This window comes from Butyrivibrio sp. LB2008, assembly GCF_000621565.1.
Lineage (GTDB): Bacteria > Bacillota > Clostridia > Lachnospirales > Lachnospiraceae > Butyrivibrio.
Map to the genome: position 1 here is coordinate 115344 of NZ_JHXZ01000012.1, position 57482 is coordinate 172825.

The 57482-nt window shown below is 40.8% G+C and carries 60 protein-coding genes, 1 tRNA gene and 1 other RNA gene (2 of these 62 cut by a window edge); 51 read left to right on the top strand and 11 right to left on the bottom strand.

Annotation, left to right across the window (positions count from 1 at the left end):
• On the top strand, positions 1-1267 hold the 3' portion of the coding sequence (locus T356_RS0102130; RefSeq protein WP_026513073.1) for a nucleoside kinase. 386 nt of this gene lie to the left of the window's left edge; the window shows 1267 of its 1653 coding nt (coding positions 387-1653); its start codon lies beyond the left edge, outside the window; the stop codon is at positions 1265-1267.
• Between the two features lie 5 nt (positions 1268-1272).
• Positions 1273-2322 (top strand): NAD-dependent epimerase/dehydratase family protein, encoded by a 1050-nt coding sequence (locus tag T356_RS0102135; RefSeq protein ID WP_035780202.1) that lies wholly within the window; start codon positions 1273-1275, stop codon positions 2320-2322.
• Between the two features lie 11 nt (positions 2323-2333).
• Here T356_RS0102135 and T356_RS0102140 read toward each other — a convergent pair whose 3' ends face one another.
• Positions 2334-3044, bottom strand: a complete 711-nt coding sequence (locus tag T356_RS0102140; protein WP_026513075.1) for a S1 family peptidase — start codon at positions 3042-3044, stop codon at positions 2334-2336.
• A gap of 73 nt (positions 3045-3117) precedes the next feature.
• On the opposite strand from T356_RS0102140, the gene T356_RS0102145 reads away from it, so the two are divergent.
• From T356_RS0102145 to T356_RS0102170, 5 genes are all read left to right on the top strand, one after another.
• Entirely contained in the window at positions 3118-4731 is a 1614-nt protein-coding gene (locus tag T356_RS0102145) for a vWA domain-containing protein (protein WP_026513076.1), read from the top strand.
• A 99-nt stretch (positions 4732-4830) separates the two neighbouring features.
• Positions 4831-5313, top strand: coding sequence for an RNA polymerase sigma factor (locus tag T356_RS0102150; protein WP_026513077.1), 483 nt, complete (start codon positions 4831-4833; stop codon positions 5311-5313).
• The gene (locus T356_RS0102155) at positions 5306-6085 is read left to right on the top strand and encodes a hypothetical protein (RefSeq protein WP_155838948.1); all 780 of its coding nucleotides are present in this window, start codon (positions 5306-5308) and stop codon (positions 6083-6085) included. The genes T356_RS0102150 and T356_RS0102155 overlap by 8 nt, the downstream gene beginning before the upstream one ends.
• A 37-nt stretch (positions 6086-6122) precedes the next feature.
• Positions 6123-6536, top strand: coding sequence for a hypothetical protein (locus tag T356_RS0102160; RefSeq protein WP_026513079.1), 414 nt, complete (start codon positions 6123-6125; stop codon positions 6534-6536).
• Between the two features lie 475 nt (positions 6537-7011).
• A complete protein-coding gene (locus tag T356_RS0102170; protein WP_026513081.1) occupies positions 7012-7551 on the top strand; it encodes a hypothetical protein in 540 nt (179 codons plus the stop codon).
• Positions 7552-7630: 79 nt separating this feature from the next.
• Here T356_RS0102170 and rnpB read toward each other — a convergent pair.
• Positions 7631-8104, bottom strand: an RNA gene (gene rnpB / locus T356_RS20085) — RNase P RNA component class A.
• Positions 8105-8323: 219 nt separating this feature from the next.
• Here rnpB and kduI point away from each other — a divergent pair.
• The 10 genes from kduI (at position 8324) to rlmD (ending at position 18046) form a co-directional block, all read left to right on the top strand.
• On the top strand, positions 8324-9187 hold the full coding sequence (gene kduI / locus T356_RS0102175; RefSeq protein WP_026513082.1) for a 5-dehydro-4-deoxy-D-glucuronate isomerase: 864 nt from the start codon (positions 8324-8326) through the stop codon (positions 9185-9187).
• Between the two features lie 14 nt (positions 9188-9201).
• Entirely contained in the window at positions 9202-10041 is an 840-nt protein-coding gene (locus T356_RS18075) for a gluconate 5-dehydrogenase (protein WP_197020866.1), read from the top strand.
• Positions 10042-10090: 49 nt separating this feature from the next.
• On the top strand, positions 10091-11053 hold the full coding sequence (locus T356_RS0102185; RefSeq protein ID WP_026513083.1) for a bifunctional 4-hydroxy-2-oxoglutarate aldolase/2-dehydro-3-deoxy-phosphogluconate aldolase: 963 nt from the start codon (positions 10091-10093) through the stop codon (positions 11051-11053).
• A gap of 80 nt (positions 11054-11133) precedes the next feature.
• The gene (locus T356_RS0102190) at positions 11134-12159 is read left to right on the top strand and encodes a sugar kinase (RefSeq protein WP_026513084.1); all 1026 of its coding nucleotides are present in this window, start codon (positions 11134-11136) and stop codon (positions 12157-12159) included.
• Between the two features lie 118 nt (positions 12160-12277).
• The gene (locus T356_RS20070; RefSeq protein ID WP_051563091.1) at positions 12278-13537 is read left to right on the top strand and encodes an HD-GYP domain-containing protein; all 1260 of its coding nucleotides are present in this window, start codon (positions 12278-12280) and stop codon (positions 13535-13537) included.
• Positions 13538-14061: 524 nt separating this feature from the next.
• Positions 14062-14397, top strand: a complete 336-nt coding sequence (locus tag T356_RS0102205) for a PadR family transcriptional regulator (RefSeq protein WP_026513085.1) — start codon at positions 14062-14064, stop codon at positions 14395-14397.
• The gene (locus T356_RS0102210; RefSeq protein WP_026513086.1) at positions 14397-15362 is read left to right on the top strand and encodes a permease prefix domain 1-containing protein; all 966 of its coding nucleotides are present in this window, start codon (positions 14397-14399) and stop codon (positions 15360-15362) included. The genes T356_RS0102205 and T356_RS0102210 overlap by 1 nt, the downstream gene beginning before the upstream one ends.
• 12 nt (positions 15363-15374) lie before the next feature.
• Positions 15375-16130, top strand: coding sequence for a DUF4097 family beta strand repeat-containing protein (locus T356_RS0102215; protein ID WP_026513087.1), 756 nt, complete (start codon positions 15375-15377; stop codon positions 16128-16130).
• A gap of 128 nt (positions 16131-16258) precedes the next feature.
• Positions 16259-16642, top strand: a complete 384-nt coding sequence (locus T356_RS0102220) for a hypothetical protein (RefSeq protein ID WP_026513088.1) — start codon at positions 16259-16261, stop codon at positions 16640-16642.
• Between the two features lie 99 nt (positions 16643-16741).
• Positions 16742-18046, top strand: a complete 1305-nt coding sequence (gene rlmD, locus T356_RS0102225) for a 23S rRNA (uracil(1939)-C(5))-methyltransferase RlmD (RefSeq protein WP_026513089.1) — start codon at positions 16742-16744, stop codon at positions 18044-18046.
• Between the two features lie 20 nt (positions 18047-18066).
• On the opposite strand, the gene T356_RS0102230 is transcribed toward rlmD, so the two are convergent.
• Positions 18067-19377, bottom strand: a complete 1311-nt coding sequence (locus T356_RS0102230; RefSeq protein WP_026513090.1) for an alpha-amylase family glycosyl hydrolase — start codon at positions 19375-19377, stop codon at positions 18067-18069.
• A 159-nt stretch (positions 19378-19536) separates the two neighbouring features.
• Between T356_RS0102230 and T356_RS0102235 the strand changes: the two genes are divergently transcribed.
• The 18 genes from T356_RS0102235 to T356_RS18090 all read left to right on the top strand — a co-directional run bounded on the left by T356_RS0102235 (position 19537) and on the right by T356_RS18090 (position 33949).
• Positions 19537-19610, top strand: a tRNA-Met gene (locus tag T356_RS0102235).
• Between the two features lie 266 nt (positions 19611-19876).
• Positions 19877-21718 (top strand): EAL domain-containing protein, encoded by a 1842-nt coding sequence (locus T356_RS0102240; RefSeq protein ID WP_197020867.1) that lies wholly within the window; start codon positions 19877-19879, stop codon positions 21716-21718.
• Positions 21708-22265, top strand: coding sequence for a GNAT family N-acetyltransferase (locus T356_RS0102245; RefSeq protein ID WP_026513092.1), 558 nt, complete (start codon positions 21708-21710; stop codon positions 22263-22265). Before T356_RS0102240 ends, T356_RS0102245 begins: the two co-directional genes overlap by 11 nt.
• 244 nt (positions 22266-22509) lie before the next feature.
• Positions 22510-23028, top strand: a complete 519-nt coding sequence (locus T356_RS0102250) for a CarD family transcriptional regulator (RefSeq protein WP_026513093.1) — start codon at positions 22510-22512, stop codon at positions 23026-23028.
• Between the two features lie 35 nt (positions 23029-23063).
• The gene (locus T356_RS0102255) at positions 23064-24269 is read left to right on the top strand and encodes an alanyl-tRNA editing protein (protein WP_035780264.1); all 1206 of its coding nucleotides are present in this window, start codon (positions 23064-23066) and stop codon (positions 24267-24269) included.
• Positions 24270-24293: 24 nt separating this feature from the next.
• Positions 24294-25010: an AzlC family ABC transporter permease gene (locus T356_RS0102260; protein ID WP_026513095.1), complete on the top strand. Its 717-nt coding sequence runs from the start codon at positions 24294-24296 to the stop codon at positions 25008-25010.
• Positions 25003-25305: an AzlD domain-containing protein gene (locus T356_RS0102265; RefSeq protein WP_026513096.1), complete on the top strand. Its 303-nt coding sequence runs from the start codon at positions 25003-25005 to the stop codon at positions 25303-25305. Before T356_RS0102260 ends, T356_RS0102265 begins: the two co-directional genes overlap by 8 nt.
• Before the next feature lie 14 nt (positions 25306-25319).
• Positions 25320-25868: a 2-C-methyl-D-erythritol 2,4-cyclodiphosphate synthase gene (ispF, locus tag T356_RS0102270; RefSeq protein ID WP_026513097.1), complete on the top strand. Its 549-nt coding sequence runs from the start codon at positions 25320-25322 to the stop codon at positions 25866-25868.
• Between the two features lie 55 nt (positions 25869-25923).
• Positions 25924-27345 (top strand): cysteine--tRNA ligase, encoded by a 1422-nt coding sequence (gene cysS / locus T356_RS0102275; RefSeq protein ID WP_026513098.1) that lies wholly within the window; start codon positions 25924-25926, stop codon positions 27343-27345.
• Positions 27330-27770: a Mini-ribonuclease 3 gene (locus T356_RS0102280; RefSeq protein ID WP_026513099.1), complete on the top strand. Its 441-nt coding sequence runs from the start codon at positions 27330-27332 to the stop codon at positions 27768-27770. Before cysS ends, T356_RS0102280 begins: the two co-directional genes overlap by 16 nt.
• A gap of 18 nt (positions 27771-27788) precedes the next feature.
• Positions 27789-28538 carry a 23S rRNA (guanosine(2251)-2'-O)-methyltransferase RlmB gene (gene rlmB / locus T356_RS0102285; protein WP_155838955.1) on the top strand — a complete coding sequence of 250 codons (750 nt, stop codon included), beginning with the start codon at positions 27789-27791 and terminating at the stop codon, positions 28536-28538.
• Positions 28539-28541: 3 nt separating this feature from the next.
• Positions 28542-29168, top strand: coding sequence for an RNA polymerase sporulation sigma factor SigH (sigH, locus tag T356_RS0102290; protein WP_026513101.1), 627 nt, complete (start codon positions 28542-28544; stop codon positions 29166-29168).
• A gap of 102 nt (positions 29169-29270) precedes the next feature.
• Positions 29271-30005 (top strand): zinc ribbon domain-containing protein, encoded by a 735-nt coding sequence (locus tag T356_RS0102295; RefSeq protein WP_026513102.1) that lies wholly within the window; start codon positions 29271-29273, stop codon positions 30003-30005.
• A gap of 110 nt (positions 30006-30115) precedes the next feature.
• The gene (gene rpmE, locus T356_RS0102300; RefSeq protein ID WP_026513103.1) at positions 30116-30322 is read left to right on the top strand and encodes a 50S ribosomal protein L31; all 207 of its coding nucleotides are present in this window, start codon (positions 30116-30118) and stop codon (positions 30320-30322) included.
• Between the two features lie 67 nt (positions 30323-30389).
• Positions 30390-31493, top strand: a complete 1104-nt coding sequence (locus T356_RS18085; protein WP_081777715.1) for a DUF1385 domain-containing protein — start codon at positions 30390-30392, stop codon at positions 31491-31493.
• A 39-nt stretch (positions 31494-31532) separates the two neighbouring features.
• Positions 31533-32375, top strand: coding sequence for a peptide chain release factor N(5)-glutamine methyltransferase (gene prmC / locus T356_RS0102310; protein WP_026513104.1), 843 nt, complete (start codon positions 31533-31535; stop codon positions 32373-32375).
• Positions 32376-32393: 18 nt separating this feature from the next.
• Entirely contained in the window at positions 32394-33464 is a 1071-nt protein-coding gene (gene prfA / locus T356_RS0102315; protein ID WP_026513105.1) for a peptide chain release factor 1, read from the top strand.
• A gap of 119 nt (positions 33465-33583) precedes the next feature.
• A complete protein-coding gene (locus T356_RS18090; RefSeq protein ID WP_155838949.1) occupies positions 33584-33949 on the top strand; it encodes an Hpt domain-containing protein in 366 nt (121 codons plus the stop codon).
• Here T356_RS18090 and T356_RS0102325 read toward each other — a convergent pair whose 3' ends face one another.
• A complete protein-coding gene (locus T356_RS0102325; protein ID WP_026513106.1) occupies positions 33950-34450 on the bottom strand; it encodes a DUF5721 family protein in 501 nt (166 codons plus the stop codon).
• A 210-nt stretch (positions 34451-34660) separates the two neighbouring features.
• Here T356_RS0102325 and T356_RS0102330 point away from each other — a divergent pair, with 210 nt between their 5' ends.
• The gene (locus T356_RS0102330) at positions 34661-35686 is read left to right on the top strand and encodes a substrate-binding domain-containing protein (protein WP_026513107.1); all 1026 of its coding nucleotides are present in this window, start codon (positions 34661-34663) and stop codon (positions 35684-35686) included.
• A gap of 84 nt (positions 35687-35770) precedes the next feature.
• Here the strand turns inward: T356_RS0102330 and T356_RS0102335 are convergent, their stop codons facing one another.
• The 4 genes from T356_RS0102335 to T356_RS0102350 all read right to left on the bottom strand — a co-directional run bounded on the left by T356_RS0102335 (position 35771) and on the right by T356_RS0102350 (position 39057).
• Entirely contained in the window at positions 35771-36607 is an 837-nt protein-coding gene (locus T356_RS0102335) for a DegV family protein (protein WP_026513108.1), read from the bottom strand.
• A gap of 129 nt (positions 36608-36736) precedes the next feature.
• The gene (locus T356_RS0102340; RefSeq protein ID WP_026513109.1) at positions 36737-37468 is read right to left on the bottom strand and encodes a response regulator; all 732 of its coding nucleotides are present in this window, start codon (positions 37466-37468) and stop codon (positions 36737-36739) included.
• Positions 37469-37536: 68 nt separating this feature from the next.
• Positions 37537-37830, bottom strand: coding sequence for a DUF1294 domain-containing protein (locus T356_RS0102345; RefSeq protein WP_026513110.1), 294 nt, complete (start codon positions 37828-37830; stop codon positions 37537-37539).
• Positions 37831-37833: 3 nt separating this feature from the next.
• Positions 37834-39057, bottom strand: a complete 1224-nt coding sequence (locus T356_RS0102350) for an argininosuccinate synthase (RefSeq protein WP_026513111.1) — start codon at positions 39055-39057, stop codon at positions 37834-37836.
• 258 nt (positions 39058-39315) lie between these two features.
• Here T356_RS0102350 and argC point away from each other — a divergent pair, with 258 nt between their 5' ends.
• The 11 genes from argC to T356_RS0102405 all read left to right on the top strand — a co-directional run bounded on the left by argC (position 39316) and on the right by T356_RS0102405 (position 52101).
• A complete protein-coding gene (gene argC, locus T356_RS0102355; protein ID WP_026513112.1) occupies positions 39316-40368 on the top strand; it encodes an N-acetyl-gamma-glutamyl-phosphate reductase in 1053 nt (350 codons plus the stop codon).
• A gap of 30 nt (positions 40369-40398) precedes the next feature.
• Positions 40399-40842, top strand: a complete 444-nt coding sequence (locus tag T356_RS0102360; RefSeq protein WP_026513113.1) for a GNAT family N-acetyltransferase — start codon at positions 40399-40401, stop codon at positions 40840-40842.
• A 15-nt stretch (positions 40843-40857) separates the two neighbouring features.
• Complete coding sequence (argJ, locus tag T356_RS0102365; RefSeq protein ID WP_026513114.1) at positions 40858-42081, top strand: bifunctional glutamate N-acetyltransferase/amino-acid acetyltransferase ArgJ; 1224 nt, start codon at positions 40858-40860, stop codon at positions 42079-42081.
• Between the two features lie 4 nt (positions 42082-42085).
• The gene (gene argB / locus T356_RS0102370; protein WP_026513115.1) at positions 42086-42982 is read left to right on the top strand and encodes an acetylglutamate kinase; all 897 of its coding nucleotides are present in this window, start codon (positions 42086-42088) and stop codon (positions 42980-42982) included.
• Between the two features lie 65 nt (positions 42983-43047).
• Positions 43048-44247 carry an aspartate aminotransferase family protein gene (locus tag T356_RS0102375; RefSeq protein WP_242846540.1) on the top strand — a complete coding sequence of 400 codons (1200 nt, stop codon included), beginning with the start codon at positions 43048-43050 and terminating at the stop codon, positions 44245-44247.
• Positions 44244-45893, top strand: coding sequence for an extracellular solute-binding protein (locus T356_RS0102380; RefSeq protein WP_026513117.1), 1650 nt, complete (start codon positions 44244-44246; stop codon positions 45891-45893). The genes T356_RS0102375 and T356_RS0102380 overlap by 4 nt, the downstream gene beginning before the upstream one ends.
• 84 nt (positions 45894-45977) lie before the next feature.
• Positions 45978-46607 (top strand): helix-hairpin-helix domain-containing protein, encoded by a 630-nt coding sequence (locus T356_RS18095; protein ID WP_051563094.1) that lies wholly within the window; start codon positions 45978-45980, stop codon positions 46605-46607.
• Between the two features lie 25 nt (positions 46608-46632).
• A complete protein-coding gene (locus tag T356_RS0102390; protein ID WP_026513118.1) occupies positions 46633-47319 on the top strand; it encodes a response regulator transcription factor in 687 nt (228 codons plus the stop codon).
• A gap of 142 nt (positions 47320-47461) precedes the next feature.
• The gene (locus T356_RS0102395) at positions 47462-48850 is read left to right on the top strand and encodes a sensor histidine kinase (protein WP_242846541.1); all 1389 of its coding nucleotides are present in this window, start codon (positions 47462-47464) and stop codon (positions 48848-48850) included.
• A 12-nt stretch (positions 48851-48862) separates the two neighbouring features.
• Positions 48863-49828, top strand: a complete 966-nt coding sequence (locus T356_RS0102400) for a GerMN domain-containing protein (RefSeq protein ID WP_026513120.1) — start codon at positions 48863-48865, stop codon at positions 49826-49828.
• 14 nt (positions 49829-49842) lie between these two features.
• Positions 49843-52101 carry a DNA internalization-related competence protein ComEC/Rec2 gene (locus T356_RS0102405; RefSeq protein WP_026513121.1) on the top strand — a complete coding sequence of 753 codons (2259 nt, stop codon included), beginning with the start codon at positions 49843-49845 and terminating at the stop codon, positions 52099-52101.
• A 310-nt stretch (positions 52102-52411) separates the two neighbouring features.
• Here the strand turns inward: T356_RS0102405 and T356_RS0102410 are convergent, their stop codons facing one another.
• Positions 52412-53014, bottom strand: coding sequence for a DUF4234 domain-containing protein (locus tag T356_RS0102410; protein WP_026513122.1), 603 nt, complete (start codon positions 53012-53014; stop codon positions 52412-52414).
• A 13-nt stretch (positions 53015-53027) separates the two neighbouring features.
• Positions 53028-53411: a DUF2752 domain-containing protein gene (locus T356_RS21790; RefSeq protein WP_081777717.1), complete on the bottom strand. Its 384-nt coding sequence runs from the start codon at positions 53409-53411 to the stop codon at positions 53028-53030.
• 124 nt (positions 53412-53535) lie between these two features.
• Between T356_RS21790 and holA the strand changes: the two genes are divergently transcribed.
• From holA to T356_RS0102435, 4 genes are all read left to right on the top strand, one after another.
• Positions 53536-54558 (top strand): DNA polymerase III subunit delta, encoded by a 1023-nt coding sequence (gene holA / locus T356_RS0102420; protein WP_051563095.1) that lies wholly within the window; start codon positions 53536-53538, stop codon positions 54556-54558.
• 135 nt (positions 54559-54693) lie between these two features.
• A complete protein-coding gene (locus T356_RS0102425; protein WP_051563096.1) occupies positions 54694-55320 on the top strand; it encodes a DUF1653 domain-containing protein in 627 nt (208 codons plus the stop codon).
• A gap of 8 nt (positions 55321-55328) precedes the next feature.
• A complete protein-coding gene (locus tag T356_RS0102430; RefSeq protein WP_026513126.1) occupies positions 55329-56354 on the top strand; it encodes a glycosyltransferase family 2 protein in 1026 nt (341 codons plus the stop codon).
• A 62-nt stretch (positions 56355-56416) separates the two neighbouring features.
• Positions 56417-57127: a serine/threonine protein phosphatase gene (locus T356_RS0102435; protein WP_026513127.1), complete on the top strand. Its 711-nt coding sequence runs from the start codon at positions 56417-56419 to the stop codon at positions 57125-57127.
• Between the two features lie 89 nt (positions 57128-57216).
• Here T356_RS0102435 and T356_RS0102440 read toward each other — a convergent pair whose 3' ends face one another.
• On the bottom strand, positions 57217-57482 hold the 3' portion of the coding sequence (locus T356_RS0102440) for a diacylglycerol/lipid kinase family protein (RefSeq protein ID WP_026513128.1). The gene runs 703 nt beyond the window's last position; only the last 266 of its 969 coding nucleotides appear in the window; the start codon falls outside the window, past its right edge — the gene reads right to left on this strand; its stop codon occupies positions 57217-57219.

Genomic DNA, 57482 nt, shown 5'->3' on the forward strand with positions numbered 1-57482 from the left:
CGACAAGAAGATTCCTATCACAAAGAGTGTTTATCCTATAGATGATGCGATAGAACTCTTTAAAAAGATGGGAATGACGGACAAGGTTGCCCTTTTGAAATACAGAAGAAGTTCTGAGATCAATATATACAAGCTTGAGGATTTTTATGACTATTTTTACGGTTATATGCTTCCGAACACTTCATATATTGAGCATTACAAGATCTCAAGACATGGCGACGGCATCATGCTGACACTTCCTTCAAGGATGAATCCGGATAAACTTGTTATGTCTGAGCCAAGAGAAAAGCTCTTTAATACTATGAAGCTTGCGAGCGAGTGGGGAAGAATGATGGGAATCGACAATGTCGGCGACCTCAACAACCGCGTCTGCGAGGGCAGGATCAATGAGATGATACTTATTCAGGAATCTCTTCAGGAGAGAAGAATAGGTGAGATCGCGCAGAAAATCCAGGAGCGCAAGGATGTTAAGTTTGTTATGATAGCAGGCCCCAGTTCATCGGGAAAGACAAGTTTTGCAAACAGATTGTCCATTCAGCTTAGAACTTATGGACTTGTGCCGCATCCCATAAGCCTTGACAATTACTTTGTAGACAGAGAGCTGACACCTCTTAACGAGGATGGAAGCTATAATTTCGAGTGCCTCGGAGCTATGGATATTGAGAAGTTTAATGAAGATATGTCAGCTCTTTTGCGCGGAGAAGAAGTTGAACTTCCCGAGTTTAATTTCATCACGGGAAAAAGAGAGATGAACGGCAATATCATTAAACTCGGAGATAACGATATTCTTGTTATCGAGGGTATTCACGGACTTAACGAGAAGATGTCTTATGCACTTCCCGCAGAGTCCAAGTTTAAGATTTATATAAGCGCACTTACCACGCTCAGCATCGATTCACATAACAGAATTCCTACAACAGACGGAAGACTTCTTAGAAGAATCGTAAGAGATGCAAGGACAAGAGGAGCTTCCGCAAAGAAGACCATAAGCATGTGGGCTTCAGTCAGAGCGGGTGAAGAAGAGAATATCTTCCCGTTCCAGGAAGAGGCTGATGAGATGTTTAACTCGGCTCAGATATATGAACTTGCGGTAATAAAGCCGTTTGCGGAGCCGCTTCTTTTCTCGATAGAAAAGGGGGAGCCCGAGTATTATGAGGCAAAAAGACTTCTTAAGTTCCTTGACTATTTTGTAAGTGTGGACAGTTCAATGCTTCCGAGAAACTCTATTTGCAGAGAATTTGTGGGCGGAAGCTGCTTCAAGGTTTGACGATAATGAAATATTGTAAGGAATATTGGGATGATGTCAGGCTCGTAGCCGGCAGCATTCCCGGAATAGACAAACTTTATAAGAAAAAAGTTCTTATCACAGGTGCGACAGGGATGCTCTGTTCACCTGTGGTTGACATTATATCTCTTTTAAACAGGGAAAAAGATGCGGGCATAGAGCTTGTGTTAGCCGGAAGAAATGAGCAAAGATGCAGTGACAGATTTAGAGGTGCTCTTGAAGATGGTAATTATAAGTTTATTAAATATGACGCGAACAGTGCAGAAAAGCTTGATGTTACTGCTGATTATATAATTCATGGAGCAAGTAATGCGGACAACAGGAGATTCTTAAAAGAGCCTGTTGAGACTCTTTTGTCCAATATAATAGGACTTAAGGCTCTTCTGGACCTTGCGGCTGAGAATAAGGGCAGCAGGCTTTTATTTGTTTCATCGAGTGAAGTCTACGGAAACAGAGAGCGCTTTTCCTATGATGCCGGAGGCGAGATAGCGGAGGATGAATATGGATATGTCGATATCCTTAGTTCAAGATCATGTTATCCTTCGGGAAAGAGGGCGGCTGAGAGCCTGTGTGCAAGCTATATCGATGAATATAGCGTAGATGCCGTTATTGTAAGGCCGGGATATATCTACGGGCCTACGATAAATCCTACAGACAGCAGGGCATCTGCTGCATTTACACTTGATGCGGCTGCGGGAAGAGATATCATCATGAAGAGTAAGGGCGAGCAGCTTAGATCGTATTGTTATATGCTTGACTGTGCATCGGCTCTTTTGAGCGTGTTATTAAACGGAGAATGTGGCGAAGCATATAATATCTCAAACAAAGATTCAATTGTGACAATACATGATGTGGCTGAGTGTCTTGCCAAAGCTGGCGGCGTTAAAGTTGTATTTGAGATTCCTACGGACGAGGAGAAAAAGAGCTTTAATCCCATGAAAAACTCGGTCCTTGATGCGGCGAAGCTTGAGAATCTCGGATGGAAAGCTTATTTTGGCCTCGATGAAGGAATTGTGAGAACGCTTCGGTTCTTATGATTTCGGCCTTTTTATGGGAGGTTAAAATCACTGACAGGCAGACAGATGCAGGCTCCGTCTGATTTTTGGAGTAGTATTCCGTGATATTCTCCGGTTGCATCAAAAAGTCCGCTTCCTGACATACCTTCCTCGACATCGCACATGCAATAGATAACGTCGTGACCGATCATTGGATTAAATACCGAGGGAGTATCGACGATTCCCATTGAGGCTGTATTTGTCAGGGTATCTATTATGAATATCTGCTCCTCGCAATCGGGGAGCTCTTTTGAAGGACGTACGCTTCTGTAAGAGGCTACGTCTTTTTTGTTTGCGCTATTATTTGAAGCGCGGTCGACTTCGATAAGAGCAATGTCTTTTACATCATCTCTGAAAGTTACCGTGCCTTCACAGGTTGCGCCGTCAAAGAAGGTAATAGTGCAATTATCTTCTGCGGCGACGTGAGATGCGGTGACAATCTTTATATTTTTTCCGGTAATCGCCCAGATATTGCCACTACCCATGTAATCACCCGATTCTATCTTGGTTGATGATGGGGAGACAACGTCGATCGCGATATTTATGTCTGCATCTTTTTCGGGAATCTCATCTGTCAGATATCTTTTTAAAGGTTTGCTGTCATCGTGGAAAAGCCTGATGAACAGCGGGATTGCCACGAGTAGAACAAGTACTGATATGAGAATAAAAAAATTTTTTTTATTTTTTTTTATTTTCTGCAACATTTTTCATTCCTCTGTTGTTTATAAAGTAAAGCAGCCAAATTATTATAACAAAAAGCTGCACGGAGGGAAAATTATGAAAAAGACAATCAGAAAAGGTTTAAATGGAATCGTAAGCATGGCGCTTGCAACAAGTTTACTCGTTGGATGCGGCGGAGCAAGTACTGCACCGGCTACTGAGGCGGAGAGTCCGTCTTATTCGGATCAAGCTACTGATGAAGCTTGCAAAAATGCAGCAGAACCTATGGAGGGAGAATACAATAGCTGTGAAGAACCCTATGAGTATTTTGAACCTGAGAATAATGAGACTTATGAAAAGCCTGATGAAAACGGAGCTACACTTGTAAGCGCCAACCCGCTCTCGACATTTGCTATGGATGTGGATACTGCATCTTATGCAAATGTAAGACGAATGATCGAAGATGGATATACCAAGGAGAGTATTCCTGCCGATGCTGTAAGACCTGAGGAGTTTTTGAATTATTTTTCATATGATCTTAATGCACCTAAGAACGGTGATGTGTTTGGGGTTACTACTGAGATCTCGGAGTGCCCTTGGAATAAGGATCACAAGATGATGTTTGTCGGACTTAAGACGGGAGGTATGGATACGGAAGAGATTCCTGTGAGTAATCTTGTATTTCTTATCGACGTTTCCGGTTCAATGAAATCTGATGACAAGCTTCCTCTTCTCAAGAAGAGTCTTAATGAGTTTGTTGACAATTATGCAGGTGAGGGAAGATTATCTATTGTTACTTATTCGGGAGAAGAGAAAGTTCTTTTAGAGGGTGAGAATCTTAATAACAAGAAAGAGATAAAAAGAGCGATCAACGGCCTTACTGCAAACGGATGCACCAACGGACAAAGGGGCATGGAGAGAGCATATGAGATAGCTGCAGAAAACTTTGTTGAAGGTGGAGTAAACAGAGTCATCATGGCCACAGACGGAGATCTCAATGTTGGAATCTCAGATCCCGACGATCTTGAGAATTTTATTAAAGAGAAAAAAGAAACAGGTGTATTTTTATCGGTACTCGGCTTTGGAACAGGAAATATAAAGGATGCAAGCATGCAGAGACTTGCGGATTGCGGAAACGGTAACTATTCTTATATCGATTCCATGATGGAGGCAAAAAAGGTTCTCGTGGAAGAGATGAGCGCAACCATGGTTACTGTTGCAAAAGATGCAAAGATACAGGTTGAGTTTAATCCCAAGAAGGTTAACAGCTACAGACTTATCGGATATGAAAACAGACAGCTTGATGCGGCTGATTTTAACGATGACAAGAAGGATGGCGGAGAAGTCGGCGCAGGACACAGCGTTATAGCTTTGTATGAGATCACAACAGCAGACAGCGAGAAAGCGATCAATCTCAAGTATCAGGATGGCGACAAGAAGGATTACGGCGATGAGTATGCAACTGTAAATGTAAGGTACAAAGAGCCCGAAGGATCTGAGTCAAAGCTTTCAAGCTATGCGGTTTCTGATTCGGATGTCAAAGAGGCAAGTGACAATATGAAATTTGCGCAGATCGTTGCGGAGTTTTCACTTATTCTTTCAGACAGTGATTATAAGGGTGATGCCAGCTTCGATCATGTAATAAATACATATTCCGAGATCGGAAAGAGGGATGAATACAAGGATGAGTTTATCCAGCTTGTAAGGATGGTGGCTAAGAGAGAACTATAAATGTTATAATATCTATGTTATCTGTAATGTGCATGGAAGCACTGATTTAGTGTTTTTATATCATGGGAAATTGTTTTTCTGTGAATAACAGGTGATGACATGGAGAATAATAGAGACAGAGCGGCGGCTCTTTTGGAGAAGTACGGAAATGCCATACTTCGGGCGGCGTATTCTTATCTTCATAATATGGAAGATGCGGAGGATATTTTGCAGGATACGCTTATACAGTATCTGAAATCGGGCTCGGAATACAATGATGAAGAGCACGAGAAAGCATGGCTTTTACGAGTCGCCATCAATCTTAGCAAAAATAAGATAAAGTATAACAAGATAAGGGGAACCGACGAACTCATGGAGGGACTGGTTTCTGAAGAAAAAGAGGAACTCTCTTTTGTATGGGAGGCTGTGAAATCCCTTCCTGAGAAGTATGCATCAGTGGTTCATCTATACTATCAGGAGGGGTGCTCCACCGCCGATATTGCAGGTATTTTGAATAAAAAAGAATCGACCGTCAGATCGGATCTAAAAAGAGCGCGGGATAAGCTAAAGAAAATTTTGAAGGAGGAATATGACTTTGGGTAAATACAATGAGTTAATGGAAAATATTGTCGTTACTGAAGACATGAAAAACAGAATCCTTCATAATATCGAGATCGAGTTGGACGGGGAATATTCAGGTGACGGTAAAGAGAGTAACGATAATGTAATTTCAATAGATAATGCAATCGATAATAAGAAAGTGCGTAAGTTTGACAGGGGGATTCGCGGAAGATGGGCGAGTTACGCAGCTGCGGTACTGGTTCTTTTACTTAGCGGAGTTGTTGTAAGAAGTGTTATAGGTGACAGCAGTCATAGCAACAGTTCTTCTGTTATGGGAGATGCGAGTGCGGATGCGGCTCCGGCGCAGGAAGCCATGGAAGAGGCGGCATCCGAAGAACCTATGGATAATTCGTGGCAGATTGATAGTGCGGAACCTGTTGCAAAAGACAGTGCGAGACCGAAGCCCACTTATGAAGCGGAAGAAGGAGCAGCAATGGCTGAGGCTGATTATGTACTGAGTATCAAGATAAGAAGAGCGGGTGCGTCGGATGAATCTGTGGATATGTATGAGTCTATAGATGTCGGTGAAGTTGTATACAGCGGAATTTCAGAGCTTGTTGTAAAGAAGATCACGGATAACGAAATTGTATTTACATCTGACGGAGGTCTGATAGAACCAAATGAAAATGGCAGCATTAATCTTAACGCGACACCGCCAAAAACTTTTACTGTAAAAGCAGGTGAAGAGAAGGTGCTGGTGACACAGACAACCGATGGGAGTGATAAGATAACGATTTCTTATAACGGTATGTGAAGAGCCGGTTTTGAAATTTTTGTAAAAAGGTTTTTGTATGATTATAGGTTTAATTTATTTGGTGTTCGGACTTTTATATTTTGCAGTATGGCTCACAATATGCATGGCTAAATATAAAAAGTGGAGTGAAAGAAAAAAGAATTGTACGCAGGAATTATCGGTAAGAGTTGTTGACATTCTTGAGAAAAAGACATCCCGTGGAGGGATGATATATAAGCCTGTTTTCATGCCTGCCGATCCTGCAAATCTTTTAGTTATAGATTCGGCATATTATTCCAATTTAGTGTCTTTTGAGATTGGGGATACGGTAGAACTTCTTATCAATCCCGAGAATCCAAGTCAGTTTTTGTATAAGGACGATTCTTTGAATAAGGGGAAAACAGCGGATATAATAGGCTGCTGTTTGCCTGTAATTTTCTTTGTTGTATATTTGATCTTGAGCAGAAGATGATAAAAAACTTCCCCACGGCTGTATTTGCACGCCATTGGAGAAGTTTTTTGATTTTATTTATCCGGATCGTCGGTAGTCCGGTAACCTTCACTATACTCGTAAATGTCTTCGAGATGTTCATAATTTCGCATCTCATCATCGTAAATTTCCCCATAAATAAGGAAAGCCACATAGCCGAAGCTATGTGGTTGTGGAAAAAATATTATAAAAAAGTTCCATAGATAAGATAGCATATAGTAGAATAAATGTCAAATTAAAAATAACAAATTATTCAAGGCCGCTTGGAGACTGAATTCAGCGCAAACTATTGAAAATAAAGGAGAGTTGTAATGAGAAGAGTATGCGTGTGTTTGCATTAATGGCCTAATTTGTGTTAGAATGTTAATAACTCATTAAGAAAAAAACAGCAATAAAGAGATGTGCATATAAGCCTATATTTAGGAGTGCACATCGAGAAGAAATGGGGTGAATTATTATGGGCGAAGTTATAGAAGCAAGTATAGCGAGTGCAGATCGCTTGATGTATATTAAGCTTTTGAATTTTTTACAGGATTTTGCGGATGTTGAACCGGAGAAATATGAGATACATATAAAGGATGACTGGAATAATTTAAATGAATGTAATCTGTATGCTTTGTCTGAAATCGAAGAATGGATTGATACAAAGATCATAAGCATAATCGGAAATGCAGAGGCCGGAACAATAGGACTTTACATTGAAAAGGACGGACAGATCTACACTTACGATTTCTGGCTTAATCAGGGAAATGAGATAGATGATGACAAGTATTCCGAATTCAAAAAAGAAGTGGCAGAACTCCTTGAGGGCATGAAAATGGATCTGGCCTGTGTCGGAAGAGAGATGTTTGTTGATTATTCCAAGGGTTATGACAGCGCGATAGAAGACAGCAGCGGAATTGATTATATTATTGCTTCGGAAAATGTTGAAAAGAATTATCATATCAGTACAACGATCAAACACAAGAAAAGTAAACCTGAATATTTGGTTGTGTGAATAAACTAAGTTATTAGTAAAAAAGCTCGGAATCATGAAAACAGATTCTGAGCTTTTTCTTTTGCTTGTTGTATAAGTTTAAGAGAGTAGGACTGTAAGCCGGGTTATGTCGTGGATGATCATCTATCTAGGACTGTCGTCGCCGACAGCCTCAAGCGACCCACCTGAAAGCGAACCGGGCCGGCTCATGGCTTTCTTTTCGGTCTTGCTTCGGATGAGGTTTACATGGCTACCGGTGTTACCACCGGCACGGTAGTCTCTTACACTGCCTTTCCACCCTTACGGATCAGTGGGGCGGTCACTCGGAAAGCAAGCTTTCCTCGTTACGCGGCATTCGCCGCGTGCCCATGTCTTGATATGTCTGATTGCACGCAAGCGTGCATCATCCAATCAATCCACAGTCACCCTCCTCATTGCTAACGCGGTATATCTCTGTTGCACTGTCTCGGGAGTTGCCTCCGCCAGACGTTATCTGGCATCCTGCCCTGTGAAGCCCGGACTTTCCTCTCCCATGCCCTTTCGTCTGCATGGCAGCGATCATCTATCCTACTCAAGCCTATATAATACCATAAAATCAATTTTTTACAACAACTTTTGCAATACCAAACTTAAGGCTATATGATAAAATTAATTCCAGCATGAAAGTGCTTACATTAGGTCAAGATTTGCAAGTTTTTGCAATAAAAACGTACAGACAAGGAAAATATTTTCAAGTATCATAGCTTTAACAAAGATTTTTTATTACTGCAATGGGCAGTGGATTGGAGATGCTATGGAACTTAGAACTGCATGTTCACCCAGAGATGAGAAGAACTACGACACTTCAAGGCTTAGGGAAGAATTTCTTATTGATGACCTTTTTGAGCCGGATGAGATTAAACTTGTATATAGTCAGATTGATAGAATAATTACCGGATCGGCAGTTCCTGTTAAGGAGGAATTACATCTTACTGCAGGAGACGAGCTCAGGGCGGAGTATTTTTTACAACGCAGAGAGATGGGAGTTATCAATATTGGCGGAGACGGTGTGATCGTCATTGACGGCAAGAAGTATGATGTTGACTACAAGCAGGGAATGTATATAGGAATGGGAGCAAAAGAGATTTCTTTTGCAAGTAAGGAGGCTTCAAAGCCCGCCAAGTTCTATATCAACAGCGCACCTGCACATAAGAATTATCCGACGGTTCTTATTAAGAGAGAGGGCACACCTTCTGAGGATGTTGTCATTATCAAAGATGAGAACAAGAAAGAATTGGGAAGTCTTGAACAGTCCAATCACAGAGTCATCAACAAATATATTCTTCCGGGGCAGGTTGAATCTTGTCAGCTCGTAATGGGAATGACTGAACTTAAACCGGGCAGTGTTTGGAACACGATGCCATGTCATACTCATGACAGAAGAATGGAAGTTTATCTTTACTTTGATATTCCTGAGGATGCTCTCGTTATGCATTTTATGGGAGAGCCTTCAGAGACAAGGCACATTGTTATGAGAAATGAACAGGCAGTTATCAGCCCGAGCTGGTCTATTCATTCGGGATGCGGAACACAGGCATACACATTTATCTGGGGTATGGTCGGAGAAAATCAGGCTTTCGACGATATGGATGATTGTGATATGGCAGATATTAGGTGATCGGAGGTATAGATATGCAGGATTTTTTGAAAAATTTTTCACTTGAAGGTAAGGTTGCCTGGATCACAGGCGCTTCATACGGACTTGGCCTTGCTTATGCCGTAGCTTTTGCGCAGAGCGGAGCTAAGGTGGTATTTAATGATATAAACCGTGAACTTGTTGATAAGGGATTGGCAGAATATGAAAAACTGGGCATCGAGGCATTCGGTGCAGTTTGTGATGTTACGAAAGAAGATCAGGTAAAAGATTTTGTTGCTCAGGTTGAGAAGAATGTGGGAACAATCGACATTCTCGTTAACAACGCCGGCATCATCAAGAGAATACCGATGATCGATATGACTGTTGAACAGTGGAATCAGGTCATAGATGTTGATCTTACGGGACCTTTTATCTGTTCAAAAGCGGTACTTCCCGCTATGATAGAAAAGGGAAGCGGTAAGATCATAAATGCATGTTCAATGATGTCTGAATTCGGACGTGAGACGGTGTCTGCATATGCTGCGGCAAAAGGCGGACTTAAGATGCTCACAAGAAATATCTGTTCCGAGTACGGACAGTACAACATTCAGTGCAATGCCATAGGACCCGGATATATTGCAACTCCTCAGACTGCTCCTTTGAGAGAAAAACAGCCTGACGGATCAATGCATCCTTTCGACAGATTTATCCGTTCCAAAACACCTGCACAGAGATGGGGCAAGACTGAGGACCTTATGGGACTTGCGGTATTTCTTGCTTCGCCCGCTTCTGATTTTATCAACGGCCAGGTTATCTACATTGACGGAGGAATTACGGCTTATATCGGACAGGATCCGAGCAATCTGGATCCGGCTAAGATGCAAGATGTGGATTGATAACATCTTTGTTTAAATCCATTAGTTTATAAAGAGAAAGGCGAAAAAAATGGATAAGATTTGTGAAGAACTTTACAAAATTGGTATTGTGCCCGTTATAGCGATCGACGATGCAAAGGATGCAGCTCCTCTTGCAGAGGCACTCATTAAGGGTGGACTTCCCGCAGCAGAGGTTACATTCCGTACAGCTGCAGCAGAGGATGCTATCAGAATTATTTCTGAGAAATATCCCGAGATGATCGTCGGTGCAGGAACTGTTCTCAACGCAGAGCAGGCAGACCGTGCGAAAGCAGCAGGAGCTAAGTTCATCGTAAGCCCCGGATTCAACAGATCAAATGTTGAGTACATTCAGAGCATCGGTGTGCCGGTAGTTCCCGGAACAGCAACACCGGGAGAGGTAGAGCAGGCTATAGAACTTGGCCTTGATTGTGTAAAATTCTTCCCTGCCGAGCAGAATGGTGGTATTGCCAAGATTAAGGCTATGGCAGCTCCTTATACAAAGATGCACTTCATGCCTACAGGTGGTGTAAACAAGAACAACCTCAATGATTACCTTAGCTTTAATAAGGTATTCTGCTGTGGCGGAAGCTGGATGGTTAAGAAGGATCTTATCTCAGCAGGAAAGTTCGATGAGATAGAAGCTATGACAAGAGATGCTGTTAATGCAATGCTCGGATTCACTATGAAGCATATCGGAATCAACGAGACAGATGCGGCAGCTGCTGAGTCTGTAGCAGATAAGTTTGATTCACTCTTTGGATTCAACAAGAAGGTTGGCAATTCTTCTGTATTTGCCGGCAGCGTAATTGAAGTTATGAAGGCAAAGGGACGCGGAGCAAACGGACACATTGCGATCGGAACAAACAATGTGGACAGAGCTGTTTACCATCTTGGTAAGCAGGGTGTTAAGTTCGATGAGTCATCATTTAGCTATGATGCCGACAACCATCTTAAGGTTGCATATCTTGCCGATGAATTCGGCGGATTCGCTGTACACCTTGTACGTAATTGAGCTGGTTAGAACGTCTTCCGGCGAGCAAAGCGAGAGCGGAAGTTCATTATTATAGTTATTTATAGAGAGAGGAATATACTATGTCAAAGAAAGTTGTTACATTTGGTGAGATCATGCTGCGTCTGCAGCCCGATAATTATTTAAGATTTGTACAGGTTGACCACCTTGAGGCTACATTTGGTGGCGGAGAAGCTAACGTTTCTGTTTCTCTTGCAAATTATGGTCTTGATTCTGTATATGTTACAAAGCTTCCTAAGCACGAAATCGGTCAGGCAGCTGTTAACTCACTCAGAAAGTACGGAGTTGACACAACAAAGATCACAAGAGGCGGAGACAGAGTAGGTATCTACTACAACGAGAAGGGTGCTTCACAGAGAGGCTCAAAGTGCATTTATGACCGTGCACATTCAGCAATCGCTGAGGCAGTTCCCGCTGACTTCAACTGGGATGAGATCTTTGAAGGTGCTGAGTGGTTCCACTTCACAGGAATTACTCCCGCTGTAAGCGATTCTCTTGCAGAGATCACACTTGAGGCTGTTAAGAAGGCTAAAGAGCACGGACTTACAGTTTCTTGCGACCTTAACTACAGAGGAAAGCTCTGGAGCAAGGAGAAGGCAGGAAAGGTTATGGCTGAGATCTGCCAGTATGTTGATGTATGTATCGCTAACGAAGAGGATGCTGATGATGTATTCGGTATCAAGGCTTCTTCAACAGACGTTACAACAGGTAAGCTTAACAGAGAGGGCTATATCGAAGTTGCTCAGAAGCTTACAGAGAGATTTGGATTTAAGAAGGTTGCAATCACACTTCGTGAGTCTATCTCGGCTAATGACAACAACTGGAGCGCAATGCTTTACACAGACGGTCAGGCTTATTTCTCAAAGAAGTATGCACTTCACATCGTTGACCGTGTTGGTGGCGGAGATTCATTCGGCGGCGGACTTATCTACAGCTGCGTAAACGGATTTGATCCTCAGGCAACAATTGAGTTTGCAGTTGCTGCATCTGCACTTAAGCATTCTATCGAGGGCGACTTCAACCTTGTTACAGTTGATGAGGTTAACAAGCTTGCAGGCGGCGATGGATCAGGACGTATTCAGAGATAATTATTTTTTTATAAATTTTTTTTAATAACATTAGCACCGCGCATTGTTAAATGTGCGGTGTTTTTTGTATAATGTATATGCGAAAGTTTGAAACAAAGATATGTGAGGAATCGGAAACATGAAATTTGATAAGACAGTCAATACATTTTTGACTTTATTATCGATATTGATGATATTGATAACAGCATTTTATGTAGAAAGACTAATTACTCAAAATAACGTTTCATCTGTGTATACAAGTAAATTGAGTCTTACAGGTGCTAAGCTTTCGGATCATCTATATGCAAAGGTCTCAAAGAATGTTAATCAGGAATCAAATCGTGGTACTTTGACTCAGTATGAGATCGAGATCGTAAATGCGGGAGATACGGATATCACAAACTGGGAGCTTACTATGCCGTTTCCTCAGGGGCCGAAGCTGGTGGATGTTCGAAACGTTGAAGCATCTCATGACGGTGAAGGTATTCATTTTTTGCCTCTTTATAACAATATAACTATTAAGGCTGGAGAGAGTATTGATTTTAGTATGTCAATCTTTGATCCCGGTATTTATGTGCCTACGAGTATGACTATTACCGGATTCAGGATGTCGACTTCGGGAAGCACTCTCGGAAGCAGACTTATCTTTGCGCTTTTTGTTGTATGGATCGTTTTCTGTGTCAGCTACATGGTTGTGAAATACAATTCAATAAGCTTTTTGAAAAAACAGAAGAATGATATCAGGATTATTCTTCAGTCAATGAATACATTCATTAGTTTCATTGATGCCAAGGATCCCTATACAAGGGGCCATTCAAGAAGAGTTGCGATGTATGCGGCTGAGATTGCAAAGAGAATGCACCTTGCCGAGTCAGAGATACAGAATGTCTATTATGCAGGTCTTTTGCATGATGCAGGTAAGATCAGCGTTCCGGATGCTATTCTTAATAAGCCCGGAAAGCTCACCAATGAGGAGCGACAGCTTATTCAGAATCATACAGTAGCCGGCGGTAATATGCTTAAGCAGTTATCGTCACTAAAGGGTGTCAGAGAGACGGCTCTCTATCATCATGAGAGATATGATGGAAAGGGATATCCCGAGGGACTTAAGGGTAATGAGATTCCTCTTTATGCCAGAATAGTCGGTGTTGCGGATTCTTACGATGCGATGTCCAGTAACCGTGTATACAGAAGACATCTGAGTAAGGATGAGATTATTGAAGAAATGCAGAAGGGATCGGGAAGTCAGTTCGATCCGGATATTGTTACATACATGGTTGACATGATCAATGACGGTTATGTTAACGTTGTTAAGATGGAAACAGCTGAAGATGAAGGTGGAGATGATAAGCTTCATATCAGCGAGGAAGATATACCGGGACTTTACATGGGACTATAATTTGAAAGGGGGTTTGATTGCGTCAGGAGAAGAATGTGCGGGGGAGTGGAAGATTTGCACATCTTGATCTTCTTAGATTGATTGCATGTTTTTTTAAATTCTTGCTATACTTTTGATATTCAGTATCGTAGCGCATTTCTGTTATACAGGAGAATTCTATTTTCCCGGGTTTTGCAGGAATTTTGCTTCGGCATCTGTCGACGGAGCAGGACCGTATTGGTATCTTTACGCATATTTGGGAATTCTTTTGATACTTCCATTTTTAAGAGCGATAACGGTAAGAATGAAAAAACAGGATGTATTATATCTTTTGGGTGTCAGATTGGTTATTGATGCCTTAATTCCTATGTCGTTTTTGATAGTAAACGGTATTAAGTCATTACAAAGGAATTATATTCAAAAAATGCTTAATAAAAAAAGCGAAGGTTATTTTCGTTTTTTTTCTTGACATACTTCGGCAGTCGTAGTATATTTACTACGACAGGCATAGTATGGATTTTTTATATCTCAAGAGGAGGTTGTAGATGGTAGAGATTAGCAGTGATGTCATTAGAGGGTATAATGACACGATGATTCTGTTTATTTTGATGGAAGAACCATCCTATGGCTACGAAATATCTAAAAAGATAAGGGCGCTGTCTGAAGAAAAGTACATAATCAAGGAAACAACTCTTTATTCTGCATTTACCAGAATGGAGAAGAACGGATATGTCGAATCTTACAGCCAGAACGCTGATAATGGTAAGAAAAGAACATATTACAAGATAACAGAGAGTGGTAAGAATTATTACCATGAAAAGTGTCTTGAATGGTATCTTACTAAGGAAGTTGTAGAGAACTTTATCAGAGGAGATAAGTAATGGAAACAATAAAGAACTATTTGGAGTCTATGTTTGCAAATTTACCTAATACTCCTGAAGTATTGCGTGCCAAGAATGAGCTTCTAAGCATGATGGAAGATAAGTTTACCGAGCTTATATCTGAAGGAAAATTGCAAAATGAAGCTGTGGGAATAGTAATATCAGAATTTGGAAATCTTGAGGAACTTGCTGAATCACTTGGTATAGAGGGTGTTGTCGGTGGTAATGATACCGAACAAAGGCGCCTTGTCACCAATGAAGAAGCAATGAACTATATATATGATGCTTCACAGAATAGAATGCTTATTGGATTCGGAGTAATGCTTATTATCTTTTCTCCGATCTGCCCTATCATCTTAAATGATATCGGTGCGGCATTCCTTTTTATTGTCGTGAGTATAGGTGTGGGCCTTATTGTATGGGCCAATATCAGGATGTCTCAGTGGAAGTTTTTGGACAACACACTTTGCTGTATCGATTATTCAACGGCGGATTACATATACAATGCCAAGAAGAACAATATGATGAGCAAAGCGCTGATGCTTACCATCGGGATAATGTTCTGTATTGTGAGTGTAGTACCTGTAATATTTTTTGAAGAAATGTTTTCATCTAAAGGCTTATATTATGTAATGATAGGACCTGCTATGTTATTTGTTATCGTAGGTATCGGAGTTCTTTTGATAATTGCATCGAGCGCCAAGGATGGAGCATATACAAAGCTTCTTTCATTAAACGGTACGGGAACGGTTGCCGGAAGTTATGAGGCTGTTCGCGCCGAAAAAGAGCCTTATGTTGACAAGAAAGCTGCTGCAGGAGTGATGTCGGTGTATTGGAGAACCGTTACCTGCATATATATTATATGGAGCTTTATCTCTTTTGACTGGCATATTACATGGATTATATGGCCTATTGCATCAGTTTTCCATGGGATAATAAAGACGATTTTTAATACTAAGTGGTGATAGGGGAAATAAATGAAAAAGATATATTTGATAGTACTGGCAGCAATTACGGTTGTTGCGGTGGTTTTTGGGACTGCGTATCACATGTACGGATTTTTTGGAAATAAAAACGTTTCAGGTGAAGTTGTAGATGTCAGTTATGACTTTGAAGATATTGAGAAGATAGATGTTGATGCCGGACTTATTGATATGAATATTATTGCGGGAGATAAGTTTTCGGTAAGTTTCTCGGGATACAAAGAGCTTTTGCCTGAGATTAAAGAAGACAATAAGACTCTTGTCGTATATCAGAAAACAGCAGACAATAACGGTGTTAATCTTTTTAAACCACAGAAAAGAAATCTGCATGGCGTTGACAATGTGCTGACAATAGTGGTTCCTGCCGGCATGGTGCTTGATGAGATCGATTTTGATTGTTCTCTCGGAGATGCCGATATTACAAAGGTTTCGGCGAAGAAGATGGATATTGAATGCGCATTGGGTGATATTGATCTTATTGAGCTGACAGTTGATGAACTTGTATTAAATGCAGATATGGGCGATGTGTCTTTGAAAAACATAGATGTAAAAGACATCAATGCCAAGCTTGCAATGGGAAATTTTGATGCAAAACTTGTAAAAGATATTTCAGAATATGGCTTTGACCTTGATGTTTCAATGGGAAAATGTAAGGTTGGCGGACAAACCGTTTCGAATAAGTACAGTAATTCCGGAAGCAGTGGGACAATCAGCGTTTCGTGCGATATGGGCGATGTTGATATCAAATAATCGTTTACCATAGATTTTTTTGGCAAAAGAATAATTGAAAGAATGAGACCTCTAAGGTATAATCAATAGCGTAGGAAATACTGTTTGCTTCGGTATTTGCTTATAAATTGTTTTTTTGTGAGGTTTATATGTCATCTATTATCCAGACAAATCAGGTTTTTAACAACGAGATACCTTTTTGCAGGGTTTATAGCATTGATTCTAAGAAGATGCTTGAAGAGAGGTTCTTGGCACATAGGATTTCATATTTTATAGAATGGCAGGATAAGTCTTTCTTGCAGAGATTGTTTGACAGGAAGGGCAATAAGATTGTTTGCACATTCAAGATAAATAAAAATGAGCTTGTTAGAGCAAAAGAGCTTTCTGAAGGAATTGAAGGAATTAAATTCAAGGATTACGGAGATCTAAAGGATGCTGATCGCATACGCAGAAGAAGCGAGGCTGTTAAATCTCAGCCGGATCCTATGATATTACCTGCTTTAAAGATTGAAGAAATATCTGACGATGAATGATAAATGAGTATGCAGAGTAGGGGAGACGTTGTTTCCTCTACTTTTTATTTTGTTTTGATAGGAAATGCCTATCAAATATAACACTTTTTGGAGTTTTTTATGAACGATAGAAAAAATAATATTAAAAAGAACATTGATAAGACAAAGCCTGTACGTAAGCCGGTAAAAGGGAATTTTGCAAGGGAGAATACGACAGGGACCGGGCGAAAGAAAGCAGATTATAGGCAAGGCGGCAATGACAATAATGTAGCCGTAAAGAAGAGCAGATGCCCTTATTTTAAGAAATGCGGAGCTTGTCAGATGATAGACACGCCTTACAAGAAACAGCTTAATTTAAAGCATGCGCGTCTTGCGGAGCTTCTTGAGCCTTATACTAAGGTTGAATCATTTATCGGAATGGAGAGTCCTGAGCATTACAGATGCAAGGTTCATGCGGTATTTACACATGACAGAAAGGGAAATCCCGTATCCGGAATATACAAAGAGGGAAGCCATGATGTAGTGCCTGTTGACAACTGCCTTCTCGAAGATAAAAAGGCTGATGCGATCATTGCATCAATAAGAGGTATGCTTCGATCATTTAAGATCAAGACCTATGATGAGGACAACGGTTTTGGTCTTCTTCGCCATGTTCTTATCAGAATTGGTAAATATAGCGGGGAGATAATGGTTGTACTTGTGACTGTATCGCCTATTTTCCCTTCCAAGAATAATTTTGTTAAGGCACTTCGAAAGGAACATCCTGAGATAACAACTATTGTTCTTAATGTAAATGATAAGCAGACAAGCATGATTCTGGGAGACAAAGAGAAGCCTCTCTACGGTCCCGGATTCATTTATGATACATGCTGCGGAATGAAGTTCAAGATCAGTCCCAAGTCTTTTTACCAAGTGAATCCTGTGCAGACGGAGCTTTTATATAAGACTGCTATTGATATGGCGGACTTTTCGGGCGAAGAGGTCGCTCTTGACTGTTACAGCGGAGTCGGAACCATCGGAATAATTGCAAGTCCGCACGTAAAAGAAGTTATAAGCGTAGAACTAAACGGTGATGCGGTAAAAGATGCCATATTAAATGCCAGGATAAATGAGGTTAAGAATATCACCTTCTACAAAAACGATGCGACCAAGTTTATGCAGCAGATGGCAGATTCGGGTGACAAAGCGGATGTTGTTTTCATGGATCCGCCAAGATCAGGCTCAACTATTGAATTCATCAATTCAATGATCAATCTTTCGCCGAAGAAGATTGTATATATATCCTGCAGTCCCGATTCACTCGCAAGAGACCTTGAGCATATAACAAAGGGCGGCTACAAAGTAAAAAAGGCGATACCTGTTGATATGTTTCCTTTTACCAGAAGCATAGAAACGGTCGTTCTCTTAACGAGAACGACCGCTTAAGAGGCTGTTAATGGCGATAATTATTTTTCCGGCCTGATAAGGTAAGATGTATACGGTGGAATGTCGAGACCGCCTCCAAAGTCTATATCTTCACCTGTTATCAGGTCGACGCCGCATCCGGCGCCTGCGTTAAAATCTGCGTGGAAGGGTGCTTCATCGGCATTTATCACGGTGAGTATTCGTTCGCCTTCGTATGCGCGCTGGAAAATACACTGCCTGTTGGTCAGAAGAAGCGAAGAGAAGTCTCCGTAGTTCAAAGCCCGGGATCCTGATTTTGCTTCGCATAGCTTCGCAATATGATCTGTCAGCTCGTTCCATTCAGGCTTTTCAAAACATGGTCTCAGTGCAGGATCTCCCATGGATTTATCGGCTTTTTCTCCCCACTCACTTCCGTAGTAGATTGTAGGTATGCCCGGCATTCCGAACATAAGAGTATATATCAGTTTTAAGTGCTGCGGACGGGTGAGGATACTTGCAATCCTGCTAACGTCATGATTATCTACAAATGACAGAAGATGTCTTCCTCTGTACAAGGTCCAGTTCTCCGGACCGAACTGTCGAAGCAGAGAATGAACGATTTCGAACAGATTCATGCTGTTGAGAGCGGAGAACATTCCCTTATAGCATTCATAGTTCGTTGCACTGTGACACAGATCGTCACCCATGATCCTGTTATAGTCACCGCCTATCATTTCTCCTGTGAGATAAAAATCCTCTTTCATTGCGGCGGTTTCTCTTCTCAGCGTTCTTATAAAATCCTGATTGAGACAGTAAGCTACATCGAGCCTTAGTCCGTCTATATCAAATTCTTTTACCCAAAATCTGATACTCTCAAGGAGATAGTCTGTTACCTGAGGGTTCCTTAAATTCAGTTTTACGAGGTCATAGTTTCCTTCCCAGCCCTCATACCACAAACCGTCGTTATAGTTGCTGTTTCCGTCAAAATTGATATTGAACCAGTCTTTGTACGGCGAATCCCATTTCTTTTCCAAAACGTCCAGAAAACCAAAGAAACCTCTTCCTGCATGGTTAAATACGCCGTCCAGGATTACTTTTATTCCTTCTTCGTGGAGCGCTTTGCATACTTTGGCGAAATCTTCATTGGTTCCGAGTCGCACGTCGATTTTTTTATAATCACGCGTATTGTAACCGTGTGTGTCCGATTCAAAGACGGGATTAAACAAAACGGCGCCGACACCTAGCTTTTTGATATGAGGAATCCAATCAATGACTTTGAGGATCCTGTGTGCCTGTTTCCCGTCGTTTTCAAACGGAGCGCCGCAGAAGCCCAGAGGATATATCTGGTAAAAAGAAGTTTCATATGCCCACATGGAAATAGCCTCCTTATTTACAAAATAAAAACTATAAGTTTATTATATAACGATTTAGTTCGATTTTTTAATCAAATTTGAAAAAAACGTGTTGACAATGGGCATACCACGATGTATATTATCTAAGTCGGCTGTTTCAAACGGCCGGTACGAACAGATGGCGAGATAGCTCAGTTGGCTAGAGCACGCGGTTCATACCCGCGGTGTCGAGGGTTCGAATCCCCCTCTCGCTACTACATGCCGCTTAACCGTTAGGTTAGGCGGTTTTTTAATTGAATAGGAAATTCCTATTCAATTAAAAATGCTCCGCTATGGATGCGACCGATGTGCAGATGAATTATGCAAGCTAAAGCTTGCGCACATCGGCGCGCAAAGAGTTGTTTTGCAACTCTTTGTTCTTCATCTATACAATGCCAAAAATAAATATTATAATTTATGTATGGGAATACATACACTTATTATTGTAATTTTAGTTCTTGGGATATTGATGTTCGTCTACATGAGAAAGAGCATACAACAACTTTCTACTACACGTATGTTCTGTCTTTTCTTTGTGTTGTCCATGTTGAATATATTGATAGAGATGCTTGAATACTGGGTATTCGGATATCCGGCCGGTTTCTTTCCGTGGTTGAAAGAATTTTCAAGAGGACTTTATCTTATTTTGCTATTGTCTGTAATCTATGCGCTTTCACTTTACACATTTTCAAGATTTACGAAAGAGAGAGGTGTTTCTCGAAGACATGCGGTCTTGTCTGCGATACCTGCGATTGTCTGTGCCGTGCTTGTTGCTTTGTCTAAGTTTGTATTTGGAGGAACATCGAGTGATATTCTTTTGAATATATGCTATATAATAGGGCTTTTATATGCCGTTTCTTCCGCTGTCCTTGCTATTGTTTACAACGGAAGAGCCGACAGGGAAGTATTTGGCGCGATCTTGGTGACACATCTTATATGGTGCGCTACGTTTATTATCCAGCTTTGCAGAAAAGGAACGCAGGTTTCTTCGCTGGCTATGGCGGCTACGGCTTTGATCGTTTATGTGTCTGTTGAAAATCCCAAAGATTATTACGAGACCAATATGCCCGCCATCAGGAACAAAGATGCTTTGATAGCGATGCTTGCCGAATCTTTTGCGGCTAATAAGCCTTTTCACATAATGTCTGTTATTTTTATCGAAAAGAATATTCTTTTTACTGATTCTGCAAAGAAAGCATTGGAAGATGTGCAGAACAAAGTGGCGGAATTTGCCTGCTCCGATTATCAGCTTCATGCATATCTGTCGAGTTGGAATACGCTTAGTTTTATAACAAAGAAAGCGGATGTTGTTGAGCGTTTTATGTCTGCGATAAACAGTTATAACAGCGGTGGTGCGCTCAATTACAAGCTGAAATTTTCTGTTATTGAAGCACCTGCTGTTGTAAAAGAGCTTGATAAGGCGATGCAGCTTCTTTCTTATGTATCGGGAGAATATGTATATACACAGAATTCTCAGGATATTGTGGTGGACGAAGAAGTTGTCGATAAGATGATCTATAGAAATACAATTGAGGACGTTGTAAGGCAGGCGGTAAAGGATAAGAGCTTTGATGTATATTACCAGCCTATACTGAGCGTCAAAGAGGGTTCTTTTTCATCTGCTGAAGCTCTTGTGAGACTTAAAAGAAAAGACGGCGAAAAATATATATCACCGGAAGATTTTATTCCCATTGCAGAAAAATGCGGACTTGTTCAGGAGATTGACGATCTTGTATTTGAAAAGGTTTGCTCTTTTATTTCAAGAGAGAATCTTATGAGCTACGGTCTTAAAACAATTGAAGTAAATCTGTCGGGAAATGATGCGGTGGATGCCCATACACATGAGAGATTGTTCAGAAAAATGGAGAAATACCACATTCCGCCAAATTATATCAACTTTGAGATCACCGACACATCGCATATAACCAAAGATGAGACCTTTAAAGAGAATATCAGGAAAATGCGTGAACAGGGATTTACTTTCTCGATGGACGATTTCGGAACGGGAGACTCTAATCTGTTGGAACTTCTTAAAATGGATTATGTGCTTATAAAGATGGACAGGGAGTTTGTCTGGAATTGTCTAGATCCCGATAAGCCCGATAAGCTCAATGTGCTGAAACATACTATTGATTTTATCAGAAAGAACGGGCTTCACGTGCTGGCAGAGGGCGTTGAGACGCTTGAACAGGCTAAAGTGCTTATAGATAACGGTGTAGAATATCTTCAGGGCTTTTATTATTCACGACCGGTTCCCGAAGACGAATATATTGAGTTTTTAAATGCACAAAAAGGACTGGTTAATAAGACGAATGAAGCTTGAAACAGAGAGATTAATCTTACGAAAATGGGAAAATAGTGACGCTGCGGACTTATTCAAGTATGCCAAAGATGAGAGAGTAGGTCCGCAGGCAGGCTGGCCGCCGCATAAAGATGAGGCATACAGCAGGGCTATAATCAGAACTGTTTTTGCCAGAGATGAAGTGTATGCGATCTGCATGAAAGAACGTGGCAGAGAGGTTATTGGAAGTATAGGGCTTACGATGGACGGAAGTCCCGAGAGACCACTGGGTGAGAATGAAGCGGAGCTTGGCTATTGGATAGGATACCCATATTGGGGAAAAGGGCTGGCTACAGAGGCTTCTATGGAATTATTAAGGCATGGCTTTGAGGATCTTGATCTTAGCCGTGTTTTTTGTGCTTATTTTGAGGGAAATGAGAGGTCAAAAAAGGTCCAGGAAAAATGCGGGTTCAAACTTCATCACGTGAATCATATGACGAGGGTTGTGCTTCTTGATGAGCTTCGTGTGGAATATGTGAATGTTCTTACTAAAGAAAACTGGAATAAAAAATTTGGGATAAGGGTATGAAAAAAGTGTAAACTTTTGGATGGTTTAGTATTACATAATATATTTTATTGTGATATACTTATTAATGTTCGCGGGGAATTCCAAATAAATATTGAGGAATTCTTTTTTATTCGACGAGAAAGTACTTCGGTTTGAGACTTTGATATTATTTTTGGGAAATGGCATTATATTTTTTTGCTGTACACTGAAAGCGCTTACATAAAAGGAGTGTTGGCTGTTTTTGATAATATTAAGGAGGAACGGAATGCTGAATGTAGGAGAATGCGTAATATACGGTAGCCATGGGCTGTGCAAGGTTCGAGATATTCTCGTTCCGGCTTTTCTTGAAAAGGGAATGGAGAAGCAATATTATATGATGGTCTCAGCTGTGGATGCTGGGAGTGTCATTTATGTTCCTGTTGAAGGGGCAGAGGATAAGGTTCGTGATGTCATGAGTGCCGATGATGCGGAAGGACTTATTTGTGACATTGAAGATGTGGATGAGCTTGAACTTCCCGAAGGCAAGAAAGCTGAACCCGAGATTACGGGAATCATCAAGAGAAATCTTGCGGATGAGATGATGAGTCTTGTAAAGGCACTCCATAAGATCAAGGCAACCCGCGAAGCAGAGGGCAAGAAATTTGCTTCACTGAACGAGAGATATTTGAATATGGCTGAGAAACTTCTTTATACCGAGATGGCATTCTCATTAAAGACTGAGAGAGAGGCCATCAAGAGTAGAGTAAAAGAAGAGCTGGCGAGACTATTATATGAGACTGTTTAATGCAGTCTCATTCTTTTTGTGTTACAATACATCCTATGGGTAAAACAGTAGAACTTTATTATGAAAGTGCATATATAACCGAATTCGATGCGAATGTTTTGGAATGCAGAGAAAGAGAAGACGGTAAGTTTGAAGCTGTTCTTGATAAGACAGCTTTTTTTCCTGAGCAGGGAGGTCAAACGCCTGATTTTGGAGTCCTGATAACGCAAGATAATGAAGAATTCACGGTTTCATACACGGGGATTGGTAAGACTTCCGATGGCGCCGGGGATGAGATTTATCATGTGATTGATAAGAGTATTGAGGCAGGGGCTTGCGTCCATGGCAGGATTGACTGGGAGCATCGCTTCAGTAATATGCAGCAGCACACAGGAGAACATATTTTTTCCGGTATAGTAAATTCGAAGTTTGGCTATGACAATGTCGGTTTTCATTTAAGTGATACCGAAGTTACAATGGATTATAACGGCGCTCTTAGCACTGAAGATATAAAAGAGATCGAGAAGAGCGTAAACGAAGCTATATGGAAGAATATAAAAGTGGTAGCAAGCTTTCCTTCCGAAGATGAGCTTAAGTATATTCCTTATCGCAGTAAAAAAGAGCTTTCGGGAGCTATCCGTATTGTGAATATTGAAGGCTATGATTCATGCGCATGTTGTGCTCCCCATGTTGAAAGGACCGGGGAGATAGGATTTTTAAAAGTTGTCTCTGTGCGAAATTACAAGGGCGGCGTAAGAGTAAATATTTTGTGCGGAAAAAGAGCTCTTGAGTTCCTTACTTTAGGGCATGAGATTCTTTCGGGACTTGCGGCGGATTTCACAACTTCTTTTGACAAGGTGTCATCTTCCGTGTCACGTTTAAAAGACGAGAATGCTGCTCTTAAAGCGGAGCTTTACGCTGAGAGAGAAAAGCTTTTGAAATATGAGCTTTCTGAGATCGACAAAGATCTTAAAAATGTATTTCTTTTTAAGAGCGCCGATACGGATATGAATATTATGAGAAAGACTGTAAATATGCTCGCAGAGGAACACGCGGGATTTTGCGGGATGTTTGCGGGAAATGATTCGGATGGTTACAGATATATAATAGCCTCCGGAAAAGACGGCGGCGATGCACGCACGGTGGCGCAGCTTCTTAGAGAGAAGTTTGGCGCAAAGGGCGGCGGAAGTGACCTGATGGTTCAGGGAAGCATAGCGGGAGTATCTTTAGATGATATCTCCGAATGCTGCAATAACCTATAAAGTTTTGAGGATGAAAAAATTGGTATGAATGTTGGCAAATTCAGTGACTTCAGAGACGGTGTCAGGGATGCGGTTCCTATTTTTCTGGGGTATATAGCGGTTTCTTTTGCATTTGGAATTGAGAGCTCCAAGATTGGAATGACGGTTTTTCAGTCGGCGATGACATCTCTTCTTAATGTCACAAGTGCAGGGCAGTTTTCGGCACTTGAAATAATCGAAAAAAACGGAAGTTTTATTGAACTTGCCGTATTACAGTTTATAATCAATTTAAGATATATGCTTATGTCGGCGGCTTTGTCGCAGAGGCTTAGTCCCAAGATAAGTACTTTGCACAGACTCGGAATTTCTTACGGCGTTACAGACGAGGTTTTTGGAGTCAGCGTGCTAAAAAAGGGCGGGCTTTATCCGATGTATTCATACGGGCTTATAACTCTTTCCGTGTCAGGATGGGTTCTTGGAACCGTTCTTGGTGCAATTGCGGGACAGATCATGCCTCAGAGACTTATAAGTTGTTTGGGACTTGCCATTTATGGTATGTTTATTGCGATAATAATTCCCGATACGAAAGAAAATAAGAATGTGCGCGCGGTTGTTATAGCTGCGATGATCTTAAGTACGGCTTTTACGTTTGCACCTTTTCTTAACTGTATTTCTTCGGGATTCAGAATTATAATTATAACAGTGCTTGTTGCAGCATGTGCTGCTGTGGTTGCACCTGTGAAGGAGGAAAAAGATGAGTAATGTCTATGCATACATCCTTCTTATGGCTGTTGTAACCTATGCAATAAGGGCACTTCCTCTTACTCTCATAAGAAAAGAGATAAAGAGTACATTTATAAAGTCTTTTCTTTATTATGTGCCTTATGCTACATTGGCAGCGATGACATTTCCCGCTATTTTATCAGCAACAGACAAGCATGTTTCGGCACTTGCGGGATTTTGCGTGGCGCTTGTACTTGCATTTAACAAAAAGAGTCTTTTGACGGTTGCGGGACTTGCGTGTGCGACGGCTTTTATTGTTGAATTTTTTGTTTAAACGGAGGATATAAAATGCATATAGGAATGGGGTATGATGTTCACCGCCTGGTTCTAGGCAGGGATCTTATTATAGGCGGAGTGAAGATCCCATATGAGAAAGGTCTTTTGGGACATTCCGATGCGGATGTACTTCTGCATGCGATAATGGATGCGCTTTTGGGAGCGGCTGCTCTTGGTGATATAGGTAAACACTTTCCGGATACGGATCCAAAATATAAGGGTGCCGATTCGCTGGCGCTTATGCGTGAAGTCGGAAAGATGCTTGATGAGAATCATTATCTTATCGAGAATATTGATGCTACGATAATTGCGCAGGCACCAAAGATGAGACCTTATATTGATCAGATGAGACAGAATATCGCCGATGCGCTTGAGATTGAGATAAGTCAGGTAAATGTAAAAGCAACGACGGAAGAAGGACTTGGATTTACCGGAAGCGGAGAGGGAATATCTTCGCAGGCAATATGTCTTTTGACAAGTCCCATAGAACTTCATTCGACAAATGTTACTTTTAATACGGGAGAAGAGCCAAGAAGCTGTTGCGGCGGCTGTGAGAAATAAAAGGACACTATGTTGCGGTAAATAATACTTTTTTTCCCAAGGAGATATAAAACAGATGGCAAATTTTAAGTTTTACAATACACTTACAAGATCGGTCCAGGACTTTGTTCCCAGAGAAGAGGGCAAAGTTACTATGTATACATGCGGACCTACCGTTTATCATTATGCACATATCGGTAACATCCGTACATATATCATGCAGGACGTGCTTATCAAGGCGCTTATGTATGCCGGATATGACGTAAAGCGTGTTATGAACATTACCGATGTCGGACACCTTTCATCGGATGCAGATACAGGTGAGGATAAGATGCTCGCAGGGGCAAAAAGAGAGCACAAGAGCGTTATGGAGATTGCAAAGTACTATACAGATGCTTTCTTTAATGATTTTGACGCTGTGGGAAACAAGCGCCCCGATATTGTTGAGCCTGCGACAAATTGCATACCTGAGTTTATTCATATGGTAGAAGTTCTTCTTGAGAAGGGCTATGCGTATGTTGCCGGCGGAAATGTGTATTTCGACACAAGTAAGCTTGACGATTATTATGTTTTTTCATCTGATATTGAAAAGGAACAGCTTCAGGTCGGCGTTCGTGACGATGTTGAAGAGGATACAAATAAAAAGAACAAGACAGACTTTGTTCTCTGGTTTACAAAGTCAAAGTTTGAGGAACAGGCACTTAAGTGGGACAGCCCTTGGGGCGTCGGATATCCCGGCTGGCACATCGAGTGCTCATGCATTTCAATGAAGCATCTCGGTGAATATATTGATATTCACTGCGGCGGAGTTGATAATATTTTCCCTCATCATACAAATGAGATTGCGCAGTCTGAGAGTTATCTCGGTCATGAGTGGTGCAAATTCTGGTTCCACAGCAATCATTTAAATGACAAGTCGGGTAAAATGTCAAAGTCAAAGGGTGCGATCCTTACGGTTTCTGTCCTCAAGGAAAAAGGATACGATCCGCTTGTTTACAGATTTTTCTGCCTGCAGTCTCATTACCGCAAGCCTCTTGAGTTCTCTTTTGAGGCACTTGATAATGTGACGGGAGCATTTAATAAGCTTATTAAGAAAATTGCCGAGCTCAAGGAAGAGGGCGGTGTTGATGAGGCTGTTGTAAAAGAGTTTGAGGACAAGTTCAGGGATGCAATCTCTGATGATCTCAATACATCAATGGCGATCACACTTCTCTATGACGTGCTCAAGGCTGATACAACAGATGCTACTAAGCTTGCACTTGTAAAGAGCTTTGATAAAGTTCTTTCACTTGATCTTATCGGGCATGCAGCTGCTTCCAAGGAAGAGAAAGAAGTCGATCCCGAGCTCGAGGCATATGTTCTTGATGCGATCGAGAGAAGAGCGGCAGCCAAGAAGGCAAAAGATTTTGCAACAGCTGATGCGATCCGCGACGAGCTCCTTCAAAAGGGAGTTGAGATCAAGGATACTCGTGAGGGAGTTAAATGGCAGCTCATTTGAACAAATATTTGAATGAAAAATTTGGCATAGAGGGGAAGGATATAAGAACTTATTCCCCTCTTACGCTTGCTTATATAGGCGATGCGATCTTTGATGTTATTATAAGGTCAATTCTTGTAAATAAGGGCAATACAGCGGTGAATAAGCTCCATAAAAGAGCAAGTGATATTGTAAAGGCCGGTACACAGTCTGCTTTTATTAAAGCTCTTATGGACAATCTGACCGAAGAAGAGGCTGACATTTACAGAAGAGGCCGCAATTCGAAGCCGCATACCAAGGCAAAGAATGCCACGACAATGGACTATCTTGATGCGACGGGATTTGAGGCTGTTGTCGGCTATCTTTATCTTACGGATAATATGGACAGAATATGTGAGCTTGTGGAACTTGGAATAGAGAGACTTGAGCTTGATATTCTCGAGTGATTTTTTTGAGGACTAATGATGGAAGAAAATTTTGAAAGCAGAATAATAGAGGGAAGAAATGCGGTTCTTGAGGCATTTCGTGCAGGAAAGACGATAGACAGGCTCTTTGTCCTGGACGGATGTAAGGACGGCCCTGTTCAGACAATAATGCGTGAAGCAAAGAAGCACAAGGATACGGTTGTGAACTTTGTGAAAAAAGAGAGACTCGATCAGCTCTCAGAGACAGGAAAACATCAGGGAGTCATTGCTTATGCGGCTTCTTATGAATATGCGGAAGTTGATGACATTCTTGCAAAGGCGGCAGCAAAGAACGAGGATCCTTTTGTGATAATCCTTGACGGTATCGAGGATCCGCACAATCTCGGTGCGATAATCAGAACGGCAAATCTTGCGGGAGCTCACGGTGTTATCATTCCAAAGCACAGAGCGGTAGGACTTACGGCAACTGTTGCAAAGGCTTCTGCAGGTGCACTCAACTACACACCTGTTGCCAAAGTTACCAATATAGTTAAGACCATTGAAGAACTTAAGGATAAAGGTCTTTGGTTTGCCTGCGCGGATATGGGTGGAACCGAGATGTACAAACTCAATCTCAAAGGACCTATAGGACTTGTTATAGGAAACGAGGGAAGCGGCGTTTCAAGACTTGTAAAAGAGAACTGTGACATGATCGCATCCATTCCGATGAAGGGTGATATTGATTCACTGAATGCTTCGGTGGCTGCGGGCGTACTTGCTTTTGAAGTTGTTAGACAGAGACTGGGGTAATCTATGAAAATGAGCTATGACGGACAAAGTGACGAACAGCTTATAGTTAAGTTCCATGATGCGGGAGATAAAGAATCCGGCATCATGGATTTTATTATGGACAAATATAAGAATCTTGTCCGCAAAAAAGCTGCATCTATGTTTATTCTCGGCGCTGACAGGGACGATCTCATCCAGGAAGGGATGATAGGACTATTTAAGGCTATTCGAGATTATGACATCGGAAGAGATGCAAGCTTTGCTACGTTTGCGGACCTTTGTATCTCAAGGCAGATGTATTCTGCGATCAAGGCTTCGGCGCGTAAGAAACATGCGCCTCTTAACAGCTATATTTCTTTGTATGCTGATAATAACGACAGTAGCATCGATAGTGAGGTGGCACTTGAAGATGTTCTTGAATCGGATTCAAGCTCTATTCCGGAAGAACAGGTAATTGAGAGGGAGAACCTTGAAGCTCTTGAAAATGCCATAGAACATGATCTGAGTGACCTTGAGAAGCAGGTTCTGGATCTCTATATTACGGGGATGTCTATAAAAGAAGTCTCAGCAGTTCTTGGCAGGGATGAGAAATCTACTGACAATGCAATGCAGAGGATAAAGTCTAAACTTAAGAAATATCTCAAGAAGTAAAAATAAAGTTTGAAAACTTTGTGAACTTTTTTACTTTTTTCTTCACAATGCATGTGCTATAATCAGACAACCAATTATTTAATTGTAGGAGAGAGAAAAGAAATGATTTGTGAAACTTGTGGATGCAATAATGATGATACGGTTTTGTACTGTGTCAATTGCGGAGCGCCGTTAAAAACAGAAGCATACAGTGCAACTGTGAATAATAGTATTAATGATCCGAACAGTTGTTATATCCAAAATGAATTTAATAATTCCAATGGCGGTAATGTTCAGAACAACTATAATGACCAATACAACTATAATGGTCAGAATAATTACAATATGCCAAACGGCCCCGTTAATTCATATTCAATGAACGGACAGCCTGTTCAGGGCGGTTACTACGGACAACAGAAAGGTATGGGTGAATTTGATTCGATTCTGAAAAATGGCGGTACACCTTTTAACAGGATGAGTATCAAAGAGTTTTTGAATTTACCCGCGCTGTCAAATATTAAAAAACAGATTGTGGGTGCAGGAATATCCGTATATGTTTTAGTATTTATTAATGCTTTGATAGCAGTTGTATCACAGCAGTTTAGTATGTTTTGGGATTGTGGGATAATGCTTGCCTTGGGGCTTTTTGTTCATTTAGTATCAAGCAGAGTGGCATCATGGTTATTCCTTGTTTATGGAGTAATAAATTTTTTGTATTACATAATCCAATTACATCAAGTTGCCGGCTGGTACATTATTGCCGTTGGTATATTGGCGATCATCGGCACGACCAAACTGCACAAGGCATATGATGAGTATGTGAGAACAGGATATATGCCAAATAATATGATTTCGTAAAAAAAGCTTGCATAAAAAAATTGTCTATGTTATATTTATATAGCTGTTGTAAACAGTAACTATTTTTGTGATATGAGAAGATTCTTTGTATATAGAGAGGTGAGAAAGAGATGAGACAGGACATTCAGCCAGAATTCCATCAGGCCACTGTTACTTGCAACTGCGGTAACACATTTACAGTTGGATCAACTAAGAGCGAGATTCACGTTGAAATCTGCTCAAAGTGCCATCCATTCTACACAGGCCAGCAGAAGGCTACAGCTGCTCGTGGACGTATTGATAAGTTCAACAAGAAATACGGCATGGACAATAAGTAATTTGCAGAAGTAAACAAGAGAGGTTGAGGCTTTGGCCTCAACCTTTTTTAGCATAGTGGGGTAAAAGATGAAGAAACACAAGATTGATCACTATTCGGGAATTGGCGGTCAGGCAGTGCTTGAGGGCGTTATGATGCGTAACAAGGATATGTACGCAGTTGCTGTCAGAAAGCCTGACGGAGATATAGCAGTCGAGATTGACGAATTTCATGGAGTAGCTTACGGAAGTAAACTTTTGAATATTCCTTTTATCAGAGGAATGTTTGTATTTATTGATTCACTTCTTTTGGGACTTAAGGTACTCAACTATTCGTCTTCTTTTTATGAGGAATTGCCACAGAAGAAGTCAAAGCTTGATGAGGAGCTTGATAAGGTTTCAAGCGGACATGAGGATACATTCCTTATGGTTCTTACCACAGTTGCTTCTTTTGTGCTTGCGATAGCGCTTTTTATGGTGCTTCCTTATGCACTTTCGGAGCTTGTTATCGGCAGATATATCAGAAATGCGTCTCTTATCGCTATTATAGAAGGCGTATTAAGAATCATGATATTTATCATCTACATTTTGCTAATATCCAGGATGAAAGATATCAAGAGACTGTTCAGATATCACGGTGCGGAACATAAGTGCATTAACTGTATAGAAAAAGGTAAGGCCCTTACTCAGGAGAATGTAAAGAAGAGCTCAAGACTTCATAAGAGATGCGGAAGCAGCTTTATACTTTTTGTAATGTTTGTCAGCATTATTGTCTTTTTCTTTATAAGAGTAGATTCTGTATTATTTAAGGTTCTTCTCAGAATTTTACTTATACCTGTTATTTCCGGTATTTCATACGAGATAATCAGGATTGCGGGCAGAAGTGATTTTATACTTATCAGGATTATTTCGGCGCCCGGATTTTGGCTTCAGAGACTTACGACTAAGGAACCCAATGATGCTATGATCGAGGTTGCAATCAAGTCTGTAGAGGCTGTATTTGATTGGAAGCAATTCCTTATGGACTCATTCGGATACGATGTTGACGGAGAGCTTAATGATTATGAAGCTTCTTCTAAGAAACAGAGCAAGAGAGAGGCTACAAGGGAATTGTACGAGCGTAAGAGGGAAGAAACAAGAGAACTTACAAGAGAGATGCAGGTTCGTGAACGTTCCAGAAAACGTGATGACTAAATACAAATGACGTAAGCTAAAGACATAAGATAAAAGCATATGAATTATAAAGATTGTTTGGAAAATGGAACAGAGAATCTAAAGAGAGCCGGAATCACAGAAGCTAAGCTTGATGCCCGGCTCCTTTTAGAATATGTATGTAAGACGGATCACAGTACTCTTTTTACCCATCCTGACAAGGAGCTGTCGGATGAGGAAGAGAGGCTATACGATGAGTATATTGCAAGAAGAATAAAGAGAGAACCGGTTGCCTATATTCTTGGAAGTATGGGATTTATGGGGCTTTCTTTTGATGTTTCAGAAGCTGTGCTGATACCGGAGCAGGATACCGAGATACTTGTAGAAGAGGCACTCAGATTCTGCGAGGATAAGATGAGAATTCTTGATCTTTGCACAGGATCCGGTTGTATAGCTCTAAGTATTTTAAATTATACGAATGAGACAAACGCACTTTGCACAGATATTTCCGAAGATGCCCTTTTGGTAGCAAAGAAAAATGCAGGGAACCTTGGGCTGTCGGAGAGAGCTGATTTTGTAAAGACAGATCTTTTCCCCGGAAAAGAAGCCGGTAAATTCGACATTTTGGTATCAAATCCGCCATATATAAGGACAGATGTCATAGACAGTCTTGCACCCGAGGTGAAAGATTATGAGCCCAGAATTGCTCTTGACGGCTCAGAGGACGGTCTTGCCTTTTATAAGAGAATTATTGAGGGCGCCGGAGAATATCTTTATTCAGGGGCGTATATCTTTCTTGAGATAGGATATGATCAGGCGGATGATGTGAAGGCACTTCTTGAAAAAGAAGGGAAGTATCACGATATAGAAGTCTTTAAAGACTACGGCGGGAATGACCGCGTTGTACGGGCATGTTATTACTAATGAAAAAGCAGGTAGATTATGTTTGATAAATTGGAAGATATATTAAGGCGATATGAAGATATTACCATGGAGCTTAATAATCCGGAGGTTATTTCGGATCAGAACAGATTCAGGGCTCTTATGAAAGAGCAGAAGAATCTGGAAGCTCTTGTTGAGTGCTATCGCGAGTATAAAAAGTGTAAAGAGACAATAGAAGAGAGTCTTTTATTACTTGAAGAAGAGTCGGATCCTGAGATGAAAGAGATGCTTAAAGAAGAACTTTCGGATGCGAAGAGTATGATTCCTTCTTACGAGGAAAAGCTTAAGATTCTTCTTTTGCCCAAGGATCCCAATGATGATAAGAATGTTATCGTGGAGATTCGTGCCGGTGTAGGTGGTGATGAGGCGGCTTTGTTTGCGGCAGATATGTACAGAGTATATACGCGATATGCGGAGAGACAGAACTGGCGCGTTGAGACTATGAGCGTGGAAGATATAGGAATAGGCGGAATAAAGGCGGTGAGCTTTATGATAAAGGGTGCCGGAGCTTATTCGAGACTCAAATTTGAGAGCGGAGTTCACAGAGTACAGAGGATTCCCGCGACGGAATCGGGCGGAAGAATACATACTTCTGCTATTACCGTGGCGATCATGCCTGAAGTTGAAGATGTTGAAGTCGAGATTGATATGAATGACTGCAAATTTGACGTTTTCAGGGCTTCAGGAAACGGCGGACAGTGTGTAAATACTACGGATTCCGCTGTCAGACTTACACATTTTCCTACAGGTATCGTTATTTCATGTCAGGATGAAAAGAGTCAGCAGCAGAACAAGGCTAAAGCTTTGAAAGTTCTTAGAGCAAAGCTTTACGAGATGGAACAGGCAAAGCAACATGAGGATGCTGCGGAACTTAGAAGGAGTCAGGTTGGAAGCGGAGATAGATCCGAGAAGATAAGGACTTACAATTTCCACCAGGGACGCGTGACAGATCATAGGATAAATTTAACTTTGTATAAGATAGATCAGATAATGGACGGAGATATAGATGAGATTATCGATTCTCTGATTGCCGCAGATCAGGCAGAGAAGTTGTCGACAATGGAAAAATAAAGCAGTTTATGCAGTTAATGGTAAATGTTAATCCTTGCTGTGCATGGTTATATAGTGTAAAATCTTACTATAAAACGTAAAAATATTTACGTGGAAATATGTATGTTTTGCGAGGTGAAATGATGGATGCTGCATTTAAGGAAGAGCTGATCGCGTGGGGCGTTGATTGGGAAGATATTCATAACAGGTTTATGGGAAACGAAGATCTGATAGCAAAATTCATGATCAGATTCCTTGGTGATCCGAGTATGGACAGTCTTTCCAAATATCTTGGTGAAGAAAATGTATCGGAAGCATTCAAGGCTGTACACGCTCTTAAGGGAGTGAGCGCAAACCTTGGGCTTAAAGGCTTTTATTCAGAAGTATATGACCTTACGGAAATTCTGCGGGCGGGATCCATGGAAGGATATGAGCCGTATTATGACCATATAAAGCTTAAATATGACGATCTGATAGGTATTTTAAAGAAGTATCAGAATAGCTGATCACAGCAACTGATTATCGATTTCGCATGATTCAAGAAAGCTTGGGAAATAATTGTCCCAGGCTTTTTCTGCACTCTTATCAAGGGTAAATGCGCTGTAAGCGGTTCCTGTTGTCAATATGAGCTCGCCTTTTGTAAATCTGATATTTACTCCCAGATTCAGAAGAGAAGGCTCGATATCGCTGCCGGCTTTGTCTATAACGGCTTCTTTTGTGGCATTGTCCGCGTGAAGAACGAATTTAAAGCTTATCGGAGTTCTTTTACCCTTTATGAGATTAAGACAGATGGGACGAAGTTCAGACCAACGGGAAAAAGATAATCCGGAGGCATTTGAAGCTTCTTCGTCCGTTCCTGAGTAGAATTCCCTGTTTATGTGTCCGTCTATCGAAAAAGTGTTGAAGGTCTCTATAGTGACTTCTTCAACCAGGTAATGGTCGAAAATTTCTGTTGTCAGGATCTTCTCCATGAACGTTTTAATATTGTTTATCTTGAGAGCTATCATAGTTTCTCCTTAATATTAAGTCATCACAGAAAAAATTATATGATAAATATAGCTTTTTGTGTGGATTTTTTTTATAAATTAAATAATGCAGTTTTTGAGCGCATTTGCAACTACTTAAATGAAGAATAAATAGGATAATTTAAATTTATTGTATATTTTTGTGAAGATATACGTTATACTATAAAAAAATGTCTAAAAAAGAGGGACAATATGGCAAAGACGGTTAGACTTAAAGACATTGCTGAAAAGATAGGGGTTAGCACTGTCACAGTATCAAAAGCATTATCAGGACAGAAGGGCATGAGTGATGAACTCAGAGAGAAAATTCATGCTCTGGCAAATGAGATGGGATATATCCCGTCTATTTCTCGTAAGGTAGACATCTTTAGTAAGAGTTATACTATCGGTCTTCTTATTTCTGAAGATAATATGACCGAATATAGTTCTTATTATACAAAGATGCACCAGAAAGTATCTCAGATCGCAATGGAGATGGGATGTTTTACCATGCTCGAAGTTGTATCCGAGCAGAGTGAAAAGAAAAAGAATTTCCCGCGTATCATTGCGGACAAGAAGGTTGACGGTATTATCGTTATCGGAAGACTTAGTGGAGATTATCTTACATCTATCAGAGAGAATTTCTCCATTCCTATGATATATCTTGATTTCTGCAATCATACAGGAGATGAGGATGCTGTTGTAGCTGACAGCTTCCATGGAGCATATCTTCTTACCAATCATCTCTTTGATATGGGACATACATCAATTGCATTTGTGGGAACTATAATGGCTGAGGGAAACATAACTGACAGATATCTCGGATATGTTAAGTCATTGCTTGAACACAGCCATCCTGTGAGAAAAGACTGGGTAATACCGGACAGGGATCTTAGCACAGGCGAGATGGATTATAACAGATTCTTCAAGCTTCCCGATGAGATGCCTTCAGCATTCTTCTGTAATTGTGATGTATCGGCAAGTATGCTTATCAAGCGTCTCAATGAGAAGGGCTACAAGGTTCCGGACGATATCTCTGTAGCAGGTTATGATAATTACATTTTCCCCGGACTTTGTGATATCAAGCTTACAACATTTGAAGTTGATACATATGAGATGGGAAGAAATGCGATTTACAATCTTATCCGTAAGATCGGAGGAGAGCGTTACAGACAGGGTGTCATGATACTTGAGGGACACATGGTTCTCGGAGACAGTGTAAAAGACTTAAATGCTTAATAATTTTAAGCTATAGCAATGAAAAAATCACCGGTTCATTTTATTGAACCGGTGATTACTTTGTTTGATTTATTATTTGAAATGTCAGCAGGTTACTATGATACCGCCGTCCGCTGCATAAGTGGAAGATAAGCCTGCTGTATCAACAATGTGAGCCTCCTTAAAAGGAACCTTTTTAAGAATCATATCTTTAACAACAGATGCTCTCTCAAAACAGTTTACGTTTGAGATCATAAGTGTCTTGGTCTCGGGATCTTTTACTTCGGCTGCAATGAGCTCTGTCATCTTGACGAGGGCTTTTTTCATGCCGATTCCCTGACTCTTCTGAAGAATCTCACCTTTAACGCCGTGACAAACGGGCTTAATATTAAGTGTTGAAGCTACAAGAGCCTTCATGCCTGTAAGCCGGCCGTTTTTACGAAGCGTTTCAAGTGAATCAAGAACAAAGTATGTGAGCATTTCATCGCGATATGCTTCTATTTTTTCTACGACTTCGTTGAAAGGAAGTCCGGAATCCGCAAGTTCAATGATCTTAAGGGCGATATTTCCTTCGCCGCTGCTTGCGGACATTGAATCGATGATATGAATATTCTTTTCGCCGTATTCTTCATGATAGAGGTCTTTTCCAAGCAATGCGCTGTTATAACTGCCGCTGAGCTTGGAAGAGAGCGTTATAACATATAAATCGTCAGCATCTGTTTTATATGCACTCATGTAAAGGTCCGGTGAAGGGCAGGCTGTCTTGGGACATTCTTCTGAAGCAGCCACCAGCTCGAGATATTCCTTCTGGTTAAATGTATCATCATCAACGATTACTTTATCACCCACTTGCATGATAAGAGGTACGAACTCAATGCGAGGGTCATTCCTGTACTGCGCGGGAAGATCGCAACCGCTGTCTGCAACTATTTTATAACTCATAAATCCTCCAAAAGCGTTAGTCAATGTAGTTTTTGATACTACATATTGTATAATACCACGTATGAAAATTTCAGTAAAGAAATCTTTATACAGAAACTACGTGGGGATCTATGCTTTAAGGACCCGGGATTACTTTCGGTCTGCGTAGAGATCCTCGATTGCTTTATTGAGAACTTTGGAATAGTTAAAGGCAACAAGGAAAGAAACTCCGTTATCCATTGTGATATGGAAAGGAGATGTCTTTTTTATGTGATTTATGTTTACTATGCCATCGTTAGAGACGGGGCAGATCTGCGGGAATATTGAACACTGGTCGTAAAAGTTATGCACTGAGGTAACAAAAGTGAGAACACGACCGTCAGCGAGGTATACCTTGAGGTTTTCGCCTTTTCTTTTGGCACATACAATGTCATCGCCTGATGCGTATATGGTATCTTCGTGATAGCGTAGCTCTACTTTGTCAGCCGGAGCGACTCTCATAGCCACGATATGATTGACAAGCTCGGTGAGTTCCGAAACTTTGATGGGCTTATTGATAAAATACAGATTCTTTGCTTTGATTTTTTGCTTTTTAGCCTTTTTTTTGTAATCAATAGAAGAGCAGCACAAAACAATGGGCTTTGTAATGCCAATATCAAGAAGTTTTTTGGCGATTGCAAGTCCATCGGGTTCTTCTGTTGTCATGTCAATGAACATAGCCTGATACATCTGTGGTCTTATCAGAAATGCTTCTTTGTTTCCGAATGAGTCTACATAGACCTGTTCATTGAATTCAGTTTGAACTCTTTCGGCCTGTCTTTTTAAAAGTCTTTCTGATTGCTTTCTGTCGGCAATGTTATCATCACATATCGCAAAATACATAAATAAGATATCCCGAATGTTTCAAATTATTCGGGCACTCCTTTCTACGCTTCTGTATATACAGTTTATCATAAAAAACTAAAATTGAGTGGAGATATACGTAAAAGAACAATAAACAGAATCTGCGCAAAGATTATAAGCGGGATTCCAATCTTGAATGTCAGGTGCTTGGTCTTGTGTCTGAAAGTGTACATTCCGATAAGTGTTCCGATGCTTCCACCTATTACAGAAAAAGCAAAAAGGGTTGCCTCGGGAATGCGAAAGGCGTTTTTGCGCGCCCTTCGCTTATCATTTCCCATTAAGGCAAACCCTATAATATTTACTGATACAAGATAAATTATCAATAAAGAAAGTGAATCCATAAATTATTTATTGTTGGCTACTTCCTGCATCTTCATGGCACGAACTTTTGAAGAGAGGCCGAAGAGGTTGATGAATCCTTCAGCATCGTGGTGGTCATAAAGGTCGCCTGTCTTGAATGATGCAATGCTCTCGTTGTAGAGAGAGTAAGGTGACTTTGTGCCGGCCTTGATGATGTTGCCCTTGTAGAGCTTGAATGTAACTTCACCGGTTACATACTTCTGAGTTGATTCGATAAATGCCTGCTCGGCTTCACGAAGAGGAGTAAACCATTTCCCTTCATATACTATGTCGGCAAACTTGTTGCCCATGTCTTTCTTCATTGTATAGGTATCGCGGTCTAAAATCAACTCTTCAAGCTGCTGATGTGCTTCGTAAAGGATTGTTCCGCCGGGTGTCTCATATACACCACGAGACTTCATGCCTACTACACGGTTTTCAACGATGTCAACGATACCGATACCGTTCTCGCCACCGAGTTTGTTGAGCGTGCGGATGATGTCAGAAACTTTCATTTCTTTGCCGTTAACTGACTTGGGCACACCTGCCTCGAATGTCATTGTAACTGTTGTAGGAACGTCGGGAGCATCTTCGGGAGTTTTGCCAAGTACAAGAAGATGCTTGTAATTGGGCTCAAGAGCGGGATCTTCGAGCTCAAGTCCCTCGTGTGATATATGCCAAAGGTTTCTGTCACGGCTGTAGCTTGAATCAGCTGAGAAAGGAAGGTTAATTCCGTGCTGTCTGCAGTATTCGATCTCTGACTCACGAGAATCCATTGTCCACTTGTCGTTTCTCCAAGCTGCGATGATCTTAATGTCGGGAGCAAGAGCCTTGATTCCGAGCTCGAAACGGATCTGGTCGTTTCCTTTACCTGTAGCACCGTGGCAGATAGCAACAGCGCCTTCTTTTCTTGCAACTTCTACGAGCTTCTTAGCGATAAGAGGACGAGCCATAGATGTTCCGAGAAGGTATTTGTTCTCGTATACGGCATGAGCCTGTACGCAAGGAACTACGTATTCATCGCAGAACTCATCAACTACATCAAGGATATAGAGCTTGCTGGCACCGCAGCTTACAGCTCTTTCTTCAAGTCCGTCAAGTTCTTCTTCCTGACCGCAGTCGATACATACACATACTACTTCGTAATCAAAATTCTCTTTAAGCCACGGAATGATAGCAGTTGTATCAAGTCCGCCTGAATAAGCCAAAATAACCTTTTCTTTTGCCATGTTATTCCCTTTCTTCCATTGTAAAATGGTATCTTTATTTATTCGGATTTCTCAATTCCACTTACCATAATATACTCTCGGAAAAAACAAAATGCAACACCAAAATGAATAAATATTAAAAATTTCAACAAAATATGCATAAATATTAAAAATGGGTTGCATAATTTTTTTTGCGGTCGTATACTGAAAAAAGTTTATACATCTTATGTTTATAGTGTAAGTTCATTTATTATGAAAAAACTGAGAGGTTGAATAAAAATGATTAAAGTCGGAATAATCGGTGCTACCGGATATGCAGGTGCAGAAATCGTAAGGCTTATACAGGGACATCCCGAGGCTGAAGTTGTATGGTACGGCTCCAGAAGTTATGTTGATGAGAAGTATAGCAGTATATATGGAAACTTCTTTAAATTGGTAGATGCAAAATGCCTGGATGACAATATGGAAGAACTTGCAGATCAGGTTGATGTTATCTTTACCGCAACTCCTCAGGGATTGTGCGCATCACTTGTTAATGAAGATATATTAAATAAGGTCAAGGTCATCGATCTTTCCGCAGATTTCAGACTTAAGGATGTTTCGGTTTACGAAAAATGGTATAAAATAGAACATAAAGCGCCTCAGTTCATAGATGAAGCGGTTTACGGACTCTGTGAGATAAACAGGGATAAAATAAAGGGAGCGAGACTTATCGCCAATCCCGGATGTTATACGACTTGCTCGATACTTACGGCATATCCCCTTGTAAAAGAAGGGCTTATCGATCCCGCAACCCTTATAGTAGATGCACTCAGCGGTGTGTCGGGAGCGGGAAGAGGCGCAAAGGTTGCCAATCTTTACTGTGAAGTAAATGAGAGCAGCAAGCCTTACGGTGTGACAAGTCACAGACATACCCCTGAGATTGAGGAACAGCTCAGCTATGCTGCCGGAAAAGATATTGTGATAAACTTCACACCTCATCTTGTTCCCATGAACAGAGGAATCCTCGCTACAGAATATGCTTCGCTTAAGGAAAAGAACGGAAAGCTTCCTACAGCTGACGATATCAGGGCAGCATATGAAAAATATTATAAGGATGAGTTCTTTATCAGAATTCTCGGTGACGGAGTATATCCCGAGACAAGATGGGTTGAAGGTGCAAACTTTGTTGACATCGGATTTAAGATTGATGAGCGCACAGGAAGAGTGATCATGATGGGCGCACTTGATAATATGGTTAAGGGAGCTGCAGGACAGGCTGTTCAGAATATGAACATTCTCTTTGGACTTAAAGAAAGTACGGGACTTGAGTTTGCCCCCAGCTTCCCGTAATAAAATACAGAAAGATAACAGGTGATATAAATGGTTCGTGCAATGACAATGGATGATTATGATGAGGTCTATGCTCTATGGATGTCGATTCACGGCTTTGGAATAAGATCGGTAGATGATTCCAGGGAGGGAATAGAGAGATTTATAAAAAGAAATCCCGGACTCAGCGCAGTTGACGTGGAAGACGGCAAGATAGTCGGCGCGATTCTGTGCGGACATGACGGCAGAAGAGCATGCCTGTATCATGTTTGCGTGAGCGAAGAGTACAGAATGCACGGAATCGGCAAGAAGATGGTTCTTTTTTGCTACGAGGCACTTAAGAAAGAAAAGATCAATAAAGTCTGCTTGAATGCTTTTGTGACCAATACTGTCGGAAACAAGTTCTGGCAGAAGATGGGCTGGACACTTCGAGATGACATGAACTATTACGATCATACTTTAAACGAGGAAAATCTTACAATCTTTAACAAATAATAATGGAGAAGAGATATGGAAGTTATTAAAGGCGGAGTAACGGCTGCAGAAGGTTTTAAGGCTGCAAGCTGCGAAGCAAACATCAAGTACAAAGACAGAACGGATATGGCTTTTGTTTATTCGGAAGCACCGTGCGTTTGTGCGGGAACTTTTACAAGCAATGTTGTAAAGGCTGCATGTGTTCAGTGGGACAAGCAGATAGTTGATTCAGGAAAGCCTATGCAGGCCGTTGTCATTAACTCGGGAATTGCAAATGCGTGTACGGGAAAAGAGGGCTTTGATGCCTGCGAAGCTACTGCAAAAGCGGTGGAGAAGAGCCTTGGCGTAGATTATGAGACAGTTGCCGTTGCGTCTACCGGAGTTATCGGAATGCAGCTTCCTGTAGATAAACTTGTTGCGGGCGTCGAGAAGATGAGCAAAACTCTGGACGGAAGTATCGATGCTGGAACAGACGCATCCAAGGCAATCATGACAACCGATACCGTAAATAAAGAAGTAGCTGTTTCTTTTGACATAGCGGGCAAAAAGGTGACTCTCGGCGGTATGAGTAAGGGCTCTGGAATGATCCATCCGAATATGTGCACGATGCTTGCTTTCCTTACAACTGACATTGCCATTGAAAAGAGTCTTTTGCAGGATGCGGTCAGCGAAGTTGTTTCAGATACGTTTAATATGATAACGGTTGATGGAGATACATCTACGAATGATACGCTTCTTTGCATGGCTAACGGCAAAGCAGGAAACAATCCTATAAAAGAAAAGAATGATGACTACGAGACTTTTAAAAATGCGCTATTCTATGTATGCGAGTTTCTTGCAAAAAAGATGGCGGCAGACGGAGAGGGCGCAAGCAAGCTCTTTGAAGCTAAAGTTGTAAATGCAAAGACTAAGGATGATGCAAGAACTCTTTCAAGAGCAATCGTAGGATCGAATCTTTCAAAGGCAGCGATCTTTGGATGCGATGCGAATTTTGGAAGATTCTTATGTGCGATGGGATATTCCGGAGCACAGTTCGATCAGAATGATGTTGAGCTCTTCTTTGAGAGTAAGGCGGGAAGGATTGAAGTCTTCCATAAGGGAACTCCGCTTGACTTTGACGAGGATGAAGCACTTAAGATCATGAAAGAAGAAACAGTCACGGTATTTGTGGATATGCACGAGGGCGATGCCCAGGCAACCGCATGGGGATGCGACCTTACATACGATTATGTCAAGATAAATGCAGATTACAGGAGCTGAGAAAATGGATAAGGATATGCAGGATGTATTAAAAAAGGCGGAAGTACTTGTTGAGGCACTTCCATATATTCAGAAATTCAACAGGAAGATCATTGTTGTTAAATACGGCGGAAGCGCCATGAGCAACGAAGAACTCCAGAAGAATGTAATAACAGATGTTACGCTTCTTAAGCTTGTGGGATTTAAGCCCATCATCGTTCACGGCGGCGGAAAGGCTATAAGCTCATGGGTTTCCAAGGTTGGAAAAGAAGCAGAGTTTGTGAACGGACTCAGAGTTACCGATGCAGAGACAATGGAAATTGCCGAGATGGTTCTTGGAAGAGTTAACAAGCAGCTTGTTACAATGGTTCAGGAACTTGGCGTTAAGGCAATCGGAATAAGCGGTAAGGATTCGGGACTTCTTCATGTAAAGAAGAAGCTTTCGGACGGAAAAGATATCGGATATGTAGGAGAAGTTGACAACGTCGATCCCAAGATTCTTTTCGATCTTCTTGATAATGACTATCTTCCTATCATTGCTCCTATAGGACTTGATGATAATTTTGATACATATAATATAAACGCTGATGATGCGGCATGCGCGATAGCTAAGGCAGTAGGCGCAAATAAACTTGCATTCCTTACGGATATCGAGGGAGTTTACAAGGATATCAAAGATCCTACATCTTTTATTTCAAGACTTACATGCTCCGAGGCGGATGAACTTATCGCTTCAGGAAACATCGGCGGCGGAATGCTTCCAAAACTCAACAACTGCACCGATGCCATCAGAAAAGGTGTTAATAACGTACATATTCTTGACGGAAGGATTCCTCATTGCATCCTTCTTGAGATCTTTACCAAAAAGGGTGTCGGAACCATGTTTATGGCCGATGACGACGCACTTGTACAAGGAAACTGATCTGAGAAATACGTATTTGACCGGTATTTGCATAAAAATGGCTTAATTAGCAGGGAGATATGAAAATGAGTGAGACAATGAAGAATTACATAGAAGAGGCTGAGAAGGCGCTGCTTCATACATATAACCGTTATCAGATCGTTCTCGACAGAGGAGAGGGCGTATATCTTTATGATATCGATGGAAATAAATATCTTGATTTTGTATCCGGAATCGCTGTTTTTGCTCTCGGATACAATTACAAAGACTACAATGATGCACTTAAGGAACAGATAGACAAGATCCTTCACACATCAAATTATTATTACAATGTGCCTGCGATCGAGGCTGCCAAGAAGATTAAAAAAGCTTCGGGCATGGACAGAGTATTTTTTACAAACAGCGGAGCTGAAGCTGTTGAAGGGGCACTTAAGGCTGCGAGAAAATATGCATTTCTTAAAGATGGCAAGACAGATCATGAGATCATTGCCATGAATCATTCATTCCACGGAAGAACTTTCGGAGCACTTTCCGTTACAGGCAATCCTCATTACCGTGAGGCATTTGAGCCGATGATAGGAAATATAAAGTTTGCCGATTTCAATGATTTTGAAAGTGTTCTTTCATGCGTGACCGACAAGACCTGTGCGATTATCATGGAGACTGTTCAGGGAGAGGGAGGTATCTATCCTGCAACCGAGGAGTTCCTTACCAAAGTAAGAGCACTTTGCGATGAAAAAGATATCCTTCTTATTCTTGATGAGATCCAGTGCGGAATGGGAAGAACGGGTTCGATGTTTGCTTGGCAGAAATTCGGAGTAAAACCTGATATCATGACAACCGCCAAGGCTCTGGGATGCGGAGTTCCCGTAGGTGCATTTCTTATGACCGAGAAAGTTGGGGCAAATTCTCTTGTTGCGGGAGATCATGGTACAACTTACGGCGGCAACCCGCTTGCTTGCGCAGCTGTTAATAAAGTTCTTGATTTATTTAACAATGACAATATAATAGAAAATGTGAATAATGTGGCACCTTATCTTGAAAAGAGACTTGACGAGCTTAAGGAACGCTACGATTTCATAGTCGACAGAAGAGGTGCAGGACTCATGCAGGGACTGGTATTTAACAGACCTGTTGCGGATGTTATTAACATGGCTCTTGAAAACGGGCTTATCTTGATAAATGCCGGAACTGAGATAATCCGATTTGTTCCCTCTCTTGTCATAACCAAAGAGAATGTTGACGAGATGGTTGACATTTTGGACTCATGTCTGGGGAGATTATGAATTTTAAAGCAAGATTATTATCTATTTTTCTAATACTATGCATGGTTGCGGGCATTGCTGTTAATGCTCGCTCCGAGCAGAGCATATTTGAAGAGTATTCATTTTTTTCGAATAAGACGACTGTAAGACTTTGGTACACTGATGATGCGATTACTCCATATCTTCAAAGTGTTGCGGTATCATATTCCGAATCTAAAAAGGATGTTCGTATTGAGCCTAAGCTTGTTTCAGGTATCGAATACCTTGAAGCAATCAATAAGGCTTCTTTGGAGGGTGGAAATTACCCTGACATTTTTGTTACGACCAATGATACACTTGAAAAAGCATATTTCGCGGGACTTGCACTTGAGGCTGACAATACTGACGGGTTTTTTAACAAGGTTTTGTTTCCGAAAGCGGCACTTGATGCGGTTACATGCAACGGAAGATATGTAGCATATCCTTTCTATTTCGAGACAAGTGCACTTTTGTATAACAAGACATATCTTGACGAGCATGCCAAAGAACTTGCGGAAAAAGCACAAAACGGCGGTGATTCTCAGGAAAAATCGGACGAGAGCGCAGAGGAGTCTTCTGAAGGCGAAGATGCCGCAGCAGAGGAAAGTTCTGAAGTGTCCGAAGAAGTTGCAGAGGAAGAATCTGATGAGGCTTCTGATGCAGACAGCTCAGAAGAAGGTGAAGAAGCTGAAGAGAGCGAAGAGAGCGAAGAGGAAGATGCCGAGGCTGAACCTGAAGAAGAGACGACTGAGGAAGAAACTGTTGCAAGTGCGGAAGATGTTGTGCCCACTACTGTAAAGGAGATTCTTGGATTTGCCGGTGAATACACTGCTCCGGATCGTGTCAGAACAGTCTTTGAGTGGGATGTTACGGATATTTTCTATAATTATTTCTTTGTCGGCAATTATATGAATATCGGTGGAGACACCGGAGATGATTCCAATACTATAGATATTTACAACGGTAATACTATCAGCTGCATGGAGATTTACAGAGCACTCAAACAGTTCTTTGCTACTGATGCGAGCACGGTTTCTTACGAGCAGGTAGCAAACGATTTCATAGAAGGAAAGATTGTATTTACCATTGCAACTACCGATATTTTCCAGAAGATTGAAAATAAGGCCGTACTGATGGACTCGAAAGGTAATCTTGTAGGTGGTGATGGTCTGTTCTTTGAATATGGCGTTGCGCCTATTCCCGATCTTGATGAGACTTACAAGACAAGAACCATGTCTGTTACCAACTGCATGGTAGTTAACGGCTTTTCGGAGCATCCTCAGGAAGCCAATGATTTTGCAAGATATATTTGCAGTGATACAAGTGATGATATTTATAAAATGTCTCACAAGCTGGCTGCACACTACGGAATCGATTACGGAAATGACGGACTTAATACTTTCGTAGACGTTTATGCGGGTTCCGTTTCAATGCCCAAGATCATTCAGGCAAGTAATTTCTGGATGGAGCTTGAGATTGCATTCACAAAAATTTGGGATGATTCCGAGAATGATGTTTGTAACACCACACTTAAAGAATTATCCGAGATGATAAAAACGCAGGTTAAAGGTGAAAATGTTGTCGAGCAAACAATCCCGACACCTCCTACATCCCTAATAACTGCGGGACTTAAAGAAGATAGCGATTAACGTATGTTAAATTAGCTTGATAAATTACTTAATATATACTAGAATAAAGGTTGCATGGCGGGGACCTCTAAATTTGGAGGAAACATGCAAAAATTCTTTACAGTGTTATTCGGTGCAGTGCTTATAATGACCGGATGCACGTCGGCAAAGGCTGAAACAGAGCCTGTTATGAAAGAGATGATAAGCGATGCGGGCGCCGAGGAATCGGTAATCTGCAGTACTGCTGAAAGCGGTGAAGAGTCGCTTATTGTATATGTTTGTGGTGCGGTATCCGAACCGGGAGTGTATGAACTTTCTTCCGGAAGCCGGATAAATGACGCCGTTAATGCTGCCGGAGGATTCAGTGAAGAGGCTGATACAACTTATGTCAATCTCGCTGCACAGATATCTGACGGTGCTAAGTTACGAATTCCAACTCTCGAAGAGACGGAAGAGGTTAAGGGAAAGGGCAATGTCTTGTCAGAAGAATTATATTCTTGTGACAAAACCGGACTGGATGTTGATGCAAAATCGGATAACAGTGGGTTAATTAATATTAATTCCGCTTCCGAGGAGGAACTTAAGACTCTCCCTGGAATAGGTGACAGTATTGCGGCGAGAATTGTTAAGTACCGTCAACAGAATGGAAAGTTTAATTCCATTGATGACATAATGAAAATTTCCGGTATTAAAGACAAGCTTTTTTCCAAGATAAAAGAATACATCACTGTATAACAAAATTATTAGGAATGGGTGGAATATGAGTAAAAAAGTTTTGGTTGTTGATGACGAAAAAACTATTGTAAAAGGTATTAAGTTCAGCTTGGAACAGGATGATTTCGTGGTTGACTGTGCTTATGACGGCGAAGAAGCTGTTGATATGGCTAAGCACCATAAATACGATATTATTCTTCTGGATCTTATGTTACCTGTTATGTCAGGCCTTGATGCTTGCCAGCAGATTAGGGAATTCTCAAATGTACCGATAATCATGCTCACAGCTAAGGGTGATGATATGGATAAGATTCTCGGTCTTGAAAACGGCGCAGACGATTATATTACAAAACCGTTCAATATTTTGGAAGTTAAGGCCAGAATAAAGGCAATAATCAGAAGATCCGCAAAGGCTACTCTTGATGATAAGTGCCTTCAGTTTGGTGACCTTAAGATTTACCAGGAATATAGAAGAGTATTTATTAATGATAAGGAAATAGATGTAACAGTTCGTGAATATGAGCTTCTTGAGTACCTTGCAGTACATGCGGGAAAGCCTTATACAAGAGATATGCTTATGGATGTCGTTTGGAATAAGGATTGGGATTTCAAGGGCGATGCAAGAACTGTAGATGTACATATCAGAAGACTTCGTGAGAAGCTTGAAGTTAATCCGAGTGAGCCTCAGTACATCAGAACAAAGTGGGGAAGCGGATATTATTTCCAGGCATAATCCGTGCTGAAAAGATATGAAACATATTAATGGTGTGATTTTAAGTTTTTTTAAACAATTAAACATCAATAGCCTTTTAAAGAGTCTAAGAGCACGATTTTTCATAATTGTTTTTTTGACAGGATTATTTTCTTGCGTTATTATGCATATATTAATCCTTCAAAGTTATGAAGATCGTGCTGTCAATGTCAATTCCACAGAGGTGCAGACGCAGCTCAGGATTTTGGCAAATCACCTTATAACGTACGATTATTTACAAGATACATCATCGGAAGTCGTAAATGCGGAGCTGGATATGCTGGCTAACCTTTACGACGGACGTGTGATGGTTATTAATGATGAACTGAAGGTTATAAAAGATACTTACAACATCAGTGACAATAAGACTATTATTTCAGAAGAGGTTGTAAATTGTCTTAAAAAAGGTTCAAAAGGAGCGGTATCCAAGTATGACCAGAAGAACGGTTATATTGAGATGATCACTCCCATTATTGAGGCGCCGATAATTCAGGAAGGTGATATATCTGAAAAAGGCGAATCCAATGAGGTGGTCAGAGGAGTCCTTTTGACAAGCGTTTCGACGGATGCTATCGAGACAACTCTTGAGGTTCTCAGCAGAAGAGCAACGGTAATCGAGGTTATTATCATCCTTGTAATATTTGTTTATGCTGCAGTTGTTTCTGCTGCATTGCTACAGCCGTTCGACAGAATAACGGCTGCTATTAACGATGTTAAGGCCGGATATACCGATGAACCTATCATAGGTCCTAACTTCCTTGAGACTGAGCAGATTATCAGGGCATTTAATGCGCTTCTTAAGCGAATGAAGGTTCTCGATGATTCAAGACAGGAATTTGTTTCCAATGTGTCTCATGAGCTTAAGACGCCTATTACATCAATGAAGGTCCTTGCTGATTCTCTTTTGGCACAGGACAATGTTCCGAATGAAGTTTATAAGGATTTCATGGTGGATATTGTAAGTGAGATCGACAGAGAAGATAAGATCATAAACGACCTGCTTTCTCTTGTTAAGATGGATAAGACGGCGGCAGATCTTAATATCACAAGTGTAGATGTGGTTGAACTTGTTGAGATCGTTTGCAAGAGACTAAGGCCTATTGCGGTTAAGCATAACATTGAACTTACACTTGAGAGTAAGCGTGCGGTCACAGCGGAGATAGATGAAGTAAAGATATCTCTTGTTGTCATGAATCTTGTCGAAAATGCTATCAAATACAATAAGGATAAGGGACAGGTTAAGGTTGAAGTTGATGCCGACCAGCAGTTCTTTGTTGTAAAAGTTATGGATACAGGTATGGGTATTCCGAAAGAATCCCTCGATCATATTTACGAGAGATTCTACCGTGTTGAGAAATCAAGATCGAGACAGATCGGCGGTACGGGACTTGGACTTGCAATTGTCAGAAATGCTGTTCTTATGCACAGAGGAACTATTGATGTTGATAGTGAATTGGAAAAGGGAACAACATTTACAGTTAAGATACCGCTTATTTACACGAATCAAAAGTAAGAGAGATGTGTTATGAAAACCGGATGTTTTACTAAAAATAGAATATTGTTGGGCACAGCAATGTTTTTGGCATCTTTTTGTTTGGTTTCCTGTGGACAAAAGGAGGATGTAGCGGATAACAAGATAAATGTTTTCTATGTTACAACCGATGAGACGAGTATTGTTTCCAAGGAATATGAGCTCAAGACCGATCCAAATGAAGATATAGACGGAGCTGTCAATGAACTTCAGGAAATGCTTGAGAACAGCCCCGGAAAGAGCTTGTACGAAGCTCCTCTTTCAGGGGATGCAAGCCCTCTTAGTTTCAGAGTGGTCGGAAATGTATTAAGTTTTGAATTTGGCGCACAGTACAATAAGATCGGTACAACGAGAGAAGTTCTGGGAAGAGCTGCGATAGTAAGGACGTTCACTCAGCTCGAACCTATTAAGTATGTATACTTTTTTGTTGGCAAAAAGGAACCCGGTAAAAAAGATATGGAACCCTTAAGGGACCATTCAGGAAGTCCGATAGGACCCATGAAAGCGGATACTTTTATCTATAATGTCGGCAATGAGATAAATACGTATGAGAAGAAAGAGCTTAAGCTTTATTTTGCAAATGAAGCGGGAGATAAGCTTATACCCGTTTACAGATCTATAGTTTATAACAGTAATATCTCTATGGAGAAGATTGCCATTGAGCAGGTTATAAACGGTCCGAATACGGATGTTGCATTTCCTACTATCAACAAGGATACCAAGATAAACAGCGTAAATATCAAGGATAAAGTTTGCTTCATTGATTTTGACTCATCATTTCTTACGCAGCCAAATAATGTAACTGTACAGACGGCGCTATATTCTATAGTGAATACTGCGACGGAGTTTCCAAATGTTGACAGAGTGGTAATTTCTGTTGACGGCAATTCTTCTTTTACCTATATGGATTTTAATATTTCAGGTGCTTACAAGCAGAATTTGGATATTATTTCGAGATAAGGAGTTTCATTTAGTTGAAAAGACCGTTATGTCCTGTTGCATTGGTCATTACGGCGATTGTCTTTATTTATCTTAGAATTTCTTTGACAGATTTTTATAAAATACCTGATTTCAAGGACGGAGAAACGGGCTTTATTACCGGTGTTGTGACCAGAAAAGAAGCCCGCCCCGGCCCGTCAGGTGATAGTCTTAATATTATTTATGTGGTTCCACAAAATATCTCAATCGGAAAAATGAAATATATAATGTGCAGCTTAAAAGAGGGAGAGGTATATGTTCCTTCTGTTGGCGAGCATGTAAAGATAAGAGGGAAATTTACTTCTTTTAAGGAAGTCAGAAACCCCGGTGAATTTGACAGTCGCCTGTACTATGCGACACTTAAGATTGCATTTAAATTAAATAACGCGGAGGTTACAGAGAGTGACAGAAGCGAAGATGTCTTGCGTGAAAAGCTATATTCTCTGAAGATGCTATTAGAACAGAATCTTGATCTTAATCCCGTTCTGGCTGAGAGCGATGCTGCTGTATTAAAGGCTATGATCCTTGGAGATAAGGCTTTTATGGACGATGATATAAAGGATATGTATAAAAACAGCGGTATTATGCATATTCTTGCTGTGAGCGGATTGCATATATCCATAATAGGAATGGGAATATACAGGGCTTTAAGAAAATGTAAGCTGTCACCGTTTATATATACAATAGTCCCGATAGTGGTAATGTATCTTTATGGAGAGATGTGCGGAATAGGATCGTCATCTTTCAGGGCTATATGCATGTTCGTGATAAGACTGCTTGCGCCTCTTTTGGGTAGAACATATGATATCTTATCGGGGCTTGCGGTTGCTGAGATTCTCCTTATTCTGGATTGTCCGCTGTATTTATATAACAGTGGTTTTTTATTTTCGTTTTGCGCAGTAATAGGTGTTACGGTTGTCAGGCCTTCGATGGAAAAGCTTTTTGAGAAAAGAAAAAGTGGAAAACTTAAGTTTTCCGGAGACGAAGACACTGTGAGATTCAGATTATATCTAAAAATTCATTCGGGAATACTTCTTGGCCTTTCTATAATGATATCCACCCTTCCCATATATGTTCTTTTCTATTACACATATCCTTTGTTTTCTCTGATATCCAATATGATAATAGTTCCTCTTGTAAGTATTCTTATGATCGCAGGGATATTATGTCTTATTGCGCCGGGACTTCCGGGAATTTTACCGGGAATACTTGCGCATGGAATTCTTATTTTTTATAAAACGGTCTGCTGCGTTCAAACGGTAATTCCGGGAAATATGCTATACATCGGTCACGCCGGGCCTGTGAAGATCGCATGTTATTGTGTTGCAGTAGGAATCAGCCTTTCGGGACTTCTTGGAAAAAACGTCCGGGCTAAATATTTAAGACGAATGCTACTGGCAGCATCAATAATTTTTTTGATATATACTCCAAAACCCGGTCTGATGATTTCTGCTCTATATGTCGGACAGGGAGACGGCATTGTGATCGAAGATGGAAGAGAGCGGATACTAATTGACGGAGGAAGCTCATCTGAAAAGAAAGTGGGTAAATATTCCATAATTCCTTATCTTAAGTACAGGGGGATAGGACGTATTGATGCCGCGGTTGTTACACATGAAGACAAGGATCATATTTCGGGGCTTCTTGAAATAATGGATGATATGGAAAAAGGCGGAATAAGAATAAAGAGGCTTATTTTACCTGATGTTTCAGATGCATCAAGAGGAGAAAATTACAGGGAACTTGAGACGAGAGCACAATCTATCGGAATTCCCGTTTCATATATCTCAGTAGGAGAAGAAATAACCATAGGTAAATCGAGCTTCTTATGCATAAACCCCAATATGAATATGACTACAGAGGGAGCAAATGCTTATTCTACGGTACTTCTTATGAAGAGAGGAAGCTTCAAAGCTCTTTTTACCGGAGATGTGGAACAGGAAGGGCAGGAGAACATAAAGAAGATCATAAGTGATAATACAGCCCTGTTTGAAGACATCACGCTTCTCAAAGTCGCACACCACGGCTCTAAATATACGACTGATGAAGAATTTCTAAGCCTAATCAAACCAAAGATCGCACTAATAAGCTGCGGCGAGAACAATACATACGGCCATCCGCACGATGAAGTTATTGAAAGACTTGAGAATATCGGCTCTAAGATATACAGAACGGACGAATCCGGCGCGGTCATATTCAGAATTAAGAACGACGGGATAGAAGCAGAGTTCTTTCGCTCGAAAGAAACTGGATAATCTCCTCATAATATTTTGTTTAGTTGAATAAACATTCTTTTAGTAAATTCTGGGTTGCGAAGCTAGTTTTTTGCATTAACCGGCCTTTTGTAGACAGCGCGGCCGCAAAGGTATATATTCGGGAATATGCTGTCTTCGGACGAGCAAGATGAGTTTCAAATTTTATAAAAAACGGGAATGCCGACTTCTCTGAGCAACGTCGAAAGGAGGCATTCCCGTTTTTTATAAAATTATGAAACTCACTGCGCAGCCGTACACAGCATATTCCCGAATATATACCTTTGCGGCCGGGCGTACGAATGACACGTAATTACATCATTCCGTTCATGTGATTGTATTCTGCGCAGATTGAATTTGTGTTCTTGATGATGAAGTACATGGCAACATATGTACCTACGCCACCGAAAATCATACCTACAAGAATCCAAAGAAGCATTGTTGTACCTGTCTCTGTGATGTTGAGACCATATCTGGGAGCGTTCTCGTGAAGTCTGTCTCCCAAAGCGTAGTACCAGTAAATGCCGTAAATACCACATGTTACGATAGATAAAAGAACCAGCTTAACAAGTCCTGCTGTCTCTTTTCCGTCACCTGCACATGCAATATTAACGTCTTTTGCAAGTGAATATATAAAGTATAATGAATAAATACCACATGTAACTATTGATAAGAGGATATAGATGAGAAGGCTTCTGTCGGTCTTAAGCGGTGTAGCCCCCATGTATGACTGATTGTTTCCGTTAAATGAATCTCTTACATCGTTGAAAGCGTTTGATACTTCCTGCTCTGCTGAATTAAAAGTCTGCTCAGCCGCATTCACAAGATCTGATGCCAATGAGTCCACAGGTGTTCCGCAGGAAGGGCACATTTTTGATCCCTCAGGTATTTCGTTCCCACAATTCTTACAAAACATAAATAGTCTCCTCCTAGAGTAAAGTTATTATTTTATATATGGCACCGTGACGCGGCATACAGGTCACTACCGAACCGTCAGAGTACAATATACGTAAAATATACACGAGTAAGTATAAGGTAAAACAAAGGAATATGGAAGCATTATATAGCTTTTTTGAGATGTTTTTTTTGAATATAACGACAAATGCAGCCGGAATGGGCATCCAGAAGAGCGGGTGGAATCTGAACGCACCGGAAATATCACCTTTCAAAAGCGCAAACCAGGCTCTTGTTGTACCGCAGCCGAGGCAGGATATGCCTGTCAGATATTTTATGGGACATCCGATCCCGGTGATATGAAAAATAAAATATATAGCGAAAATAAAACCTGACACTATAAAAAAATCTTTTTTCATGACAACCTCACTGACGTAAAAAAGAATCTATATAGAGTTATACAATTACATCGCTTTAAAGTCTATATATGAGATGAGTTTTTGGAGCATCTGTGGTAACATATTGATTGGAGTGTGATTATTTATGGCAGTTAAGACATCGGATTTTCCGGCTAAACAAAGACAGATAAATGATGACATAGCAAGCGGAAATTTCAGACCTTGCTATCTTTTATACGGAGATGAAGCTTATCTGAGACTCCAGAATAAGGATAAGCTTATTAAGGCAATGGGTGTCGACGGCGCTTCGATGAATTTTACCAGATATGAAGGGGATGGATGCAATCCTGCTGAGATAATAGACATGGCGGAGACTATGCCTTTTTTGTCCGATAAGAGAGTGATTCTTGTTGAGAACAGCGGATTTTTTAAGAGCGGATGTCCTGAACTTGCGGAGTATCTGAAGAGCCCCTCAGAGACCACTTTTTTTATCTTCGTGGAGAAGGAAGTAGACAAGAGAAAAGACATTTATAAAGCTGCCTCTAAACTTGGACTTGAGATCAGTTGCGATGAACAGAGTGAAGAGACTTTGAGAAGATGGATAGCCGGGAAGCTTAAGGCTGAAGGCAAGACCATAACTCCACGTGCTCTTGCGTTGTTCCTTGGACGTGTCGGAACGGATATGTCCAATATCAGCACTGAAATAGAGAAGCTTGTCTGCTATTGTATAGACAGAAGTGAGATCACGGATGAAGATGTAGAAACTGTATGTGCAAACTGGCTTACCGGCCGTATCTTTGCCATGACGGATGCAATCGTAGAGAGGAAAAGAACTGTAGCGATCAACCTGTACTACGACCTGCTTGCGCTCAAGGAACCACCTGCCAAGATACTTGCACTTATAACCAGGCAGTTTAATCTTATGCTCCAGATAAAAGAGATGACCCAAAATCACAAGGATAAGGCACAGATTGCGAGTGCTGTCGGACTTGCACCTTTTCTTGTAAACAAATATATCGGATGGTCAGGCAATTACACTTTTGATGAACTCAGAGATGTTCTTGAAATGTGCGCTGCAAATGACGAAGCGGTCAAGACGGGGAAACTTGATTATGTCATCAGCGTTGAAATGGTAATAATTGGCTGTACCGGGAACGGAAATAAATGATATTTGAAAAAGAAGTGTTTTGGGCTTATACTAAAAAAATACTGATTAAAGCAGTATTTACGCTTATTAGGGAGGTAGATTTTGGAAAGACCATTACCAAAACCCCAGGATTTATACAGGCATTTTAAGGGGAAAATGTATCAGATCGTCACCATCGCGATCCACTCTGAGACAAGGGAAGAGATGGTGGTATATCAAGCGCTTTACGGAGATTATTCGGTTTATTGCAGACCGCTTTCAATGTTTATGTCGGAAGTTGACAGAAATAAGTATCCGGATGTGCAGCAGAAATATCGTTTTGAACAGGTTGTCAAAGGCGAAAAGGCCATTGAGACCGCAAAAGACGATGAGAAAGAAAAAGTAACCGAAAAAACCGTAAAACTTGAGAAAAGCGAGAACAAAGATATGAGCGATATAAATGAGACAGGCAAAGTAAACGAAGAGAAAAAAGGGGTTGCACCAAAGTTTAATGTAGATACTTCATATGAACGCTCCAAAGTTATGGAGAAGAGCATTGACGATGAAGCGCGTGACCTCAATCTGGATCCGCTCGTTATCAAGTTTCTGGATGCAGATCTTGCTGCAGAAAAGAATGATATTCTTTGCAAGCTTCATCCTATTATTACAAACGATATGATTGATATAATGGCAATGTCTGTAGGTGTTGTTATTAATGAGGGGGACGTTGACGGCAGATACAACGATCTTAGAAACTGCCTGACAACGATGGAAAAATATGAAAGTACCAGATTAAGGAGTTAAATACAAATATGAAATTACTTTCAGTTGCGATTCCCTGCTACAATTCAGAAGCGTATATGTCAAAGTGCATAGAGTCGTTACTTGTTGGCGGTGAGGATGTAGAAATAATTATCGTTGATGACGGATCAAAAGACAGAACAGCGGAGATAGCCGATGAATATGCGGCAAAATATCCAACAATCGTAAAGGCGGTTCATAAGCCTAACGGCGGACATGGTAGTGCCGTAAACGCTGGCATAGAGAATGCTACAGGACTTTTCTTTAAGGTAGTTGATTCTGATGACTGGGTAAAAGAGATTGCTTACAGAAAGATTCTGTCTACACTTGCAGAACTTGCGGGCGGTGACACACAGCTGGATCTTTTGATCAGTAATTTTGTATATAACAAGGTTGGTGAGAAGAGACATAAGGTTATGCGCTACACAACCATGTTCCCTGTTGAAGAGCTCTTTTCATGGAAAGACATAAAGAGAACTCCCAAGGGACATTATCTTCTTATGCACTCGGTTATATTCAGAACAAAGCTTTTGAAACAGTGTGGATTAAAGCTCCCCGAGCACACATTCTATGTTGATAACATTTATGTGTTCAATCCGCTTCCTTTCGTTAAGACAATGTATTATCTCGATGTTAATTTTTATTATTATTACATCGGGCGCGAAGATCAGTCTGTTAATCAGAAGATCATGCTCTCACGTATCGATCAGCAGATCAGGGTTAATAAGCTAATGATCGATTATTATGTTGAGAATATAGGAATGATCAAGTCACAGGCTGAGAGACACAGATATATGTTTAATTATCTGGAGATTATTACTGCTATTTCTTCGGTGCTCCTTATAACAGAGGATACACCTGAGAATCTTGCCAAGAGAAAAGATCTTTTGAACTATATTAAGGATAAAAATTACTGGTTATATGTCAAAATCAGATACAGTATTGAGGGCACATATATTTATTTGCCCGGAAAAGGCGGTAGAAAGATAACTCTGGCAGGTTACAAGTTATTACAGAAAATTTTTCACTTTAATTAATTGCAATAAAGTGATAGAGTAGTTTGAGATACAGATGTAGCAAACACACCTATGAGGAAATTATGAAAAATATATTCGAGAAACTTGTCGGCAACAAGGTTGACAAGGACTATTTCAGGGATGTATTGAGAATGGCAATGCCGCTTCTTATGTATGGTGCTTTGTATATTACCTGGTTCTCAATAATAGAGAAACACAGATTTTCACATTATGCTGTTATTCATACAGTTATTGATGATAAGATTCCATTCGTGGAAGCGTTTATTGTCCCATATTATTTATGGTTCTTTTATGTATCGCTTACGTTGTTGTTCTTTTTGGTGACATTGGATGTTGAAGAGTATTACAAGAACTTCTTTTTCCTGATTACAGGAATGACGTTGTTTCTTTTGATCTCAACATTCTTCCCAAATATGCATCATCTAAGACCGATAGTTATGCCCAGGGACAATATATTTACATCGCTGGTACAGATCATATATAGGAAAGATACAGCGACCAATCTTTGGCCGAGTATTCATGTATATAATTCGATTGGAACCATGATTGCCGTTCGTAGAAGCAAGAGAATGAAAATGCCTTTAAAGATTGCTAGTGACATTTTGGGAGTGCTTATAATTCTTTCAACAATGTTTGTAAAGCAGCATTCTGCATATGATGTTGTAACTGCAATTCTTATGGCGGTATTTTTCTACATTTTCTATTACAGAACTTCTGCCATAGAGAATTTCTGCAGAAGAAAAGAAGAGAAGCTTGCGTTCAGATACAATTGAATTTAGTAGTTTAAGACAAAAGAAAAGCTCCTGCTTATTCGAAAATGAATAGGCAGGAGCTGTTTTTTTCTTAAAAATCCAAATAATTATTATGTCATGAGGCGAAGCTTTTGCTTTAAGCATTCTAATGTTATGTCATCGGATTTTACCGATACTTCGCCATCGGTGTGAACCCACATGGGGATCATGGTCTTAATGTGTATTTTGGATGATCTGTATTTGTATACACCCTTGAAAATATAGTGCAGTCCGAAGAAAGAAAACGGGAGAGCAAGTAACATTTTAGCTCTTTTCATGTCTCCGACGATGCAAAGATCGAATCTTCCGTCGGTGAGGTTTGCCTTTGGAGCAAGTC

What these genes read in the sequence shown, in the direction of transcription:
- T356_RS0102360 (WP_026513113.1), top strand. Translation starts at nt 40,399, where the DNA reads ATGGTTCGTGCAATGACAATGGATGATTATGATGAGGTCTATGCTCTA.
- T356_RS0102380 (WP_026513117.1), top strand. Translation starts at nt 44,244, where the DNA reads ATGAATTTTAAAGCAAGATTATTATCTATTTTTCTAATACTATGCATG.
- T356_RS0102160 (WP_026513079.1), top strand. Translation starts at nt 6,123, where the DNA reads ATGATTATAGGTTTAATTTATTTGGTGTTCGGACTTTTATATTTTGCA.
- T356_RS0102435 (WP_026513127.1), top strand. Translation starts at nt 56,417, where the DNA reads ATGAAAAATATATTCGAGAAACTTGTCGGCAACAAGGTTGACAAGGAC.
- T356_RS0102240 (WP_197020867.1), top strand. Translation starts at nt 19,877, where the DNA reads ATGAGAAAGAGCATACAACAACTTTCTACTACACGTATGTTCTGTCTT.
- T356_RS0102330 (WP_026513107.1), top strand. Translation starts at nt 34,661, where the DNA reads ATGGCAAAGACGGTTAGACTTAAAGACATTGCTGAAAAGATAGGGGTT.
- T356_RS0102340 (WP_026513109.1), bottom strand. Translation starts at nt 37,468, where the DNA reads ATGTATTTTGCGATATGTGATGATAACATTGCCGACAGAAAGCAATCA.
- T356_RS0102210 (WP_026513086.1), top strand. Translation starts at nt 14,397, where the DNA reads ATGGAAACAATAAAGAACTATTTGGAGTCTATGTTTGCAAATTTACCT.
- T356_RS0102255 (WP_035780264.1), top strand. Translation starts at nt 23,064, where the DNA reads ATGGGTAAAACAGTAGAACTTTATTATGAAAGTGCATATATAACCGAA.
- T356_RS0102410 (WP_026513122.1), bottom strand. Translation starts at nt 53,014, where the DNA reads ATGTTTTGTAAGAATTGTGGGAACGAAATACCTGAGGGATCAAAAATG.
- T356_RS0102395 (WP_242846541.1), top strand. Translation starts at nt 47,462, where the DNA reads ATGCATATATTAATCCTTCAAAGTTATGAAGATCGTGCTGTCAATGTC.
- T356_RS0102150 (WP_026513077.1), top strand. Translation starts at nt 4,831, where the DNA reads ATGGAGAATAATAGAGACAGAGCGGCGGCTCTTTTGGAGAAGTACGGA.
- T356_RS0102230 (WP_026513090.1), bottom strand. Translation starts at nt 19,377, where the DNA reads ATGTGGGCATATGAAACTTCTTTTTACCAGATATATCCTCTGGGCTTC.
- T356_RS0102220 (WP_026513088.1), top strand. Translation starts at nt 16,259, where the DNA reads ATGTCATCTATTATCCAGACAAATCAGGTTTTTAACAACGAGATACCT.
- ispF (WP_026513097.1), top strand. Translation starts at nt 25,320, where the DNA reads ATGCATATAGGAATGGGGTATGATGTTCACCGCCTGGTTCTAGGCAGG.
- argJ (WP_026513114.1), top strand. Translation starts at nt 40,858, where the DNA reads ATGGAAGTTATTAAAGGCGGAGTAACGGCTGCAGAAGGTTTTAAGGCT.
- T356_RS0102350 (WP_026513111.1), bottom strand. Translation starts at nt 39,057, where the DNA reads ATGGCAAAAGAAAAGGTTATTTTGGCTTATTCAGGCGGACTTGATACA.
- T356_RS0102430 (WP_026513126.1), top strand. Translation starts at nt 55,329, where the DNA reads ATGAAATTACTTTCAGTTGCGATTCCCTGCTACAATTCAGAAGCGTAT.
- argC (WP_026513112.1), top strand. Translation starts at nt 39,316, where the DNA reads ATGATTAAAGTCGGAATAATCGGTGCTACCGGATATGCAGGTGCAGAA.
- T356_RS0102400 (WP_026513120.1), top strand. Translation starts at nt 48,863, where the DNA reads ATGAAAACCGGATGTTTTACTAAAAATAGAATATTGTTGGGCACAGCA.
- T356_RS0102335 (WP_026513108.1), bottom strand. Translation starts at nt 36,607, where the DNA reads ATGAGTTATAAAATAGTTGCAGACAGCGGTTGCGATCTTCCCGCGCAG.
- sigH (WP_026513101.1), top strand. Translation starts at nt 28,542, where the DNA reads ATGAAAATGAGCTATGACGGACAAAGTGACGAACAGCTTATAGTTAAG.
- kduI (WP_026513082.1), top strand. Translation starts at nt 8,324, where the DNA reads ATGGAACTTAGAACTGCATGTTCACCCAGAGATGAGAAGAACTACGAC.
- T356_RS0102185 (WP_026513083.1), top strand. Translation starts at nt 10,091, where the DNA reads ATGGATAAGATTTGTGAAGAACTTTACAAAATTGGTATTGTGCCCGTT.
- prfA (WP_026513105.1), top strand. Translation starts at nt 32,394, where the DNA reads ATGTTTGATAAATTGGAAGATATATTAAGGCGATATGAAGATATTACC.
- T356_RS18090 (WP_155838949.1), top strand. Translation starts at nt 33,584, where the DNA reads ATGATGGATGCTGCATTTAAGGAAGAGCTGATCGCGTGGGGCGTTGAT.
- T356_RS0102215 (WP_026513087.1), top strand. Translation starts at nt 15,375, where the DNA reads ATGAAAAAGATATATTTGATAGTACTGGCAGCAATTACGGTTGTTGCG.
- T356_RS0102295 (WP_026513102.1), top strand. Translation starts at nt 29,271, where the DNA reads ATGATTTGTGAAACTTGTGGATGCAATAATGATGATACGGTTTTGTAC.
- T356_RS0102170 (WP_026513081.1), top strand. Translation starts at nt 7,012, where the DNA reads ATGGGCGAAGTTATAGAAGCAAGTATAGCGAGTGCAGATCGCTTGATG.
- prmC (WP_026513104.1), top strand. Translation starts at nt 31,533, where the DNA reads ATGAATTATAAAGATTGTTTGGAAAATGGAACAGAGAATCTAAAGAGA.
- rlmB (WP_155838955.1), top strand. Translation starts at nt 27,789, where the DNA reads ATGGAAGAAAATTTTGAAAGCAGAATAATAGAGGGAAGAAATGCGGTT.
- T356_RS20070 (WP_051563091.1), top strand. Translation starts at nt 12,278, where the DNA reads ATGAAATTTGATAAGACAGTCAATACATTTTTGACTTTATTATCGATA.
- T356_RS0102245 (WP_026513092.1), top strand. Translation starts at nt 21,708, where the DNA reads ATGAAGCTTGAAACAGAGAGATTAATCTTACGAAAATGGGAAAATAGT.
- T356_RS0102280 (WP_026513099.1), top strand. Translation starts at nt 27,330, where the DNA reads ATGGCAGCTCATTTGAACAAATATTTGAATGAAAAATTTGGCATAGAG.
- T356_RS0102375 (WP_242846540.1), top strand. Translation starts at nt 43,048, where the DNA reads ATGAGTGAGACAATGAAGAATTACATAGAAGAGGCTGAGAAGGCGCTG.
- T356_RS0102135 (WP_035780202.1), top strand. Translation starts at nt 1,273, where the DNA reads ATGAAATATTGTAAGGAATATTGGGATGATGTCAGGCTCGTAGCCGGC.
- T356_RS0102390 (WP_026513118.1), top strand. Translation starts at nt 46,633, where the DNA reads ATGAGTAAAAAAGTTTTGGTTGTTGATGACGAAAAAACTATTGTAAAA.
- T356_RS0102205 (WP_026513085.1), top strand. Translation starts at nt 14,062, where the DNA reads ATGGTAGAGATTAGCAGTGATGTCATTAGAGGGTATAATGACACGATG.
- T356_RS0102345 (WP_026513110.1), bottom strand. Translation starts at nt 37,830, where the DNA reads ATGGATTCACTTTCTTTATTGATAATTTATCTTGTATCAGTAAATATT.
- rlmD (WP_026513089.1), top strand. Translation starts at nt 16,742, where the DNA reads ATGAACGATAGAAAAAATAATATTAAAAAGAACATTGATAAGACAAAG.
- T356_RS0102145 (WP_026513076.1), top strand. Translation starts at nt 3,118, where the DNA reads ATGAAAAAGACAATCAGAAAAGGTTTAAATGGAATCGTAAGCATGGCG.
- holA (WP_051563095.1), top strand. Translation starts at nt 53,536, where the DNA reads ATGGCAGTTAAGACATCGGATTTTCCGGCTAAACAAAGACAGATAAAT.
- T356_RS0102425 (WP_051563096.1), top strand. Translation starts at nt 54,694, where the DNA reads ATGTATCAGATCGTCACCATCGCGATCCACTCTGAGACAAGGGAAGAG.
- argB (WP_026513115.1), top strand. Translation starts at nt 42,086, where the DNA reads ATGGATAAGGATATGCAGGATGTATTAAAAAAGGCGGAAGTACTTGTT.
- T356_RS0102190 (WP_026513084.1), top strand. Translation starts at nt 11,134, where the DNA reads ATGTCAAAGAAAGTTGTTACATTTGGTGAGATCATGCTGCGTCTGCAG.
- rpmE (WP_026513103.1), top strand. Translation starts at nt 30,116, where the DNA reads ATGAGACAGGACATTCAGCCAGAATTCCATCAGGCCACTGTTACTTGC.
- T356_RS0102250 (WP_026513093.1), top strand. Translation starts at nt 22,510, where the DNA reads ATGCTGAATGTAGGAGAATGCGTAATATACGGTAGCCATGGGCTGTGC.
- T356_RS18075 (WP_197020866.1), top strand. Translation starts at nt 9,202, where the DNA reads ATGCAGGATTTTTTGAAAAATTTTTCACTTGAAGGTAAGGTTGCCTGG.
- cysS (WP_026513098.1), top strand. Translation starts at nt 25,924, where the DNA reads ATGGCAAATTTTAAGTTTTACAATACACTTACAAGATCGGTCCAGGAC.
- T356_RS0102140 (WP_026513075.1), bottom strand. Translation starts at nt 3,044, where the DNA reads ATGTTGCAGAAAATAAAAAAAAATAAAAAAAATTTTTTTATTCTCATA.
- T356_RS0102260 (WP_026513095.1), top strand. Translation starts at nt 24,294, where the DNA reads ATGAATGTTGGCAAATTCAGTGACTTCAGAGACGGTGTCAGGGATGCG.
- T356_RS0102265 (WP_026513096.1), top strand. Translation starts at nt 25,003, where the DNA reads ATGAGTAATGTCTATGCATACATCCTTCTTATGGCTGTTGTAACCTAT.
- T356_RS0102325 (WP_026513106.1), bottom strand. Translation starts at nt 34,450, where the DNA reads ATGATAGCTCTCAAGATAAACAATATTAAAACGTTCATGGAGAAGATC.
- T356_RS18095 (WP_051563094.1), top strand. Translation starts at nt 45,978, where the DNA reads ATGCAAAAATTCTTTACAGTGTTATTCGGTGCAGTGCTTATAATGACC.
- T356_RS18085 (WP_081777715.1), top strand. Translation starts at nt 30,390, where the DNA reads ATGAAGAAACACAAGATTGATCACTATTCGGGAATTGGCGGTCAGGCA.
- T356_RS21790 (WP_081777717.1), bottom strand. Translation starts at nt 53,411, where the DNA reads ATGAAAAAAGATTTTTTTATAGTGTCAGGTTTTATTTTCGCTATATAT.